The sequence below is a fragment of the Pedobacter psychrodurus genome (assembly GCF_004331735.1).
GTDB lineage: Bacteria > Bacteroidota > Bacteroidia > Sphingobacteriales > Sphingobacteriaceae > Pedobacter > Pedobacter psychrodurus.
Genome location: NZ_SJSO01000003.1, coordinates 288,358 through 346,028 on the forward strand (window position 1 = coordinate 288,358; position 57,671 = coordinate 346,028).

Annotated in this window: 43 protein-coding genes (1 of these 43 running past the window's edge); 20 read left to right on the forward strand and 23 right to left on the reverse strand. The window is 40.1% G+C overall.

Going from position 1 to position 57,671, the window contains the following annotated elements:
- The first annotated feature begins 458 nt into the window (after positions 1–458).
- The 5 genes from EZ456_RS04655 to EZ456_RS04670 all read left to right on the forward strand — a co-directional run bounded on the left by EZ456_RS04655 (position 459) and on the right by EZ456_RS04670 (position 4,502).
- Positions 459–869 carry an OsmC family peroxiredoxin gene (locus EZ456_RS04655; protein ID WP_131527780.1) on the forward strand — a complete coding sequence of 137 codons (411 nt, stop codon included), beginning with the start codon at positions 459–461 and terminating at the stop codon, positions 867–869.
- A 116-nt stretch (positions 870–985) separates the two neighbouring features.
- Positions 986–1,678 (forward strand): hydrolase, encoded by a 693-nt coding sequence (locus EZ456_RS04660; protein ID WP_131527782.1) that lies wholly within the window; start codon positions 986–988, stop codon positions 1,676–1,678.
- A gap of 62 nt (positions 1,679–1,740) precedes the next feature.
- Complete coding sequence (locus tag EZ456_RS04665; protein ID WP_205945023.1) at positions 1,741–2,964, forward strand: amidohydrolase family protein; 1,224 nt, start codon at positions 1,741–1,743, stop codon at positions 2,962–2,964.
- Positions 2,965–2,972: 8 nt separating this feature from the next.
- Positions 2,973–3,422, forward strand: coding sequence for an amidohydrolase family protein (locus tag EZ456_RS25630; RefSeq protein ID WP_262711964.1), 450 nt, complete (start codon positions 2,973–2,975; stop codon positions 3,420–3,422).
- Between the two features lie 720 nt (positions 3,423–4,142).
- Positions 4,143–4,502, forward strand: a complete 360-nt coding sequence (locus EZ456_RS04670; RefSeq protein WP_131527784.1) for a nuclear transport factor 2 family protein — start codon at positions 4,143–4,145, stop codon at positions 4,500–4,502.
- 473 nt (positions 4,503–4,975) lie between these two features.
- Here the strand turns inward: EZ456_RS04670 and EZ456_RS04675 are convergent, their stop codons facing one another.
- From EZ456_RS04675 to EZ456_RS04735, 12 genes are all read right to left on the reverse strand, one after another.
- A complete protein-coding gene (locus tag EZ456_RS04675; protein WP_131527786.1) occupies positions 4,976–5,833 on the reverse strand; it encodes an alpha/beta fold hydrolase in 858 nt (285 codons plus the stop codon).
- 33 nt (positions 5,834–5,866) lie between these two features.
- Positions 5,867–6,640, reverse strand: coding sequence for an alpha/beta hydrolase (locus EZ456_RS04680; RefSeq protein ID WP_131527788.1), 774 nt, complete (start codon positions 6,638–6,640; stop codon positions 5,867–5,869).
- Positions 6,641–6,835: 195 nt separating this feature from the next.
- The gene (locus EZ456_RS04685; RefSeq protein ID WP_131528008.1) at positions 6,836–8,437 is read right to left on the reverse strand and encodes a Na+/H+ antiporter; all 1,602 of its coding nucleotides are present in this window, start codon (positions 8,435–8,437) and stop codon (positions 6,836–6,838) included.
- A gap of 29 nt (positions 8,438–8,466) precedes the next feature.
- Positions 8,467–9,684 (reverse strand): alginate export family protein, encoded by a 1,218-nt coding sequence (locus EZ456_RS04690; RefSeq protein WP_225876468.1) that lies wholly within the window; start codon positions 9,682–9,684, stop codon positions 8,467–8,469.
- Positions 9,685–9,919: 235 nt separating this feature from the next.
- Positions 9,920–10,336 carry an OsmC family protein gene (locus EZ456_RS04695; protein ID WP_131527792.1) on the reverse strand — a complete coding sequence of 139 codons (417 nt, stop codon included), beginning with the start codon at positions 10,334–10,336 and terminating at the stop codon, positions 9,920–9,922.
- 99 nt (positions 10,337–10,435) lie between these two features.
- Entirely contained in the window at positions 10,436–10,957 is a 522-nt protein-coding gene (locus tag EZ456_RS25270; protein ID WP_205945026.1) for a (4Fe-4S)-binding protein, read from the reverse strand.
- An 807-nt stretch (positions 10,958–11,764) separates the two neighbouring features.
- On the reverse strand, positions 11,765–14,314 hold the full coding sequence (locus tag EZ456_RS04710) for a zinc-dependent metalloprotease (protein WP_131527794.1): 2,550 nt from the start codon (positions 14,312–14,314) through the stop codon (positions 11,765–11,767).
- Between the two features lie 69 nt (positions 14,315–14,383).
- A complete protein-coding gene (locus EZ456_RS04715; protein WP_131527796.1) occupies positions 14,384–15,499 on the reverse strand; it encodes a TlpA disulfide reductase family protein in 1,116 nt (371 codons plus the stop codon).
- Between the two features lie 8 nt (positions 15,500–15,507).
- Positions 15,508–16,920, reverse strand: a complete 1,413-nt coding sequence (locus tag EZ456_RS04720; RefSeq protein ID WP_131527798.1) for a RagB/SusD family nutrient uptake outer membrane protein — start codon at positions 16,918–16,920, stop codon at positions 15,508–15,510.
- 10 nt (positions 16,921–16,930) lie between these two features.
- Entirely contained in the window at positions 16,931–20,230 is a 3,300-nt protein-coding gene (locus EZ456_RS04725; RefSeq protein WP_165501246.1) for a SusC/RagA family TonB-linked outer membrane protein, read from the reverse strand.
- A gap of 153 nt (positions 20,231–20,383) precedes the next feature.
- Entirely contained in the window at positions 20,384–21,487 is a 1,104-nt protein-coding gene (locus tag EZ456_RS04730) for a FecR family protein (RefSeq protein ID WP_131527802.1), read from the reverse strand.
- A 63-nt stretch (positions 21,488–21,550) separates the two neighbouring features.
- Positions 21,551–22,120, reverse strand: coding sequence for an RNA polymerase sigma factor (locus EZ456_RS04735; RefSeq protein WP_131527804.1), 570 nt, complete (start codon positions 22,118–22,120; stop codon positions 21,551–21,553).
- Positions 22,121–22,856: 736 nt separating this feature from the next.
- Here EZ456_RS04735 and EZ456_RS04740 point away from each other — a divergent pair.
- From EZ456_RS04740 to EZ456_RS04770, 6 genes are all read left to right on the forward strand, one after another.
- The gene (locus EZ456_RS04740) at positions 22,857–23,138 is read left to right on the forward strand and encodes a hypothetical protein (protein ID WP_131527807.1); all 282 of its coding nucleotides are present in this window, start codon (positions 22,857–22,859) and stop codon (positions 23,136–23,138) included.
- Positions 23,138–24,310 carry a Pycsar system effector family protein gene (locus EZ456_RS04745; protein WP_131527809.1) on the forward strand — a complete coding sequence of 391 codons (1,173 nt, stop codon included), beginning with the start codon at positions 23,138–23,140 and terminating at the stop codon, positions 24,308–24,310. The genes EZ456_RS04740 and EZ456_RS04745 overlap by 1 nt, the downstream gene beginning before the upstream one ends.
- Positions 24,311–24,367: 57 nt before the next feature.
- Positions 24,368–26,917, forward strand: a complete 2,550-nt coding sequence (locus EZ456_RS04750; protein ID WP_131527811.1) for a BamA/TamA family outer membrane protein — start codon at positions 24,368–24,370, stop codon at positions 26,915–26,917.
- Between the two features lie 235 nt (positions 26,918–27,152).
- Entirely contained in the window at positions 27,153–27,665 is a 513-nt protein-coding gene (locus tag EZ456_RS04755) for a hypothetical protein (RefSeq protein ID WP_131527813.1), read from the forward strand.
- Positions 27,666–28,952: 1,287 nt separating this feature from the next.
- Positions 28,953–29,582 (forward strand): hypothetical protein, encoded by a 630-nt coding sequence (locus EZ456_RS04765; protein WP_131527815.1) that lies wholly within the window; start codon positions 28,953–28,955, stop codon positions 29,580–29,582.
- Between the two features lie 46 nt (positions 29,583–29,628).
- Positions 29,629–29,919, forward strand: coding sequence for a GNAT family N-acetyltransferase (locus tag EZ456_RS04770; protein WP_165501247.1), 291 nt, complete (start codon positions 29,629–29,631; stop codon positions 29,917–29,919).
- 138 nt (positions 29,920–30,057) lie between these two features.
- Here the strand turns inward: EZ456_RS04770 and EZ456_RS04775 are convergent, their stop codons facing one another.
- The 3 genes from EZ456_RS04775 to EZ456_RS04785 form a co-directional block, all read right to left on the reverse strand.
- Positions 30,058–31,080 carry an Atu2307/SP_0267 family LLM class monooxygenase gene (locus EZ456_RS04775; RefSeq protein ID WP_131527819.1) on the reverse strand — a complete coding sequence of 341 codons (1,023 nt, stop codon included), beginning with the start codon at positions 31,078–31,080 and terminating at the stop codon, positions 30,058–30,060.
- 49 nt (positions 31,081–31,129) lie between these two features.
- A complete protein-coding gene (locus EZ456_RS04780; RefSeq protein WP_131527821.1) occupies positions 31,130–32,044 on the reverse strand; it encodes a pirin family protein in 915 nt (304 codons plus the stop codon).
- 374 nt (positions 32,045–32,418) lie between these two features.
- Positions 32,419–33,288, reverse strand: a complete 870-nt coding sequence (locus EZ456_RS04785; protein WP_131527823.1) for a pirin family protein — start codon at positions 33,286–33,288, stop codon at positions 32,419–32,421.
- Between the two features lie 636 nt (positions 33,289–33,924).
- Here EZ456_RS04785 and EZ456_RS04790 point away from each other — a divergent pair.
- The 9 genes from EZ456_RS04790 to EZ456_RS04830 all read left to right on the forward strand — a co-directional run bounded on the left by EZ456_RS04790 (position 33,925) and on the right by EZ456_RS04830 (position 45,357).
- A complete protein-coding gene (locus tag EZ456_RS04790) occupies positions 33,925–34,437 on the forward strand; it encodes a Crp/Fnr family transcriptional regulator (protein WP_225876469.1) in 513 nt (170 codons plus the stop codon).
- 272 nt (positions 34,438–34,709) lie between these two features.
- Complete coding sequence (locus tag EZ456_RS04795) at positions 34,710–35,657, forward strand: pepsin/retropepsin-like aspartic protease family protein (RefSeq protein ID WP_131527825.1); 948 nt, start codon at positions 34,710–34,712, stop codon at positions 35,655–35,657.
- A gap of 332 nt (positions 35,658–35,989) precedes the next feature.
- Entirely contained in the window at positions 35,990–37,792 is a 1,803-nt protein-coding gene (locus EZ456_RS04800; RefSeq protein WP_131527827.1) for an amidohydrolase, read from the forward strand.
- Positions 37,793–37,843: 51 nt separating this feature from the next.
- The gene (locus EZ456_RS04805) at positions 37,844–38,707 is read left to right on the forward strand and encodes an SDR family oxidoreductase (RefSeq protein ID WP_131527829.1); all 864 of its coding nucleotides are present in this window, start codon (positions 37,844–37,846) and stop codon (positions 38,705–38,707) included.
- A 365-nt stretch (positions 38,708–39,072) separates the two neighbouring features.
- Positions 39,073–40,839 carry a sensor histidine kinase gene (locus EZ456_RS04810; protein WP_131527831.1) on the forward strand — a complete coding sequence of 589 codons (1,767 nt, stop codon included), beginning with the start codon at positions 39,073–39,075 and terminating at the stop codon, positions 40,837–40,839.
- A gap of 606 nt (positions 40,840–41,445) precedes the next feature.
- Positions 41,446–41,871, forward strand: a complete 426-nt coding sequence (locus EZ456_RS04815; protein ID WP_131527833.1) for a nuclear transport factor 2 family protein — start codon at positions 41,446–41,448, stop codon at positions 41,869–41,871.
- Positions 41,872–42,228: 357 nt separating this feature from the next.
- Positions 42,229–43,176 (forward strand): pepsin/retropepsin-like aspartic protease family protein, encoded by a 948-nt coding sequence (locus EZ456_RS04820; RefSeq protein WP_131527835.1) that lies wholly within the window; start codon positions 42,229–42,231, stop codon positions 43,174–43,176.
- Positions 43,177–43,745: 569 nt separating this feature from the next.
- A complete protein-coding gene (locus tag EZ456_RS04825) occupies positions 43,746–44,618 on the forward strand; it encodes a helix-turn-helix domain-containing protein (RefSeq protein WP_131527837.1) in 873 nt (290 codons plus the stop codon).
- A gap of 277 nt (positions 44,619–44,895) precedes the next feature.
- Positions 44,896–45,357 carry a nuclear transport factor 2 family protein gene (locus EZ456_RS04830; RefSeq protein WP_131527839.1) on the forward strand — a complete coding sequence of 154 codons (462 nt, stop codon included), beginning with the start codon at positions 44,896–44,898 and terminating at the stop codon, positions 45,355–45,357.
- Positions 45,358–46,076: 719 nt separating this feature from the next.
- Here EZ456_RS04830 and EZ456_RS04835 read toward each other — a convergent pair.
- The 8 genes from EZ456_RS04835 to EZ456_RS04870 all read right to left on the reverse strand — a co-directional run.
- Positions 46,077–47,492 (reverse strand): M16 family metallopeptidase, encoded by a 1,416-nt coding sequence (locus tag EZ456_RS04835; protein ID WP_131527841.1) that lies wholly within the window; start codon positions 47,490–47,492, stop codon positions 46,077–46,079.
- 2 nt (positions 47,493–47,494) lie between these two features.
- The gene (locus EZ456_RS04840) at positions 47,495–48,814 is read right to left on the reverse strand and encodes a M16 family metallopeptidase (RefSeq protein ID WP_131527844.1); all 1,320 of its coding nucleotides are present in this window, start codon (positions 48,812–48,814) and stop codon (positions 47,495–47,497) included.
- 25 nt (positions 48,815–48,839) lie between these two features.
- Positions 48,840–49,952: a TlpA disulfide reductase family protein gene (locus EZ456_RS04845; RefSeq protein ID WP_165501248.1), complete on the reverse strand. Its 1,113-nt coding sequence runs from the start codon at positions 49,950–49,952 to the stop codon at positions 48,840–48,842.
- A 54-nt stretch (positions 49,953–50,006) separates the two neighbouring features.
- Complete coding sequence (locus tag EZ456_RS04850; RefSeq protein ID WP_131527846.1) at positions 50,007–51,119, reverse strand: TlpA disulfide reductase family protein; 1,113 nt, start codon at positions 51,117–51,119, stop codon at positions 50,007–50,009.
- 11 nt (positions 51,120–51,130) lie between these two features.
- The gene (locus EZ456_RS04855) at positions 51,131–52,558 is read right to left on the reverse strand and encodes a RagB/SusD family nutrient uptake outer membrane protein (RefSeq protein ID WP_131527847.1); all 1,428 of its coding nucleotides are present in this window, start codon (positions 52,556–52,558) and stop codon (positions 51,131–51,133) included.
- A gap of 10 nt (positions 52,559–52,568) precedes the next feature.
- Positions 52,569–55,979, reverse strand: a complete 3,411-nt coding sequence (locus tag EZ456_RS04860) for a SusC/RagA family TonB-linked outer membrane protein (protein ID WP_131527848.1) — start codon at positions 55,977–55,979, stop codon at positions 52,569–52,571.
- A 201-nt stretch (positions 55,980–56,180) separates the two neighbouring features.
- Positions 56,181–57,335, reverse strand: a complete 1,155-nt coding sequence (locus EZ456_RS04865) for a FecR family protein (RefSeq protein ID WP_131527849.1) — start codon at positions 57,333–57,335, stop codon at positions 56,181–56,183.
- Between the two features lie 314 nt (positions 57,336–57,649).
- Positions 57,650–57,671 carry the 3' end of an RNA polymerase sigma-70 factor gene (locus EZ456_RS04870; RefSeq protein ID WP_131527851.1) on the reverse strand. It continues 584 nt past the right edge of the window, so the window shows 22 of its 606 coding nt (coding positions 585–606); the start codon falls outside the window, past its right edge — the gene reads right to left on this strand; its stop codon occupies positions 57,650–57,652.

Genomic DNA, 57,671 nt, shown 5'->3' on the forward strand with positions numbered 1-57,671 from the left:
CTCCTGTTATAAGTGCTCGTGTGCTTTGTCAAGAAATTTTTATTGTACAAAAAAGAACAGAAAACTATGCTTTTTCCTGCGTCATTCTCTTTTCTGAAGGAATTATCGAGTCCCTAACAAATAATTATAACTTATTCCCAATTTGGATAATAGACAATTAGCTATATTTTTTTTGATTATTAGTCTACTGTTCTAAAATATCGAAAACGCAAATTTGCTCACAGTTCCGGAACTGTTCAATTATCCACAGTGCTGTTTTGCCAGTATCGGAAATGAGCAAGATCTTAATCGATTGAGAACTGTAGAATTTGAGGAAGGGGAAACGCAAAAAAAAGTTACCAGTCTGATAACAGCAGCTACAACACGTTTCTGCGTTAAGGTCGCTACAACAGACTGATATTAAGTCTGTATAGTGCCGAAAAGTATAGATGAATTTATAAACATTAAAGAACAATAACATGAAAAGACAAGCAACAGCAGTTTGGACGGGAACAATTAAGGATGGTAGGGGGCATCTAACTTCTCAAAGCGGGGCTTTAGAACATACACCCTACACATTTGTTTCGCGTTTTGAAAGCGGCACCGATACAAATCCAGAGGAACTCATGGCTGCAGCGCATGCAGGCTGTTTTACTATGAAACTAAGTGCTGAACTTACTAGCGCAGGTTACAAACCTAAGGAGTTAGTGACCACTTCCAGCATTTCACTTGAAAACGGTATCATCACTAAATCTGATTTGGTTCTTACTGCCAAGATTCCCGCAATTTCTGAAGAAGAATTTCAAAGAATAGCCACAATTTCAGAACAAGGCTGTCCGGTCAGCAAGGCTTACAATCTCGAAATTTCGCTTTTAGCAACACTTCTATAAATTTTACTCAAGATTAAATCGGAAGATGGGGCAGGCATTTAGCTGCCAATTTTATCCCCAGCTGCTATTAATATTTGATATGAAAAAAATAACTATTTACAATTAAAATCTTGACAATGTACAAAAAACTAATCATGCCTTTTCTATTTTCTTTAAGCTGTGTTGCAGCTCTGGCACAAAAACCAAGCCCTGATCTATTAAATCCGACAAATCATTCATTATTATTGATTGATCACGAAGGCCAAATGGCATTTGCAACCCACAGCATTTCTACAACTGAATTGCGAAACAATGTAGGGCTGATCAGCGGGGCATCGAAAATTTTCAAGATCCCAACCGTGGTAACTACGGTTGCCGAAAGATCTTTCAGTGGTCCAGTTTTCCCAGAGATACAGGAATTCTATCCAGAATCTACTTCAGGATATGTCGATAGGACAACAATGAATACCTGGGAAGATGTAAATGCCCATAAAGCAATTACATCGAAAGGGAAAAAGAAAATTGTCATGGCTGGATTATGGACAAGTGTTTGCATCGTTGGACCTGTATTGTCCGCTATTAATGAAGGGTATCAGGTTTATGTAATCACTGATGCCTCAGGAGATGTATCAAAAGAAGCACATGACCAAGCAGTAACTAGAATGGTTCAGGCAGGCGCAAAGCCGATAACATCTTTACAATATCTTCTTGAGCTTCAGCGCGATTGGGCACGTCAGGAAACTTATAAACCAGTAAATGATTTGGTGGTTAAATATGGAGGTGCATACGGAATAGGCGTTCAGTACGCCCGAGAAATGTTGAAGAAGTAATTTCCCATTATTCCATTTAAAGGCAGGAGAATTTCTTCTGCCTTTTTAATTATTTTAAAGATATGAAAAAATTCATATACGTAACCTTGGGATTTTGTCTTTCAATGTCCATATCTCTTTACGCCCAAAAGGCTGATATCATTATTGAAAATGGTAAAATTTCCTCCCTGGATGGCAAGAATACAACATTTCAGGCGGTTGCGATCCAGGGAAACAGGATTATTGGGACTGGAACGGATTTGCAGATTTCAAAATTCAAAAGTAAACAAACTAAAATTATCGATGCTAAAGGTAATCGCGTCGTGCCCGGATTATTTGATAGCCATCTGCATGTTATCCGTGCAGGAAGGTTCTACAATACCGAATTAAGATGGGATGGTGTTAAATCGTTAAAACGTGCGCTTGAAATGCTTAAAGAGCAGGCTGAGCATACTCCGGAAGGACAATGGATCCGCGTGGTCGGTGGATGGAATGAATATCAGTTCGAGGAGAAAAGGCTTACCAGCATTGAGGAGATAAATCAAGCGACCGGTGATGTTCCTACATTTATTCTTTACCTATATGGTAAGGCCTGGCTTAACCGAGCAGGTTTGAAAAAATTGAGTATTACTTCCGATACTCCTAATCCTGCCGAAGGATTAATACAAAAAGATGAAATAGGAAATCCAACAGGACTTTTAGTGGCAGAACCCAATGCATTTATTCTCTATTCAACATTGGCAAAATTGCCAGTATTGACACATGAAGGAGAACTTAATTCCACGCTTCAATATATGAACGAATTAAACCGTCTCGGCGTAACTGCCGCTATGGATGCTGGTGGCGGTTTCCAAAATTTTCCCGATGATTACGCAGTTACAGATAAATTAAACAAAGCAGGGCAAATCAGTATTCGTCTGCCTTATTTTTTATTCGCACAGAAAAAAGGAGCAGAATTTGCTGACTACACTAAATGGCTTGGCATGGTAAATTTAGATGACAGATCGCATAATGGCCACAATCAGGTGGATTATCATGTTCAGGGGGGCGGAGAAAATATTGTAGGTGATGCAGCCGATTTCGAGAACTTTCTATTTCCCCGCCCGACATTATCACGCGATATGGAAAAAAGCCTGAAATCCGTCATCAGTCTTTTGGTTAAACACAGGTGGCCTTTTCGACTGCATGCAACATATGATGAAAGTATAGATCGTTTTTTGACAGTTATTGAAGAAATCAATCGTGAGACGCCAATGAATGGACTGGTTTGGTTTTTCGATCATGCGGAAACTGTGAGTGATATATAAAATCCGCTTTGGGTTCGCCTCCTGTAAAAAAAGCATTAGAAATGGAAATTCCCTCGGCACTGGGTACGGACGGCACCAGAGTGGCCTCGTATAATCCATGGATTGCATTATATTGGCTAACTTCTGGTAAAACAATTGGAGGAAACAAGGTTATAGCAGAAGAAAACATACTGGACCGGGCAACAGCGCTCCGACTTGCAACACATAAAGGCTATGAGCTTATCAAAGAGCGAGATAAAGGCAGAATCGTAAAGGGGTACTTCGCAGATATGGTTATTCTCAGTGATGATTATTTTGTAATCCCTGAAGAAAATATAAAGAACATTAAAAGTAAACTTACTATTGTTGATGGTAAAGTAGTGTATGCCAGTCAGGAGTATAGCTCAGTTGGCCCAAAATCCTTACCAGTAATCCCTAACTGGAGCCCGGTAAAATATTTTGGGGGGTATCAACATTAATTTCTTTTTCGCCAACTCAAAAGAAACAATTAAACCGTTCAGCCCCCTTGATGGGGAGAATATTGTAGAAAAAGCTCCTGAGAATAGTTATCATTCACAGGAGCTTTTTCGTATTTATTCACGGTAGCTACCTGGTTTGCGATACAGGACGAATGCAGCAAAACGAAATATATGATCAGTGCCTTTTTTCCTACCCAATATTGGTAACGAGGTATATTTTTCTTGATTCGTCGTAATGGACCGTACATATTTCAGCTTGATTTTGTATCTTTTTTGACACCCACAAAATGAATTAAGAACATAAAAATTAATCTATATTCCGATGAAAAATAAAACGGTACCACTTCACTGATATCGGGTTAATCACAGCCATTGATCAAAAAAATCTAACAATTCTTCTACAATAGTCCGATCCAGAACTGTCCAAGTACTAATAGATATATGTCTATTTTTTTTTGCGACTTGTATCATCTTTAAAATTTTCGTTCATACTGATCTTTGGTCTGTTCAATAACGAAATCATTATGCAGCGGAAAACTAGATATATTATTGTCAACCTATTCAGCGACATCTTTGTAAATAAACAGCACTCTCGTACTTCTCAAGTTAGAACCATTAATGTTTTTTAAGTCTTTAAGAACGCTGCGCGTAAGTATTGCTTCAATAAACTGGAAACTATTAGCAATGATCAGCTAGATTCAAAAGTTAATCCCATATCAGATGACAAATAAAGAAATTGGAATAAAGATTACGAATGAAATTTTTTTTAACCGAAACAGCAATGCCATCGAAGCATACTGTAACGAGCATTACCTGAAACAAAATCCTTCAACGATCAATGGACATCAGTGCCTAACAGATTTGTTGAAACATAGTCCTGAAAATGATTTCCGCTTGTTCAAGGGGATCTTTATTGAGTCAAATGATCTCGTTATATCCCATAGTCATCTCAAGCGTCCGGGTAAACCGCGCCTTATGGTGCTAATTATCTTCAGGTTTGAAAACAATAAGATTGCCGAACACTGGGTGTGGCTAAAAAATAGGTTTGTTCCCTTAAGGCTGCGTACAATGGCTGTGTAAAATATAACTGTCTGTATTGCTGGCAACGGCCGGACGTTATAACGAAACTGAAATGGTAGCTTGACCGCATAAAGAATTTATCCATGCACTACATGATATGTTTTTGTTCACTTAAACATAACGATCTCAATTGTGTAAGCCGTTACGTAAATAGATTGTATAACGGAACAGGATTCAAATTCAACTGGTAGAGTAGGTTTTATCTCATCTAATTTATTCTAAATTTCTTTATTTATTTTCTTCGAATTATTAAAAGGTCTATGAAAATTAGAAAACAGACCGATCTACCAATTATGAAAATTTGGGTATATTTTGTTGCTTCATTGAAACAGTCGACTCATATGTATTTGATTTAAAACGCCCGAAGGGCGCTAACCTGAATATTTGTGTAGACAACTTATTTCAGCTAAGCTTCATTCAGAATCCTGATCCAGCCCAAGAAGCTTTTTTCCTTGGGGCATAGTATGGGTTGCTTAGCTTAAAACAAATTTTTCAAGCTCGCAATTGAATTTTTGCATTTCTTCAACAAAAAGAGCATGGCCGCTATACTCAAATGCAATTAGCTGCGAGTGCTTTATGCCTTTATTTAACTCCTCAGCGAGTTGGAACGGGCAGATTTTATCTAGGCGTCCATGGAAAATTGCTGTTGGTAATTCAATTTTTGACAAAATTGGCCGCAAATCTGTATCTTTCAAGGCGATTAGACACTTTGTGGCTGCATAGGGTGAAGCTTGCCAGTTAAGTGAATCAAGCCAGGCTGCCAAACCTGGTGAGAGTGATGTTTCGCTAGCGGTAAATATTTTTCCAAAATTATTGTATAATTTCGATCGGTCGGTGTGTATCAGGTCAATGAGCTGCTGTGCATCTTGTTGACTGATACCGAATGGAAAATCAGGCCTTTGCGTCCACGAGGGCGCAGCAGCGCCAAATAATACCAGTTTACTAATGTGGGCAGACTCGTACCGCTCAGTAAAGTAGATTGCAATCGCGCCTCCCATAGAAAAACCGCCAAGTATAGCGTTTTCAACTTCGAGTTTTTCCAGTACTACTTTGATGTCTTGTGAAAAGGTTTCGTAATCGTATAGGCCGTATGGCTTGCCTGATTGGCCGAATCCTCTAAGGGTAATGCCAATTACCCTGATGCCCCTCTCAACAAAATGTTGATACTGGTACTCGTACATTGCATCGCTGAGTGGCCATCCATGTATTAGTACCAACGGCTTACCATCGCCGATGTCAGTTACATGTAGATTGACATTTATCGCGACTTTGATAAATTCTTTTCTTGGAGAAAGTTTTTCCGCCGCCAATGACTTTTTTGGATCTTTCATATTATTTTGATATTTTTCGAACAGCACAGTTTCTTACTTATCATTTGCAGCCTGGATAATTACGTCAGCAACCGCTTCAGGTTGTGATATAAATAAGGCATGACTGGCTTTGATTTCTGTAATTTTGGTATTAGAGCGCTTATACATATTCCTTTGTATTTCAGGGCGAATGCTTTTATCTTCTGTTGCAACAATACCGTAAGCTGGTTTGTCCCGCCAAGCTGCATTCTTAAGCGGAGTTGTAAAACTTTCTGCATAAATAGGACCCTGGGGGGCGAACATGAAATCCGACTCTTCTTTAGGAAGGTCTGCACAGAAGCCCACATGAAACTTAGATTGGTCATAATAAACAAAACCTTTCTCATCAGGCGGAAGGATTCCATATTCAGGCAAATTGGGCATAGATGTTGCCCATTTCAGGGTATTTTCACCCTTATCTGGCTGATAGGCGGCTACATAGACGAGCTTGACCACGTTTTTATGGATACCCGCTTGAGATATCACAACCCCTCCCCAGGAATGTCCAACCAATATCACAGGTCCGTTTTGCTTATCTAATATACGATTGGTTGCCTGCACATCGCTTTCCAAAGAACTTAAAGGATTCTGTACTATGGTAACATTATAACCTTTCTTGGATAATATTCTGAATACGTTTTTCCAACCCGAACCATCTGCAAATGCACCGTGGACGATGACAACATTTTTTACCTGGGCAAAAGTATTCAGATTTACCGATAGTATAACCAATAGGGGGAAAATAAGGCTGGCGCGCTGGGCGCTGAATAGTTTTGTTTGTTTTTTCATTTTAAGGATTATTTATTAGGTCTAATAATTTTAAATGTGAATGCTAAGGGCATTTGAAGCTTTTCAGTGTCAAATCATTTGGATTAGCCATCCAATTAGGAAACATAAATTGATAAGGCTGGCTAATTGCTTTCGATATTGGTACTAAAACTTAATCTGTAGAAGATTTCAGCATTAATTATGGAAACCGCTGAACTATATTCCAGATAATTTGATGTCATTCAAGTCCAATAAATTTTCAGCCTTACGAATGGCATCGTCCGTAAAGGTTTTTTCATTTTTCATTTTAAAAAGCTCTTCCCGCTGCATTTCATGTACTTTGCGCATGACCTGGCGGTATTCTTCAAGTTCGATAGCTTTATCGTGGGAAACTTTATTCGAGGTTAGATATCTTTGATGCCCTTCAATTTCTTTGTATAGACTTTCGGTATACGCACTAAGAAGGCTGTTGTTTTTACTCGCTTCGGAATGGTGCTCACTTAAACACTGCAAGGTCATAATATCCAGCCGCATCCTTATTCCTGCATTTTGCTCGTGCTGTGGAAGAATTGGGTCGATTTCGGTGACTTTTGTAAGTTTGATAAGTACCGGGAGGCTCAGGCCCTGAAATACAAGGGTTATAAATATGACAACAAAGGTTATAAAAATAATCAGATCCCGCTGGGGAAAAGATTTTCCACCATCAATCAACAAAGGAATGGAAAGTGCTGTCGCCAGTGATACAACTCCCCGCATACCAGCCCAGCCAATGATGAACAGGTTAGCTAAGGCAGGTGCAGGTGACTGCCTTTTCTTTTTGCTGATCCAGCGAGGAAAAAAGGCGATTAAATAAACCCATAGAATTCTTATACAAACTGCTATCAGGCTTATGATAACACCATACTTAATTGCGTTTATGATTGATATGTTGCCCAAACCGCTCACTATGACAGGAAGTTCAAGACCAATAAGAATAAATACAATTGCATTCATCGCAAAAATAACCGTGTGCCACACCGAAATCATATTCATTCTGGTTTCACCGGTTTTGAAAACTTCATGGGCACGGAATGACATAAATAACCCACCGCTAACAACTGCCATTACTCCAGAATAATGAAAATGTTCTGCAGTTAAAAATAGTATGTAAGGCGTCATCAGTGTAAGTGTGGCATCTATAGCGGCAGAGGTTGGCATAAAACGATGTATGATGTACATTAAATATCCACCAGCGATTCCGACTGCAATTCCCATCCCTGCAACGAGAAAAAACTGACCTACAGCCTGATGCATTGTAAATGAACCAGTAAGGATTGCAGCTAGTGCAAATCTAAAAATGATGAGTGAAGAGGCATCATTTACGAGGCTCTCGCCTTCTAGGATCGTTATTGTTCGCTGCGGTACTTTAAGTCCTTTCAAAACAGTTGTGGCAGCAACCGCATCTGGGGGCGAGATTATACCACCAAGGACAAAGCCAAGTGCGAGCGTAAAACCAGGTATTATGAGAATTGACGCAAAGGCTACGATCACCGAGGTAAGTAATACTAGCCCAAATGCCATAAGACCGATCTGTATCTTCCATTTTTTAAATTCGCGCCAGGATGTGTACCATGCTGCCTCATATAATAACGGTGGCAGGAATATCAGAAAAATAAGCTCAGGATCTAATTTAAGGATAGGCATTCCAGGGATAAAACCAATAAGCAGTCCTGCCAAAACTAAAAATATCGGATAGGCAATACGCATCTTCTGGGCGAGCATAACCAGAAGTATGACTAAGAAGAGCATGCCCAGGATTAATAAAAGATTTTCATGCATCATTTATCTGTTTAAAGTATTGTTAATGGCTAAAATTTAATGCTGACCATAGATGCGGTAAAAAAACCGTTTTTGTGCTCAGGAATGGCTACGTTGATAAAATTGCCGGTATCGAAATATTGAATACCAATGTTGAAGTTTATAAATCTGTTTACCTTCCAGGCAACACTGCCAAGATATGTGGTTCCAATGTAACGGTCCGGAACATTTAAAGATGGTAAGTTCAGCGATCCATCCGGCCTGTAAATCCCATCATTTACAGAGTGACGCCAGTTAAATACCACTTCGACTGAAACCTGGACTTGTGCCAATGCGTTAAAGGCCAGGCTAGGGTGGAGCGATATCAGGTTTGCCGGACCAGCCTGTGGGTTCATCCCAAAGTAGCCCCCATTAGGAAATAACGGGTTGAATGTACCCAGTCTGCCGTCGCCTTTTGACCTGTCTCCGGATATCAGGTCTCCGCGTAACTTTACCACAGGCCGTCCCCGAAGGTTTACAAACTTATAGCCAACTTCTGAGGAGCCGCCCCCAGCCATAATTTTTTTCAAACCGAATCTTCCGCTTTGGAAACCACCTTCGAAATTATAGAATAAACCAACCCCGTTTTTCCAGATCCTGGTGCCAAAGGTGTGACGCAGTTCCGCCGCATTTCCTTCATCGAACCGTCCGTTTTTCCTGTCAATGCCAAGGTAGTAAAAATCCGTATTGAACAGCTTCGGGGCAGAGAGCGTTCCATATAAGCCCCAGATTTTTCCTCCTGAACCGATGCGGTTATCAAAAACGCCCTGATTAGTCCCTCCTGATTTCAGGAAAAATCCGTCAATATTGAATTTATCTGTTTTGAAAGCTGCCTTAGCTCCATCAAAGTATAAGCGGAGATTTGGCCCTTCACGAACATCAAGCAGTCGTCCGCTCCCATACTGAAGTTCCTGCCTTCCAATACGGAGCAGAAGTTTTGATTTCTTTCCATAGTAAGGGTAGAAATCAATAAAAAGATTTTGTATGTTCAGCTTGTCCTCATCAATAGGCCTCGGACCATTCTTGCGCCCACTTTCCTGACCGCTCCGCAACTGGGAGAAAATCCGCAGACGCCTGTTTATCTGCAAATCTCCATGTATACTGTACCTTTGTAAAAGGAAAATATCGCGGCCCAGGTTTCTGGATCCCCAGTCTTCATTTTCCGCCCTATCCAGCTCAAGCCTCACCTCTCCACCGAAAGATAAATAGGCGTTGCCGATCGGCGACAAGGGAATAAATTTTAATTTGTTATAAAAAGTTCTTGAACTGTCCTTAAGATGAGTGTATTCCTCCTCAAAACGAAGAAGTTTAAAACTTTGCGCCGCGGACCACTTTACACAAATCAGCAAAGTGACAAGGATTAAAACAGCCGGTTTCATATGTCAGCAAGACCAAATACCATTGGTGTTTTTGCAGGTTCAACAAAACCTGGGATATTAATACATTCAAATAACTTGTAAACTATCATTGGACAATGTCTGTATTGATTTTAATGTTGCTCTTTAATATCTTGGAAATTGGACAGCTTTCAGCAATCCGGAGCAATCTTGAATGAAGGTCTTGATCGGTAATTTCGGGCAGTACTATCTTTCGTTCTATGTATACAACGATCCCTTCTTTTTCAATTTTGTTAAAAATGTTAGCTTCAACGATTATTTCTCTTACAACGATTTCTTTGATATCAAGATACATTCTCAGGGTTGCAAGCGTACATGCAACAAGAGAGGAAAGCAGAAGCGAGTAAGGGTCGGGTCCTAAGTCCTTTCCACCGATCTTTTCCGGCTCATCGGTGATCAGTGTGCCATTTCTCCATTCAATGTAAGTTTTATATCGCTGGGCCCTGATAATGCCCTTAATAGACTTTTCTAAAAGATATTTCATGAAGCTGATTTTTATTGAAAATTAGATCAGCAACATTATGCTGGGCAAGCAGAATATTGTCTGCTCCTGTGCTGTTGATCCTTCTATTTGGCTGAACAACTATTCTCTGTACCATACCGCAGCATACATTTTCGGATGGCGCCTGAATTGTAGATTTACGTACGGACAGACCGGCACTATCTTCAGGCTATTTTGTTCCGCGTAGTTTACCAGTTTATCCAACAATAATTTGGCAAATCCACGGCCTGCAAATTCTGATCTGACTTCAGTGTGGAAAACAGTAAGCTTCTCACCAGAGATGGCGATGTCCATTTTGCCTGCTTTGACATCATCGGAAAATAATTGAATCTCCCCATAAGGACTTCTATCAATCACTACTTTTGTCTGTTCCATTTCTATACTGTTAGTTTTATCTGTTTTTTCTATACTCAAGGCCCCCGAAGGGCATTTAGCGATCTGGCTAAAAAGCTGCTCGGTGGTCGCATTTTCTATTTTTATCCAAGGCCTTTTCGTAGGATCATAAACTTTTGGAAGCGTCTTCACGCAAATTCCAGCATGTATACATACTTTAGGTTGCCAAAGAATACTGATCTCTTCATTAAAATATTCTATCTTTTCCATATTCTAGTTTGAAATTTGATAAAGTAAAATTCCTGTTTGCATTTCAAAAATTGCCTACAGTGGAACCCGGTACTTATCTTACTGCCAAAGTTCCGCAAGATGGTCAGAACGAAAGATGATAAAAGGCTAAAAAGAAAATAGACAATTGTCTATTTTTTAAATAAGTACTCTTCTCTAACTCGAGGTGAAGCTGATATTTATCCGAAATACAGTATCCTTTATAATTTCGGATTGGAAGTGGCAAGCCGAAGTGATAAGTGATTTTTACAAGCCTGGGTGGTAGCAAATTTTTCAGGAATTTAATCTGGGGCTGTACAGAAAAAAACTATGGCCATAAAAATTTTGAGCAACAAATAAGGCATAGCGGATGGGCTAATGAACGAAAAGATTATCCAGTAAACCAAAAGGTAACCCTGTTGGCAGCGCGTTTATTGTTTATAATAAATGTATACAAATAACTACTAAAATATAAAGAATCCTAAAGTGTATTGAAAACATTTTTAATTCCTCCCATGCTGGAGGATGTTTGTATAAATCCTAAATCGGGCTTATTGATCAATTGGTACAGATGACCAGAAAATTCGTTATAGCTAACGGGACAGTATTGGCACAGAGCTTAAAAGTGTTGAAGGCATTTGCCGTAGATGAACATTTTGAACGATGCTGATGCCGAAAATCTAAATAGCCTATAACTAATTTCTTCATTTCGAAGCTTTCCAGAAAGATTGTTCACTTTGGAGACCTGATTTTTTATTCAGGATGGTTTGAAAGTGAACAATCTTTTAACTTCTGGAAGATATAGATAAACTAAAGCTTATTCAACGTATTTTCAATACGGCCGGAAAGATCTAAAAGGTGGGCCTTTCCCAATCCGCTTGCACTGGCTGATGCAGTTTTGAAATTAGTATCAAGGTTCCTTAGCTCTTCTTTTATAACCGAGATCACATCACTCTGGGCAATGGGTAATCCTTCCCTGGAAGCCCCTGAAAGTATGGCAGCCAGGGGGGAAGCCTGCGCAGGTGAAGGTTTTAGCACAGAAATTAATCTTTCTATATACATTTTTTGCAAATTTCTCCTGTAAACATCAATTGGCTGGTTGTTTTTTAATTCCGTAAAGATCGATCCGTTTAAATCGGAAAAAAGGTCTGTTATCTTGTAGGCGGCAATTCCATCCATTTCCTCTGCGGAAATTAGTTTAGTCAGGGTGTTCGTACTTAACAATCTGCCGATTATGATATTTTGTAGCCGACCAGCCACTTCCAAGCCGTTCTGGCCGATACGATCCAATATTGGTTTGTTAATAAGCCATGAGGGCGTCTGGAAAAGTTGCGTATTTAAAAAAGCCATTGCCTCTCTTTGCGTCGGCGCAGGCGTGCGCTCATAGACTGGTCCTTCCTGTTCTACTGATTTTGGAGTTTCATATATGCCGCCGATATTTTTAGCAACATGGCCCATGTACCTGTTAAACTGTCCAGTCAACTGGCTATACATATTGTTTAAATTGCTATATCCTTCTGCAGGCTCTTTTGTCCATTCTTGCAGACCTTTCAATATCAATTTTAAATTTTTGATACCGTAGGTGCCTGCTTTCATCGCATTGTCCGATAAATCTTCATTCTGCGAATGTGGATCATCTGGATTGGATTCTGTACCAAACCATAACCTGCGGTTTTTAGCCGCCTCTATGGTCATTTTATTTAAGATAGGCACTTCCTGTTGGGGCTTTTGGGTTTGGGGAAAATATTTATAACCCCACTCAATTGCCCATTTGTCGTAATCTCCGATTCGGGGATAAAGACCTGTTGCGGAAATGTTATCCTCTGGCTGTGCAACGTAATTAAAACGGGCATAGTCCATAATAGAAGGCGTATGGCCATTAGCCTCTACCCATTCTTTATTTCTGAGCATTTCTGTTGGTACTGTAGAACTTGATCCATAGTTATGAAGCAGGCCCAGGGTGTGGCCCACTTCATGGGATGATACAAAACGGATGAGATTGCCCATTAATTCATCGTCGAAGTTTACCTTTCGGGCCCTTGGGTCAACCGCTCCCGTCTGGATCGTATACCAGTCATGCAATAATTTCTGTACGTTATGGAACCAGTTGATGTGGCTTTCGATTATTTCCCCGCTGCGCGGATCGGCGATACTGGGGCCGCTTGCATTTGCAATTTCTGATGGTTTGTAAACAATAGCCGAATGACGCGCATCATCGATGCTCCAGCTAGAGTCCTGTTCAAACGTAGGTGCTTCTTTGGCTACCACTGCGTTTTTAAAGCCTGCCTTCTCAAATGCCCTGGCCCAATCGTTTACTCCGGCAATCAGGTAGGGTACCCACTTCTTTGGCGTGGCAGGATCGATGTAAAATACAATAGGTTTTACCGGCTCTACGAGCTCTCCACGTTGGTATTTTGCAAGATCCTTTACCTTAGGCTCAAGTCTCCATCTTTTGATCAGTTCAAGCTCTTTTACACCTTGGGGATTTAAATCAAAATCCGTATATCCTACTGTAAAATAACCTACCCTGGGGTCAGCATAACGTGCCTTCATAGCTGTTTTTGGCAAAATCACCAGTGAGGTATTCAGTTCTATAGTCGAGAAACCTGAAGCTACGCTGCCCGCCATTCCACTCAGTGGGGATTGTGATAGTTGGAACGCAGACAGGCTATACGTTTTTACCGTACTGATTTCGACATTCATAGGATAACTGCGGACATTTTGAATGTAACTCCTATCCGCCTGTTGCGCGCCCAGCCTTAACCTGGTTTTAGCAGTTGGCGAGCCGAAATAAAAAATATCATTATCACCGTTTATATAGTCGGTGATATCGATTACACTTGCTTTTTTATCGTTTGTATAAGCAGCTATATTAAAAGAGGCGGCAATGGCTTGGATATTTGAATTTTTTAAGGACTGATACATGGAAGTTGTGCTGTCTGGCCCATAAGTTTTAAAACTAACCTTCCGTAGGAAAATCCTGTTATTGGGGCCTTTTTCAAAACGGATAACCGAACTCCCGATCTGGTCACCGGCATAGCCCTGTACTGCTCTCACCTCGGCACCAGATTTGGAGATGCGGCTGACCACTAAAATATCCCTTCCGAGAATTGTATCGGCTATTTCGAAGAAAACTTTATCTTCAAGCCTGTGGGTGGTAAGCATGCCCTTTCTGGTTGTTGCCTTGTTTGTTATAACCTGGTCATAGGGTTTTGGCTGAGCCCTTATGCCAGAACCTAAAACCGATCCCGGAGATCTTTTGACAGTGTCGCTCGGCTGTGAACCCATTGACCTGATCTGGGCATGGGCAGCTGTAATAACTAAAAGCGCAAATAGTATGCTTAATATTGTTTTCTTCATGATAAACTGAATGGTCTAAGAAAGTAAATTTATGGACAGGCAGTGTTTTTTATTAGTCCGTACGACAGATTATTTTATTAATTTTTTTAGTGTTTCGAGCAGTTGTGGCCCCCGTAGATTAGTAGCGATAATAGTTCCATCGCTACTGATCAGCGCATTAACGGGAATGGCGCCAATGCCATACAATACTGCTGCGGGTTCTTTCCATCCCAAAAGTGATGAGACATGGTCCCATGGCATCCCATCTTTTGCGATTGCAGCCTTCCAGTTCTCACCCTTGGTATCAAGAGAAACACTCAGTACATTGAAACCCTTGTCATGGTAGCTTTTGAAGGCATTTACCACATTGGGATTTTCCTTTCTGCAGGGGCCGCACCAGCTGGCCCAAAAATCGAGTAGCGTATATCTATTTTTGGACAGAACATCATAAAGCGCCAGTTTTTTCCCCTCTGGGTTTAATGATTCAAATGGTTTGGCCTTGGAACCGATTTTCATGTTTTTTGAAACAATGATCTTTTCTTCAAAGTCTTTGCCATCTGCTGAGTTTTTAAGCGACTGTCCGAGTTTTTGGAAATGTGGCATGATCTTTTCATAGTCGATATTCGGCCCGGCAAGCTGCTTGAGATAGTCGAGCGATACATAAGAATTTGGGTTGGTATCAATAAAAGTAAAAATTGATCCGACAATTTTCTTTTTCATACCCTCAAGCTCCGCAACAAGCGCCAATGCAGCAGGAGTTTTTTTATCAGCAGGAGGGATGGCCCGGTATCTAGCCATGGCGATGCCTCTTTCTGCCTGCAGGGGTTTAAGTACAGACCTGAGTTTCTGATAATCACTTGCAAGCTGGGTCCCCGAAATCTCAGCAGATTTTAGTGAATCTACAGTGGAGATTAAAAGATCGCCTTTTGAAAGGTAAATGTCGGTACTGTTGGCCGGTTGTATTTTCCCAAGCCGTAAATAACCTACATTTGGTGTTGAGGTACTACCTTTTAAACTGAATGTCCCGTTTTTGACTATACTGCTATCTGTTACAAGTACCTTCCCGTTATTGTATATCAACATCACGGACTCTCCGTTGTGCGAGGGATTTAATTTTCCACTGATGGTAAATGGCTGTTCCTGAGCAAAAGACAACACTGGAAACAATGTGGATAACGCAAAAATCTTTATATAATTTAATTTCATGGATGGATTTAGTTATAACCTGGGTTTTGTATAAGAAAGGGGTTGTTTTCGATCTCGGTTGTTGGTATTGGAAAGAGTTTGGCTTCGGGCCTCCAGTTTGGTTTGCCCGATAGCACCACATCGGCCCGTCGGCTACGTTTTAGATCTAGCCAGCGGTGGCCAAGCTCTGCAAAAAGCTCTATGTATCTTTCTCTGGCAATCATTTCAATCAGCTCCGGTTGTGTAGCGCCCGCAGCGGTGGGAGCCAATAGTCCCGCTCTTTTTCTGATCACATCCAGATCGGATATCGCATCTGAAAGATTATTCTGCTGCGCCCTTGACTCGGCCCTGATTAAATATACTTCACCAAGACGCAGAAACACCAGTGATTCTGTCTTTGCTGTTCCCGTACCACTGCTGATCTTGTACTTGAAGGGGGAATAGTAGCTTTTGGTTACCCCGCCCGTAGTAGAGGTATAGGTTTTGATCCAGCTGTTTTTCCTTCCATCCCCAATACCAAAACTGTTAAAAAGTGCATCGGTAAGCTGGTAGTTTGGTAGTGTAGACTGGATAAAGTTAAAGCCGTCCCAAGTGTATAGATTAAGTGCTGGCTGTTGAAGCTGAAGCAATACTTCTTTGCTGGAAAGTAAAAAAACATTGTTCAGTATTGGTTCAAGTGCGTATAATGGAACCCCAGTAGTGTTTTTGCCGGCAATAACTTCGCTTGCCAACGCTTCGGCTTTTGCCCATTCGCTTCTGTACAAATAGACCCTGGCCAATAACGCTGCGGCAGCATAAGTGTTCGCCCTTAAGCGGGTTGTTCCCAGATAGTTTGTGCTTAGGTTTTCTTTTGCAAAAGTGAGATCGCTGATGATCAGCTCATATACTCTCTCAATACTGCTGCGCGGAAGAACCGCATTGGTGCGGTAATCTGTACCGGTAACAAGGGGCACATCGCCAAATATGTTGACCAGGTAAAAATAATTTGCCGCCCTGATAAACCTTGCCTCGGCCATATATTGTTTTTTGCCATAATCACTCATGCCCAAAGAGCCTGGAATATTTTCAATAGCTGCATTTGCAGTATATATGGTGTTATACAATGGTCCCCAGTAATAACTGGCTACATTTAGGTTAGCTGAACTGACCGAGTTAGTGTAAAATTCCTGGTAAACGTTTGTAGGAGTTGTAATCTGCAGCTCATCCGCACTTACTCCCAGGCCAATAGACATCGATCCGCCGAAGGCGTAACCAGTAGTTTTAACCATGTTCAAGTAGAGCCCCCTGATCACAGAGTTTGTTTTCGCATCGGTTTCAAATGCTGATGCGGTAGTGATCGAATCGATGGGCAGATCGATCTCCACAAACTTTTTACAGCCAAAGATGCTTATGCAAAGATATAACGTTAATAATATGTTATTGAATTTTGATTGATTCTTCATGTTTATAATGTTAAAGTGATACTTGAAGGCCTCCGGTAAAAGTACGCAGCGGCGCCATCCGGGTGTAACTCTGTGTTTCTGGATCACCGCCCTGGTAACCTGTGATTACAAATACATTCTGCGCCTGGAAATATAATTTGCAGGAACTGATACGGATGGCGCTTAACCAGTTTGCCGGCAGATCATATGCGAGGTAGATGTTTTTTAGCCTTAAATAAGAAGCATCTGTGTAAGAACTCCCAGAAGAAATATAGGCATAAGTACCTGAAAGGCCGTTAAGGGATCCAGGAAGGGTAGTATATTTTTGCACATCTGTATGTTGTCCGGGAGCCTGCCAACGGTCGAGCGCCAGGGTAGGAAAGTTTAACATTACCCCCGGCAGATTGAAGTTTTGTGAAGCTCTCCAGTCTTTACCGAGCTGACTGGTAAACTGAAGAAAAAAACTTGCGGTAAAGCGCTTGTAACTAAAAGTATTGTTTAGCCCACCATAAAATTTTGGGTCAGTATTTCCTCTTACAATGTAATCCAATGCGTTCGCTATCTTGTCCCCGTTTGCATCCTTAAGCGTGTAGAGTCCGGTTGTGGGGTCTACACCCAAGAGCTCATTAGCAAAAATCCTGTTCAATGACTCTCCGATCGCATATTTTGTCGCGTATGATGAAGAAGCCAGATCCGGATATTCCTTTAATATATTCTTTGGCAAGGTGATATTGAAGTCACTTGCCCATCTGAAATCTGTGGTATTGATATTTTTTGTTGTCAATGTAAGTTCCAGGCCACGGTTCTGTACTTTTACCCCCTCCAGATTGTTTACCACCGCGGTAAAACCAGTTATCCTGGGCAAAGGGTAACTTACCAGAGGATCAGACGAGATATTCTGATAGACGGAGGCAGTAAACAGGATCCTGTCTTTTAAAAAGCCCAGTTCCAGTCCAAGCTCTGCTTTGATATTTCTTTCCCAATGGAGTTTAGGGTTATATAGTTTCCCAGGTGCAAGAGTAGTTGAATCGCCATAATTAGATCCAGTGATATAGCTGTCTAGGTAAGAATATTCGCCAATCTGGTCGTTTCCTGTAACGCCATAACTTCCGCGCAGCTTACCATAACTAAATGCCTGGTTGTCCTTGAAAAAATCTTCGCTACTGAAAATCCAGGCACCACCGACTGCTCCGAAACTGGAGAAGCGTGATTCCGGGCCGAAGCGGCTGGAACCATCTCTGCGTCCGGTCAGGTTAATGATATATTTTTGATCCCAGTTGTAGTTGATCCTTCCAAAAAATGCCTGATAATTGTATGTTGAAGAAGTATTGTTAATGGAGACGGTAGGGGCTGAGCCGAGCGATTCTAGCAGGTCATCACCAGTGTAACCCGTTCCCCGTCCTTGGAGTGAAGTGGTGTTACGACTATTATAAGTTGCCCCAAGGAGTACGTTTAAAGCACCCCTGCCGATTTTCTTTGTGTACTCTGCCTGTGGCTCTGCGATCCAGTTTTTAAATACAGAATTACCCAAAAGTGATAAGCCGCCAAGATTTGGTTTGTTTGGGTTCTGTGAAGAAATGGGCATCAACCTTTTATCATTTGTAATAGTTGAATTGTATCCAAAACTGCTACGTACGGTCAGATCTTTAGTGATTTTATAATTCAGAACAGTATTCGCATTTAAGCTGTTCATGTTTGAGAGATAGATCAGTTTTAGCTGCGCCAGCGGATTGTCCTTTCCGTCGTAGCCCCCTTCGTTCCAGGCCAAGTTTCCTTTCTCGTCATAAAGTTTAAAGTTGGGTGGGAGTGTTACCGCTGCGGCCAGATCACCTGCCACCAGATCGCTTTTTGCTATTGAATAGAGGCCGGAAAAATCGATAGTGAAATTTTGGTTCTCAGAGGCACTGTGCAGATTGAAGCTCACAGATGCCCTGGCGCTACTTTTCTCACCGGGCCATACCGTACCGTCTTTATGGTAGCCGCCTCCCAATCGATACTGTGTGTTTTTGTCCCCTCCTGAAAAGGTAACCTGGGCATCGTTTGTTTTTGCGGAATTGCCTACCAGAAGCTTTGCAAAGTCGGTATATCTGCTGTTGTCCCACAGCAGCACATCATAAGCGTTTGCATTGGTTTTTGTAATGTTGTCATTGGCAAAAGCCTCATTTCTCATTTCCAAATACTGCTGGGTATTCATCATCTTTGGAAGCATGGACACATTGCTCACTCCTGAATATACCGTTGCGTTGATTTTCAGTTTACCGGGCCTGCCTTTTTTAGTGGTAATCAGGATAACCCCGTTTGCACCTCTGCTGCCATAGATAGCAGTCGCATCGGCATCTTTAAGGACATCAATACTTTCAATATCCGCGGCATTTAAACCCGCGAATGCACTCAGCCCGTCTGTTGTTGCAACTCCGAACGGACCTAAGTTAACATTTACTTTATCGTTGCCGGCAGCAACGGGTACCCCGTCTATGATAAATAATGGCTGATCTGAACTCAGTGAGGAATCAAAGTTTGCACGCCCGCGGATCTGTACATTCAGTCTTGCACCGGGTACCCCTGTGTTCTGGCTCACAACCATTCCGGGAATACGGCCTTCCAAGGCCTGAAATACATTATTGACGGGCTGCTTGTTGATCTCTTCGCCCGAAACTTTTGAAATGTTGCTGGTGGCCAGGCGCTGTGAACCTTTTCCATACGCCTGAACGGCAACTTCGTCCAGTTTGGAGATATCCTGGGCCAGAAGGACAGTGAACTTATCGGCGTTTTTCCTTACAGGCATCTCCTGGGTCTTATAGCCCACCGATACGAATTCCAGAATGGTGCCTTCGGGAACACTGATCCTGAATTCTCCCTCGCTATTGCTTACAGCGATGACTTTACCGCCCTTCATTCGGATGTTCACGTTTGGGATGGAAGAGCCGTCTTCACTCATTACCGTGCCCTTAATGCTCACATCAAGAGAGAGAAAGCCGGAGATGTTCTCGAAAATGCTTTTTTCCTTCTTCTTTATGATTATCGTTTTGTCTTTTATAAGGTAGGTGACACCCTGATCCTTTAAGCATAATTCCAGGGCGCTGTTGATATCAGCGTGTTGCAGCTGGATGCTGATTTTTTTTGCGAGCTTCAGATCGTAATCATTGTAGATAAAATCATATCCGCTCTGTTTGGTGATCATCTTAAAGATCTCACTTACCGGGGTGTTCCTGACATTGATACTGATCTTTTGGGCAAAACTCGAGGCCGAGCTCTGCATGATAAAGAACAGTAGTAAAATAGCGGTTAGCTTCATAAAAAGCACTGGTCTTTTAAGTGTATAAAAATCCATACATTTGAATTGGTTTGGTTTGAAAGTTGATTCTGTGGTAAATGGTAGAAGCTTAAAAAATTCAGACCGATGCATTTTTTCTGCATCTACAGTGTTCCGGTTGCCGCCGGAATACTGTTTTTCGGTCATTATTTTTTTGGAAGAGGCAAAAATCTATGGCATTACGGTGATCCTCCTTCCTTCTGCTTTAAAATGTACGGTATTGGTTGATTCTAACAGGTCGAGCACTTTTGCGATCTCATCAAAACGTGAAACGCTCCCTGAAAACTCCTGATGGGTAATTTCTCCCTGGTATAATATTTCTACGTTATACCACCTTGATATCACGCGCATAATATCCTTGATGTTTTCGTTCTCAAAACGGAACTTACCCTCTTTCCAAGCCACTGCATTAGTTGCATCAACAGGAACTACGCTTACCTCGCTGCCATGTATTCTGGATTGTTCACCAGGTTTTAGGATGACTTTATCATTGAGCTTTACACTTCCCTCAAGCAGGGTTGTTCTGGAAAGAGCCTCATCGGGATAACAACTTATATCAAAATGGGTACCCAATACTTCCACCGTTTGTGTTTTGCTGAATATTATAAAGGGTTTTTTTTGGTCCTTTTTCACTTCAAAATAAGCTTCCCCACTCAATTCGACCCTTCTCTGATTACCTGTAAAACTACTGGGAAAACGCAGGTAAGAATCGGCATTGAGCCAGACCGATGTTCCGTCTGCAAGAATGATTTTAAACTGGCCACCTTTAGGTGTACTGATGGTATTGATTCCGTTTTTTCCTTCCGGTTCAGCTGAACGGACATTATAGATTATGGTTCCGTCTTCAGCTTTTTTGATTATGGTATTTCCTTCTGTGAATAAGCTGCCTACCTTGGCACTGTTTAATTGGATTATTTCGCCATTGGCAAGGGTGAGCGCAGCTAGGTTAGTTCCCGGATGTATATTTTTGGTATTTTTGATGAGGTTGTGTGAAGATTGATCTGCGATCCAATAGTAACCTCCGAAAGCAATCGCGATCAATATTGAGGCCGCTGCAATAAAACGTGGGAAAAGGGGGATGCGGTTTACCTGTACAAGATTTGGAATCGATGCTCTGAGTTTTATGAGCTCAGCTGAAACCTCTGCTTCCGAAAGACCTTTATGCGCTCCGACAGGCCAGCCAAGGTACCAGCTTTCTAAAATAGCTGATTCCGACTCAGAAAGGGTTCCGTTTTCAAATTTATCAAGTAGTTTTTTGGCCTTTTCGTGCTGCATATTATTGGATTTTATCCTAACATACAACAGAGACTAACGAAAATGATATTGGGGGTAGAAAAATTATAAAAAAATTAGAGGAAATATAGAGCCTAATTTATTTTTAAGAATTTTTAAGGCGTTTTGGACTTGTTTCTTCACTGTTTGCTCTGATATGGCTAATATATCTGCAATTTCGCGGTGGCTTAACTCCTCGTATCTGCTCAGCTCGAACACTTCTCTCATTTTTCTCGGCAGTAAAGCAATTTCTCTATCGATGATGCCCATCAACTGCGTGTAACGGATATTGTAATCAGTATCATCATTACAGTTTGTAATGTAGTTTTCTAGTGAAGAAAGGTATTCGGACTCAAGTTTTTCTTTGGCAATTAGATTGAAAATCCGGTTTCTCACTGCTGTAAAAAGATATGCCCGAAGGCTTCTAGTAACTTCAAGTTTTTCCCTGTTGTTCCACAAAACTATAAAGATGTCCTGAACGATATCCCTTGATTCCTCTTTTTTTTGCAGCCGTGAATAGGCGTGGATAAAAAGCAAGCGTTCGTAACGGTCATAAATCTGGGTATAGGCAACCCGGTCCCCCTCTCTTAGAAGATCAATAAGATTAAGATCATTAAGTTTGCGGTATGTTGACATAGATTAGAAACAAAGATAACTTAAAATCTACCAATCTTCCATCAGTGAGCCTGGCAACGGTGGATGAAAAGCTCACCTGAACTGCAAAATATAGATCGTAAATACATTTTTTGATCTGGTTTTTTTATTTAACTGATAAATGGGCAATTGTCAAAATGTATTACAGATCATCTAACTCCTAATCAAAGAAAAAGATCCCAATCTTTCCCTGATTAAATTCAGTTCAGGAATTAACTTCAAATTTAAGCCATTCAAAAAACACAAAAAATAGATATTTATCTATTTTTTTTTCAGACATACGTCATCTTTAATGACCAGTGTGATAGAGAAATTTGTTTGTACAACTTGAATAAATTATCATGTTAAGGAAATCGGACTTACGCAGCTAAGTAGATGCAATTAAAAGCAGTATATCGAAGGATGACTTTCAGGCTATGTGACTCAATGCTCGGACAATTTTTTTACAAACCGTAGCCAGGCGGGATGGATCAGATTGAACATAACAAACTTGCTGAGAAAACATAATCAGAACCGTTCAAATTACCCCAAAGCTCATTGCTGAGGATTACACACCCGATTTTTCAGTAGCACCAAATGATTCATTTACAATATTAAGGTGCGATCAGATAGGGGGAAATACGAAAGGTATCTGACAATTCCGAGAAGTTTCGATGCAAAGGCTTAATGTGGGTACGTTAGCGATTAGTGATGATTAGTATAGATAAATTTTAATTATATGAATAAAAAAAAAGAGCAGGTCAAGTCCCTGGAAAAAAGCTTCGGATTGATAACAAAAACTTTTAAAAAGCAGGCAGGTGGGAAAAGAAGGAAAGATGCCTACGGCTTCATTACAAGACGACTGACAGAGATTAATCAGTATTTAAAAGGGAATGGGGCAACAATAATATCCATGGATAGTGTGCAAGATGAACACTCAGAGCCAATAGTTGCAAATATACAGCCCTCCCAGACATTATTCGAGAAAAGCAGCTCAGAAAACCAAGATAAGCAGGATTGATGGAAAATGTTTTAAACACATATGAAAGCGCAATCGGATATCTTCGCAGCTATTATGAAACCTATTCCAAAGGAGATCTTAATTTCGGACTATCCCTTTGTAAGCGTATTTCACGTGAATGTATTAAGATTGCAGGTGAAGAAAAATTAATAGGTATTGATTTTGGGAATGCATTATTGGCTTGTTGTTTCCGGTATGCAGGCGTGACCAATATTATGCTGACTAAGGACATTGGAATTAAGTTATTAAACGATTTTACCCAACAGGTAAACTACCCGGAAGAACAGGTGGAATATATTCGTGAGCTCATCAACCGACATAGCAGACGAGAGATCCCCAACGGCAAAATCGAAAGAATCGTTTGGGATGCCCTTGGCTACAGACTTGCACTTGAAGATTTCTTTAAGCATCTGCATTATCTTCACGACGAGATGAACAGAATTCATGAAAACTCATATGATGAACTGTCCATTCTTCTTAAGATCCGGGATAAATTTTCAGGGGAATACTATTATACCGATTATGCAAAGAAAAACTACTCGGCAAGGCTCATCAAAAACAAGAATAAAGTAAATAAACGCATACAGCACCTCACTGAAAACCTGCCTGACACAAAAAATTCAGGGACAATGATGACCGATCGTGAAACTGAAGATTTATTCAAAATTGCTTTTAGGAACTATGTAAAGTTAGTCGATGTTGCTGATTCTAAAGCGGCATTGCTTATACAGGTGAATTCAATTCTCATTTCAGTTGTCATTGCATTTGTAATCAGTCGTATTGAGAAATACCCAATGCTTATAGTTCCTTCTTTCCTTATTCTCGCTGTTGCATTTATAACTATTCTGCTCAGTATTTTGGCGAGCAGACCACAACGCAATTCTTATATCCATGACCGATCATCGAAGAGCTACCAAACCTTTTTTTTTGGGAGTTTCGATTTAGTTGGATCCGAGTTTCGAGATGCAGATTTTGACAGCTATTCTCTCGAACTTGCCAATCTTTTAAAAAGTGGAAGAGAGAATGTCTTTAACGAGATTTTTAAAGAAGTATTTAACGTACGGAAAGTTCTAAGCAGGAAATTTACTTTTCTCTCATATGCCTATATCGTATTTATCGGGGGACTGGCCGCGTCAATTATCGCATTTTTTATTGCAACAAATTATTATTAACCGATAACAACAGCCCATTATTGTTAGCTGGCAACGGCAATAATTAAATATTAATTAATGAAACAAAAAATATTGATCCCGTTTGTGCTCGTCGTCATTTCGGCTTTAAATCTTTCCGCACAAGAGCGTGAAGTATATCGGGATAGCGTATGGATAAGTATACTTCCGAAATACGACAGTGTTAGTAAAATCCACCGTTTGATTTTTGGGGAGAATTACAGAAAAGAATATTCTCTGAAGGCAAAACTTCCTATTTTAAGGCTTTCTGAAATCTGGGGTGGGCTGAAAATCCTCCAAGTTGGTGGAGGAAACCAGTCTAAATCTCTGCGTTTGATCGATCCCAAGGGAAATGAATGGACCATGAGAAGCATAGAAAAATATCCCGAAGTTTTGTTACCAAAAGGGTTGCAGGAAACTTTTCTCAGAGATATTATCAAAGACAATATGTCTGCACAGCACCCCTTCTCAGCACTTATAGTGCCGACCCTCGCCAGGGAGATAAATGTGGCGCATAGCGAGCCAACTATAGGAGTGGTTTTAGCCGACAAAAATTTAGGTAAATATGCAGCGGATTTTGAAAACACAATCGCATTACTTGAAAAGCGGGATCCTTGGGGCAAGTCAGACAATACCGCAAAGATGCATAGAAAACTGACAGAGGATAATGATAATAGTGTTGACGCGGAAGCACTTCTTAAACTAAAATGCCTCGATGTGCTCATCGGCGACTGGGACCGGCATGATGATCAATGGCGGTGGTTACCTGTAAATAAGGATAAGGGGTACAAATACATACCTATACCTCGTGACCGAGACCAGGTTTTTTTTAGCTCGGAGGGTAAAATTCAACGTATTTTACAATCTTCCTGGTCATTGCCAATGATGCAGGGCTTCGAAAGAGGTATACGCAATATCAACTGGTTCCTTTGGGAAGGCCGCGAAATTAATAGCAGGTGGTTTAATGAGATGGATTTTCCAAAGTGGGACGAGGTTGTAAGGAACTTCTGCAGCAAGATGAGCGATAGTGTTTTGAGTCAGGCACTCAAAAAATTGCCTGAGCCGGGTTATTCATTAAGACAAAAAAAATTGCTGGCAGAACTTCAATCGAGGCGTTCCAGACTACCGGAGTTAATGGCTGAATACTATCGGTTTTTCAATAAAATTATTGATGTAGAGTTAACTGATAAAAATGAGTTCGTCAATATTAGGGATACTACAAACGGAAAGACAGCTCTTTTCATTCGGAAAATCGGCGGATCTGGGGCAACTGAACTTATTTTTTCCAGACTGTTAGACCCGGAAATAACAAAGGAACTCAGGATTTATTTGCATAAGGGTAATGATAAAGTTGTAATCAATAGCGGAAATCTGAGGATAAAAATTCGGATTATCGGTGGCTACGGTGAAAAATCATATGCTGTAAATCAGTCAAGTCGAAATATTAGACTTTATGATATTGAAGGGCGGAAAATTTTAGGTTCTGATGCAGAAAAAGTCATTTTAAAGCTGAATTCTGATTCGTCTAATTTAAGCTACCACCCTAAGGAAATTTATGCCAGGCATTATGTATCACCTAATTTTGGTTTCAATAATGATGATGGGATTGGCTTAGGGCTTACCGCAAAATTTACAGCTCCTGGTTTCAGAAAAAAACCATATCACAATATTCAAACCGTTTCACTTTTATATTCTGCAGCAACAGGCGCCTTCCGAGTGGCTTACCGGGGAGAATGGTTTAATGTACTAGGATCTGCAGCTATTACTGTTGGTTTGAAAATGCATGGTCCAAGCAATGCACAGAATTTTTTTGGGTCTGGAAATCAAACACCTTATGACCGGAATATGCCCATAACTTACTACAGAGCCCGGTTTGATTTTTATGAATTCAATCCCGGTCTGAAGTGGTCTGATAAATCTTATGAGGTATCTATGGGTTTAGTAATGCAGCATTACCGGTATCAGGAGAAGGAAAATCAAGGAAGACTGATCAGTTATCCAGAATTACGACACTCCTCGGACAGCCTAGAGCTGGAAACGGGCAAAACATATGGAGGGTTGAATTTTTCTTATCAATACCATACAAAGGACGGTTTGGTTTTGCCAAGCAAGGGGATACATTTGGATGTAAAAATGAATGCATATAAGGGGTTGAATTCGCAATCCAAATCGCTGATGCAGATTACATCAAGTTTTTCAATATATAAGACCATTGATAATAAGGGCATTTTAGTCATTTCCAACAGAATTGGTGGCGGAACAACATTTGGGAAACCAGCGTTTTTTCAGTCTCAATTTCTCGGCGGGCAGAATAATTTATCTGGCTACCGTTTTTACCGCTTTGCCGGCGAACATAGCATTTACAATAACATTGAGATCAGGTTAAGGCTTGGGAGTTTAACAAAACATATTTTCGCAGGAGAAGTTGGCTTATCAGGTCTATATGATGTCGGTAGGGTTTGGCTTCGCAATGAGAAATCAGACACACTGCATCATGGATTTGGAGGCGGGATTTATATTTCCCCGGCGGCAATGGCAGTGATCAGATTGAATGCAAATTTTTCCAGAGAGGGTTTTTTTCCAGTTTTTTCGATGGCATGGAGATACTAGAGATCAATTGGTGGGTTCCACTAATATACAGAACTGGCATTCCAGCAGAAAGGATGCCTTCTGTTAAGCAAAAAAGCGCAGTTATTGCGTACAAGAATTGTCTCTTTCTAAATAAAAAAATATTGATTGGCAATAATCAGAAATCACCAGGAGATTTATTAAATCCCGAAGTGCTATGCACATAACTCAACACCTTTATAAATACATTTTTATAAATTAAATCCAAACTAAATCTATGATTGTAAATTATGGTTGCCCTATATGGCTAAACACACTGGTAAAAAAGATGTCAGATCATTCGCATCGCTATCTCCAAATTGAATGTTGCTCGCCCAGTGAGGTTAAACTGGAGTATACTTTATCCCGGGAATTAATGTGGGAACTGAGTGGATTTTCGAATATAATCGCCATCTATCTCAAAAGAGGTCGTTTCAAGAGCGAACGCTTGAAATACTACAAACGCGATCCGAGGTTTATTAATTCCATGAGTTTGGATATTTCATCACAATTAATTTGCAAGATGAAGCTCATCTGCAATGACGGCATATTCGATCCAGGGACTGAACAAATGATGGGCCTTACAATGGGAATAATATCAAGGGTACAAAAACATGGACTTTTTAAACTTTGTGCAATTAATGAAAAGTTTTACAAGGGTATTTCAAAAAAATCGGACGCCTTCAATGACTATGAATTGGTTCACCTTATTGCTTTGAAAAATAAATTTCTTTCCCAGAGTGTTGTATAAGTGCAGCTTGGTGTCTCTATACTTTCAGAATTAAAAAAAAATGTTTACCTGCGAACCGCTATATTATAATCAGTTAGGTTTAAATGCTTTCAGTCTTCTCGCAAATGTCGGGTGGGGAGAAATTAGACTCGGCCATTCAATAGGAGGGCTAAGTTTATTTTAATCTTTCAGATATGCGGACCAATTATACCAAAATCCACCATTTTATAGACCTGTAACCGCTATGGTTTATTATGTGGACCAAATATCCCCAGTGCCCTATAGAGATACAGTGAGACAAGATCTTGAGTATTTCTGGGGAAGTAATTTTTACAGTTTCTAGTCCCACAATAAATCTGGACTGATTTTACAGGTGCAGCTTAAGCTTGGACGACCCACCCCAGGCGGAGTATGGCACCTTACCAAACATGGGGTACGACTGGTCATTAAAAACGCTGACATGCGCCGAAACATACAGTTAGGCGTTAGCGTCGGTGATAAAGCCGATTGGAAAGACTCATGGTGTACGGGTTAAAGTTAGACTGGGGAATCGTTGCTGCTAGATTTTATCAAACACTCAAAACTATAAAATGAACATACGCCACATTCCGATGTTGCAAAATATTCCGTTTCAGTTCTTTATGTGGTAGGTGGTTCAAGTAATTCGCTTTAAAAATTTCCGTTCCATCGCAGTTCTGGTCAAAAGACGTTTTTTCTTAAGTTTCTTTCAAAATTTTAGGAGCTATTTGATACAATCGCCCAAGTTTCGGCTCCATCCCCAAGCGCAGTCAAGTTATTCCAATATATTAAGGCCAAAAATGGGTAACGCTTTGGTGACTGACTCTATAAGCTTTGTGAGTTGGTTCAATTTGTTTCTGCTCTGTCTGGTAAAAACAAATGGTAAGTGGCATTTTCTCCCCAGGCGTGGATCAGGTTCTGTGGCTTTTCGATATCAACCAATGTTGCTACCTGCCCATCTGACTTAAGACCTTTCCGCTGCGGGAAAGTGTGTGGCCTAATGTGTCAATATCATTTTCTGGTAAAATGTCCCAATAATGAAAAAAAAAAGCATTGAGAATGTCATTATTACAGTTTCGTTACATTTTAAGAATATTTTTAATGAAAATATGTCGCCATAACCATAGATACATATCTATGGTTTTTTAAAACATATATCATTTTCATTTGAATAATGATGTTGGAAATTTGATAAATATTGCTGATGACGAAACTTATCTACTCAGTTTTGTTATATAACCCAGGACTTTAGACAAACTGTTTTGGCTTAGTGTAATATTTTAACCTGATATGATGCAAACATTACTAAAAGATATATCGAATTACGTTCCCTGTGTATTGAGTATTGCTGAAACTGAAATGATAATTTCTTCTTTCGAGATTAAAATAATTAAAAAAAAACAGTTTCTTAATCCAGGGACCCGGTTTGACCCGTACTTGAGATTTATAGTTTATGGAGCAATGTTTCAATATAGCATTATTGCAAAGTGCTTCAGCCACGTTGCTAAACCGGCATTAAACGCTTGGTTGGTTACGGATATGGAACGTGTCATATTTATTAAATCCTTTATCACCTATATCCAAACTCATGCCGATAAAAAACAATATTTGGGGACCGGGCCGCAGATGAACGAAATGATTGCGCATTCAACGGCTTTCGCCCAGGCCGTAAATTTTGTAGAAGAAAGAAACGTAATTTCATCACAGGTCGGTAATGATGCGTACAATGGGCTGAACGCATGGCAAAGAGGTGAAGCATTTTCAGGTGATTACCCGATCTTTATAACCATGTGTCCAATACATTTCATTTCTTCTTTTTTTGACGTTCGGAAAAAGGTGCATAGCCGCCTCCAAAAAAATGGAGGAGCGTTTTGCTCACTATTATGTTATCCATTTCACCGTGAGTATACTTCTCTCTGAGTTTATAATAGATCAATTCCTGCCTGTATTAATTAACCATATTAACATGAAAGAAAATATTCTTAATGATAAAAATAATCTCCAGTTTCAAATTGTTGAAGGAGATGACATAGCATATCTGCAATACAAATATCACAACAACAGCATCGCATTAATAAACATAGTTGTGCCAAAAGTTTTTCGAAGAAGGGGCATTGCATCTCTGCTTGCTGCGTACGCTTTTGATTTTGCTAAGCTAAATTCAAAGCCTGTGCTGGTATACTGTCCTTTTGCTGCTCATTACGTTCAGAATCATCCTGAACTCAGTAAACAACTTGATAAAGAATTCCATAAATAATAGGAATTCCTTCTGATAGGATCTTGAAAGACTAAAAACGGTAAAGGAAGTATTTTTTTGTTTCAAGATCTTGAGTAAACTTTTCTTTGAAACTAGCAACGCCCACGACTGTGTCAGGGGCGTTGAATTGGTTCTTTTTTATGAAGCTCCATTCAATCGGGGAATTACTTGATTACCGATTATTTTTATGGACTGTAACAGCTGTTCATGACTAAGGCCTGCATTATCCATTTGAAAGGTAAATCGGTCAACACCACCTAATGCCTTGCTATGTCTCAATAATTTTTCAGCCACTTCCTCCGGGCCACCAACTACTAATACACCTTCCGGTGCTATCAGTTTTTCAAACCCTTTTCTAGTTACCGGTGGCCAGCCTCGTTCTCTACCTGCCTTTGTCCAGAGTTCAGCATAACCTGGATAATAGTGAGCGATTGCTTCATCATATGTTTCAGCTACATAACCTGGGGAATGTAGGCCAACTTTTAACTTTTCAGATGAAAAACCAGCCCGTTGACCTGACTCTCTGTATAAATCGACTAGAGGTCTAAAGTGGGCTGTTTCTCCACCAATAACTGCAATCATTAATGGCAAGCCTAAGGTTCCTGCCCTTGCGAACGATTCCGGAGTACCTCCAACACCAAGCCAAATCGGCAATTTTTCCTGAATTGCTCTCGGATAGACGGGTTGATGCTGCAGCCCTGGTCTATATTTACCGTTCCAGGTAACAAATTCCTGCTCACTTATTTTTAGTAAGAGTTCCAGTTTTTCCTTAAATAAAGCATCGTAATCGTTCAAGCTAAATCCAAATAGTGGGTAAGATTCTATTGCAGAACCTCTTCCGACCACAATTTCTGCTCTTCCTTTTGATATTAGATCCAAGGTTGCAAACATCTGGTAGACCCTAACCGGATCGGAGGTGCTCAGTACAGTAACCGCACTGGTTAACCGTATTTTTTTTGTCAGTGCAGCTGCCGCAGAAAGGATAACTGCAGGCGCGGAATCTAGAAATTCTTTCTTGTGGTGTTCACCTATACCGTAAATATCAAGCCCGGCTTCATCAGCTTGAACAATTCTTTCGAGTAGTTGTTCCATAGCATCCACGCTATTAAGTGATTTGCTGCCATACATAGCGGAAGCAAAACTATCAATTCCTATTTCCATCGATTTTAAATTAATATTATTTGGATTTATTTAATAATACGCTCAAAGTTTAAGAAAGCATATTGGGTGGAGGTCCTCCGGCAGGCCTGCTCTTAATTTCGGGAAGAGGGACATATTCTTCATTATCCGTAGGTGGTAAATCCATACGACCCTGCTTCCAGTCTTCTTTAGCCTGTTCAATTCTTTCTTTTCTACTTGATACAAAGTTCCACCATATATACCTCTCGCCCAAGTGTTCGCCGCCGAGTATCATCAATGTGGTTTGTTCTTTGCTTATAATCAATGGGTCGACACCTTTTGTAAACACCAGCAATTGGCCTGCTTGGTAACCGTTTCCGTTTACTTCAATCCTGCCTTTAACAATGTAAATCCCTCTTTCACTATAGCCATTAGGCAAGCCGAAGTGAGTGCCTTGTTCTAATACTACATGCAGGTAGAACAAGGGCGAATGTGTTTTTACATTACTTTTCAAACCATATGCCTCTCCGGCAATTAGGCGCATCCAAATCCCTGTATCATTAAAAACAGGTAACTCATGGGGCTGGTAGTTGATAAAAGTTGGATCATTTTCTTCATCTTCTTCAGGAAGTGCAACCCATGTCTGTATTAATTCCAACTTAGTTCCTGCCAGCATCAAAGGATCTTCAAACCGCTCACTATGGGTAATACCACTTCCAGCGGTCATCCAGTTTACCTCGCCGGGTTTTATAACTTGTTCCACTCCAAGACTGTCCCTGTGTGTCACATTTCCGCTGAACAAATAACTAACTGTTGATAAACCGATGTGTGGGTGGGGTAGGACATCATAATTATTTATGGCTTTCACTGGAGCAATTAATGGCCCTCCATGATCCATGAAGATAAATGGTCCCACCATCCTGCGAAGTTGGTAGGGGAGGATGCGTTTTACTGCGAAACCTGCAGAAATTTCAGCATATCTTGCTTCTATTACAATGTCGAGCATAACAATTTGAAAAGTATTTTATATTAACAAGTTTTAATAACTGTATTTTACGAGGTACATCTATACAAATCAATGAGCCTCTGCAATATTTTGAGATGAATTGAGATTATCCGATCAGAAAATAGTTTCAAAGATATTGCACACCTTTATTTTTAATCAATTCTTAACAACATTTGTAATGAGTCGATTTTCTTAGGGATATTGAGACACTATCTCGCACCCTATCCAGGTAATTATATGATGATTTTCATTTATCTGAAATAGATTTCTCCTTACCTTTATTGCCCATCTAGCGTACTTTTAGTAATGATGCACAGTCTGATATGCCTAACTTAGATCAGGTAATAATATCCAATACGGTTTTATAGACACCTTTATCCCAAATTCTTGTCGATTTTACCATACGCCCCAGCGTAATAGTCGCGGTAAGCCTCTACTATATCTGATTTGCTGTTCATGACAAACGGTCCTTCAGCAACGATTGGTTCAGTATATGGTTCTCCACCGAATAAAATAACATCTGTAATTTCCTGCAACTTATTTTCGATCAGAATGTCACCAGCATCTCTATCAAATTCGATAAATTCAGCGGTCTGGAACTCAATACCATTGATAATTGCATTTTTGATTGGCAAAAAGGCAGCAACTTCAATCTTTTCAGCGACTGGAAGGATAAAGCTTTTACCTGGTTCAACTTTAATGTGATATAAAAATTGTTCTGAATAGGTGGGGATAACTGAGGTTAAATCTTCATAACTGCCAAGAATTACTTTGATAGACACGCTTCCGTTCAGCAATTTTTTCTGAGGAACTTCATTACTTTGAATTGCCAGGTATTCTGGATTTTCAGCTTTGTTTTTAGATGGAAGATTAATCCAAAACTGAAAACCATGCTTGCTATCGGCTCCTGTTTTTGAATCTACATTGAAAGTTTCATCATGAATAATTCCTTTTCCAGCTTTCATCCATTGGATTCCACCAGAATAAACTTTTGCATGATTTCCTGCGCTATCAAAATGCTCACCTTCTCCTTCAATAAGATAACTTAAGGTGGCAATACCCCGATGTGGATGTCCGCCTGTTCCTGTATTTAGCAACAGAGAAGTTTTTTGTGGAAATACATGATCCAGAAACACAAAGTGACCAACAGCATCTGTATATCGATTCGGTAATATTCGATGAATTTTTAACTCACCTATATCTGCACTCTGTCCTTTTGTTGAAAAACTTATTTTTTTTATCATCTTTTAAATAATTAATTTAAAGAATATTGTTAATGATTGTACTTTGCTAAGCTTTGGAATTTGAAAAACACACCCTCCCCAAAAAAAGGTTCAATATGGTATTAATGCTTATTTGACAAAGTTCCTTCTTCGAAATGTTGAATGTTTACATTTGTAGTACATCTCTGTTAATTTTCTCACAAATTAGCGTTTGATGAGCAAGGTGGTGCGCCTGGAAAACCGTTAACCGAACGTAACTGCCAACTCATAATTTTTTAAAGTTTAAAGCACTGTAAATTAAATTTTGGCGTAATAGGGCTTCAATCCTATTTCCTATTTCGGTTTTCATACTTTCTTCAAACCGCGACTATTATTCCACAATTCAAAAATAGTATTGATAACCGTTCAAAAAGTTGATAAATATCATTAAAAGTTATTGATATAAATCGCATCATTATGAGTGAATCAAAGAAAGATGCCAGCCATATATCTATCCGAAAAATATGATAAGGCATTGGGCAGTGCATGACTAACGAAAACTAAAAGTATATTTTATTAACTTTACGGTTTTTCATCAAAATGCTTAATATGCACCGACCCCTTTTAGATTATATATGTCAATACTCGAAGTCATTTCTTACAATTGAGGAAGAAGAGATGATTACAAAAGCTTTTAGACCAAAAAAAATGAGAAAAAGACAATACCTTTTACAAGAAGGGAATGTGTCGAAATACACGGGCTTTATTATCAAAGGGGCCATGCGACAATATTATATTGATGAAAAAGGGCTTGAACATGTTGTTTACCTTTTTATTGAGAACTATTGGGCAACTGACCGAGAAAGTTTTTATAATCTTACCCCATCTATATATAATATCGAGGCATCTGAAAATACAGAGCTTCTGATTATAACCAGGGCAGAATTAGTAGAACTGATGAAAAAAATTCCTGCCCTAGTTGAAATGATCCGTGTGATGGATGATCGAAATGCTATCGCAATGCAGAAAAGAATTTCTGCAAATATAAGCAATACAGCAGAAGAGCGGTATGAAGAGTTTATCAAGAATTATCCCCATTTTGCACAACGATTTCCTCAGCATCAAATTGCTTCATTTTTAGGCATAGCTAAAGAAACGCTAAGCCGTATCAAAAGAAAACCGTCTAGATAATCACTATCTCAATATAGATTGTTTAATTGTCGACCGTTGATTTTTGTCGACGGTTTTTGTTGCTTTATATCATCGCTTAACAATCTTAACTCATCATATATTTATAATATCAATCCGCGCAGAATAAAAGCTTATTCCTTTGGTTATAAAAAAAAATCTTATTGTCGAAAGTTCAACGGAACTCAGATATAGAAAGTAAATTTTAGTAGCGTCCAGGGATAAAAATTCACGCTTATTAAGATGTAAAGAAACATAGATAAATAAATATTTGTATGAGTAAAACTATTTTAACCGCAGTTAGTCTATTGATGTGGACCATTTCGTGGGGTCAGAACAACGAAACATCCGAACCGCAGAATGACTTCAAATTGGTGGGCGATGTCATTTCATTTCCGCTTACAATCGTTAATGCTTTTCCATTTATTTCCGGGGAAATCAACGGAGTTAAAGGGAAGTTTATGTTTGATACAGGCAATCAAGATGCTTTAGAGATCAACAATAATATTATTCCTCTATTATCCCAACAAGAGAAAGGTAACGGCCAAGTTGGGAGTGGTCAAAAATTTAAAACGTATATCAATGATAACATTGAAGATGTAAAGTTAATCAACGGCTTACATTTTAGAAACCTTAAACAAATCCCAAGTGGTAATTACGATTTTTTACAAAATGATATTACCCCTGATTGTATAGGTTATATAGGACATGATTTTTTCAATGGATATCTTTTCAAGCTAGATTACACTAAAAGGAAGCTTACTTTCTATAAAAATAGCCCCAAAAGAGAATCTTCAAAAGATTTTCTAGTAGGGGAAAAAGTAGTAGCCATATTAAATTTTGAAATCAGAAACTTGCCCAATCATCCTACTATAAGAGTGAAAGTAAAAGATGTTGAAATACAGGCGTTCTTTGATACTGGTTCTTATGGAAGTTTAGAATTAACCGATAAAGATTCTAAAAAGCTAAAGAAGCAAAAATATCTTATAAATTACGGACAAGATGGCTACAGTGAAGAATTACTTGTTTTGAATAACGTGAGAATAAATGCTCAATTAACTGCAAATTTTATTGGCATTTACGAACATGGAGATAGTAAATACCTTAGAAAAGCTTTAGGAATAACCGAGGATAATTATTTAAGCATAGCATACCGATTTCTAGCAAATTATAAGACGGTATGGGACTATCGTCATAAAAAGATATATGTTTTAGAGTATTAACTGATATCAGTTATCCCAACAACTGAAATAGTCCTATCGTTCATTTGAAATCTTCTATGTAATCTAAATGCCAAATTGCTTAAGTTTTGCACCGAGGAAATCTAAAATTTGATTAAAAATGCTTTCAAACTCGAACAGGAAATATGCGTTGAGAAAAGATGATTTTTGTCAACGGTTTTTAATGTTTTAAATCATCGTTTATCCTATTTGCCATATCGTAAGTTTACAATATTAATTTATTAAATATAATAGCGTAACTGCTAAATTGTAAAAACTATTTCCTCGGGGATGGTTCGAAATACTGATAGCAAAGTTGCCAAAAAAAGAATTTTATGAAAAAAACATTTGTGTTACTTGCCACAACCATGATCTCATTGGGACTTTACGCACAGTCGAATGTCCCCATCATCGGTGCTGATTTGATCGTGCATCATGCAAAGATCACTACGCAGACCGCTGCTCAACCAGTTGCTTCGGCAATAGCGGTAAAGGGTGGTAGAATTTACGCAGTCGGAAACGATGCTGAAATATTGGCGCTTAAGGATGTCCATACAAAAATAATCGACGCAGATGGGAAACGATTAATCCCCGGATTGGAGGATGCCCACATCCATCCTTTAAATGAAAGAAATTTTAATTATAAGGTTAGATGGGACGGTGTACCGACACTTAAACGTGCGCTCGAAATGCTTACCGAACAAGCCAAGAGAACACCGGAGGGACAGTGGGTAAAAGTTACCGGTGGATGGTCGCCATATCAGTTTGCTGAAAACCGCCAACCAACTATAGATGAACTGAACAAGGCAGTATCAGACAGGCCTCTTTATATTCAGTATGCCTATAACAGGGGATATCTCAATAAATTAGCAATGAAGGTTTTAGGGGTTGGGACATCCAAATTTCCCGATTTGCCCGAAACGGAATTGGAAAAAGATAAAAAAGGCAATTACACGGGAGTGATCACTGGATATACATTTACTTTTCTAACGCTTGATGCCATGCTGCCCATGCCAACACCAGAAGAGGAAGTTAGCTCATTGGTGCATGTCATACACGATTTGAACAGGTTCGGACTGACTTCTGTTCTTGATGCTACCAGTATTATTGGATATCCTGAAGGGCACAAGCCATTACAAACCCTCGTGCGAGAAAATCGTTTGAATATCCGTTTTCCTTTTGTCGATCTTGGCTGGGATCAGAGTAGTAATGAACCATTTGTGGAAACGCTGCTTAAGCGTATTACCAAACTCGCACCTGTCAGTCCAGGGCAGAACCTGCACCCGACCATGGAGCATGGTTACGAATATGAAGGAATGGGAGAAGCTTTAAGGGCAGAAATCCATGATCATGAAAATTTTGATAAACCGACATATATCATTCCTAAAGATAGGATGATGGAATATGCAGAAAAAGACGTCAGAAAATTGATAGAGAAAAGGATTCCTTTTCGGATGCATGTTACCTACAATGAGAATCTAAACCCCTTTCTAGATGCTTTTGAGAGAGTTGTTAGAACAACTCCTCTTGATGGAATGCGGTGGAGCGTGGAACATGCAGAAACCATTACACCAGAAAATATTGAAAGAGTCAAGAAACTGGGAGGCGGTATTGCTTTAGATAACAAAATGGCACTTCATGGAGATGCGTTCGTAAAAACCCACGGCATAGAGAAAGCACTGTATACTCCGAGATTAAGGGATCTGGTAAACAGTGGAATTCCTTTATCACTGACAACAGATGCATTTCGTGTTTCCCCAGCAAATCCGTGGCTTGCTATAAGTTGGGCTGTGACGGGGAAATCTGTGTCGGGCGCGACTGTTTTAGCTAAAGATAACCGCTTAACTCGATATGAAGCACTAAAACTGTATACAACAGGGGCTGCGTGGTTTGAAAATGAAGAACATGAAAAAGGGCGAATTGCTCCTGGTAATCTCGCTGATTTTGTTCTACTGAGCAAAGATTATTTCACAGTTTCTGATGATGAGATAAAAAGCATTTCATCAGTTTTAACCGTCGTTAATGGAAAGGTGGTATTCGGTTTAGATCAGTATTCAAATTTAGCTCCAAAATTACCCGAGCCTATTCCAAGTTGGTCCCCAATAAAATATTTTGGCGGATATCATTGGGACAAGTAGCTAAAAACTATTACACTCCAACGTGCATATAAATATTAAATCTATAAAATAATGAAAAACAAAGTAGTATTAATTACGGGAACAAACAGTGGATTTGGATGGCTCACCGCAAATAGTGTGGCTAATTTGGGGCACAAAGTTTATGCAACAATGAGAGACATTAACGGCAAAAATGCAGACAAATCCAAAGCCTTATCAAAAGTAGAAAACTTAACAGTTTTGGATGTTAGCCTTACTGATGAAAATAGTGTACAAAAAGCTATAGAGACGGTCCTTGCAAAAGAAGGAAGAATTGATGTATTGGTAAATAATGCAGGGATTGCCATGACCGGCGTGGCCGAAAGCTATACTACGGCAGACGTACAAGAAATGTTTGATGTGAATGTTATAGCACCATGGAGATTGATTAAATTGGTGTTACCGATCATGCGTAAACAAGCTGAAGGATTGATTGTTAATGTGACAAGTGGTTTTGGAACCTTTTCGTTCCCTTTCTCCGCTGTTTATGGAGCGTCCAAATTTGGATTGGAAGGACTTAGTGAAGGTTTACACTTTGAACTAAGGCCAATGGGTATTGATGTAGCCATTTTGCAGCCGGGTGCTTTTCCGACCGAAATGTCTTTAAAAGCGAGAAGCGCGTCTGATGCATCTATAAATGCTGAATACGGCGCCATAGCCGATTATCCTGGGAAAATGGTCAACGCAATTGTGCAGTTATTCGAAACAATAAAACCCAATCCGCAAGAGGTTGCAGATGGAGTCGTTAACCTCATTAATCTGCCAAAAGGCCAAAGACCTTTGAGAACAGTTGTTGACCCGACTACTGGAGAATTTGTCAAGGCCGCAAATGACGCTGTTAAAGTTGAATATGAAAAATGCTTAGCTGCATACGGAATGGCAGGTCTCTTAGATTGATGTATATTTTGATGAATTAAATTATGGCAACAATTTTTCTTAAAATTTAAATTAGCTAAAAAAATGGCTTGATTTAGGCATTATTGCATGCTTGAGTAATTTTCACTGGATCTCACAATTGAAGTTGAAGCCTTTAGCCTTCCAGATATTGCTTTGTCTACCAGGCAGCGCCGGTTACAATTCGGTTTCAAGTCCGAATAAAAGAGGGTTGCTCCAAAATGAGCAACCCTCTTCTTTTCTATATAAGTTATAGTGAAGCGATCGATAAATTTTTTTAAAATTTTACTCCCCACTTATATCAGATTATCTTTCCCCCTTTGACTCTGGGGTTGAGCAAAGAGATCGACTACTAAAATAATAACGACATGCAAAGCACCAACAGTATAAAAATTGATGATTATCAAAATAGTACAGAAAATCTCTGTCAAGGAAAGTATTCGGCCGTAACAGCAGTTTTAAATGTTCAATCTGGTAATCTACAATTTTATGAGTCAAATGGAAAACTTCTCGAATTCCCTATTCACAAGGAAAACTTCACTTGGATGGAAATTGCTGGAGAGGATATTTCGATTACATTCCTGGAGGAGTTGCACCGCCTGAGAGATATTCTGAAAATTTTTTCAAAGCAAAACACCCTGATCAGCAATGGGAAGGTGCCGAACAGGTTGGATGTAGTCCCACACTTCAATAATTTGGAAATTCGTTTTCTGCTACAGATCAGGGATTCTGCCGAAAATGTAGAACGATGTGTGGGATCAGAAATCCAGCATAATCCAGCGCATATATTTATTGAACAATCTGAACCTGAACTTTCTCCGCTCAGAGAAGCCATACATAATGTCACAGATGACCAGGATCCTGTCCAAGGAAAATTACAGAGTTCTTATAAGGGATTCAGCAGAGAATGCCGTGGACTGCAGAACTTGATTGGGGAAGTAGAGATGAGCAGGGAAGAACTTGAGCGCAAGAACGAGGGACTCGTAGATGCGAACAACAAACTACAAAATAGCCTGGAAGAACTTAACATGAGCCGCAAGCTCTCTGATGCTACAATTGCGGTACTTCATGAGCCTCTTCTTGTGCTTGACAAGGAACTCATTATATTGAGCGCTAACCAAGCTTTTTACAAAACATTCAAGATCGCGGAAACGCAGGTCATTGGAAAAAAATTGTATGAACTTCAAAATGGCGGCTGGAACATTCCGGGTCTTGCGCACAAATTTACCCGTATACAAGATCTTGATGAATCTGTTATAGAAACTGAGATTGCATTTGATTTTCCCTCACTGGGGGAAAGAATTATTAAATTCAATATGCAACCTGTAAATAAAACGAACGGCGAACAGTTGATATTGCTCGCTTTGGATGACATAACAGTCAGCAAAAACAATATTCAGGAACAAAAGTTAATTCTAGAACAACTTCAAGTACAAATTTCGGAAAAAATAAAACTCGAGTGCCAAAAGAACGACTTAATCTGCATGATATCGCATGAATTGAAGACGCCGGTAACGATCATCAAGGGGTGTACACAGGCGCTGATGCATAAATTCAATAAAAACGGTAATCTGGAGGCCGTCTCGTTTCTGTGTAAAATGAACAATCAGGTCAACAAGCTGTCCCATTTAATTGGAGATCTTCTAGATGCGTCCGAGGTTACCGCGGGCCAGCTAAAATATAATATGGATACATTCGAGCTCAATGAATTGATCGAGGAGATTAGCGACGAATTCAAACAGACCTCTGATTCGCACACTATTTTACTGAATCTAGGCGAAAAAGTGCGGATTTTCGGCGATAGAATACGGATCGGTCAAGTGATAACTAATCTGCTTTCGAATGCGATTAAATATTCGCCAAAAGCATCACGGGTAACCCTTAGAACACTGGTGAACGGAAAAAAAGCCAGCATTTCCGTTGAGGATACCGGTATTGGTATCTCAATACAGAGTCAAAAAAATATTTTTGATAAATTTTACAGAGCAAATGGTGTTGTCAACGGAAAATACTCCGGTCTAGGCCTTGGTCTTTATATTGTCTCCCAGATTGTGAAAGAGCACAGGGGCGGAATTTCAGTTTCCAGTAGAGAACAAGAGGGGTCTGTATTTACTATCGATCTTCCTTTTTCTTAAGATTTAGAGTGAAATTTTGGCAGGGAGGGAAACTGATTACGCCCGCCAATATCTATAAAATAGGTGATTTAAAACAATTTTCTCCTGATGAGGCTAGTGCGGTTGGTCCGAATTGAGATAAATCACTTTTGATGATGACTTTGAAAAGTAATCTTCCGGTATAAAAAAAATCTGTATAAATATGATATGAAGAGATGGAAGAACCTGCTCAGAAAATACTCCGTACACGATGGTTCTAATTGAAAATAGCTCCTGAAATAAGATGGGTGAAGGTTTTTCGCCATAAAGGGCTTATACCATTGAGTAGTGGATTATAGCATATTGCGACGTTATTCTTTTTTGAAGCCGCTATATTGGTTTTATAGATTTTATCCCAGATAGTGTTTTAATTAAGTGTTTCCGACAGCAGATTTTTTTTTCTGCCAAAAATCTATCTGGTTGATGGGAATAGACAGTCTTGATCTAACGGTATATTCACTTTATCTACAAATACAGTTGATATTTATCAATGATTTTTATTGCCCTATGTCATCGTTTGCATCTTAATATATGATCGAGATTTGAAAGTAAATCTTTTAACAAAAATCTAATTAAATTCAAACAAAAATGGAAGACTCAAAAAAAATGCCAGCTGCTGAACTGTACCGTAAAAGTTTAGACAGGTTTCTTGCCAAGGATATGAAGGGCTGGGCCGAATTATGTGCTGATGATATCGTAGCTGAATTTCCATTTGCCCCGGCAGGCTCATTAACCCGATTTGACGGAAAAGGAGCCTTGTATGCTTTTTTGAAGGATTATCCGGGTTTCATTGATGTAAAATCCTTACCGACACTAAAAATTTACGGCACGGATGACCAAAATGTTGTCATTGCTGAATGGAGTGTGTCTGGCGTGGTAATCAGCAACGGAAATCCTTATGAAATGAGCTACGTTTCCTTTGTAACCTTTAGGGACGGATTGATTGTCAACCTACGTGAATACTTTAACCCTGAAGTCTTTAAAGAAGCAATGGGTGGAGTGGATTTCGTTTAATCCACGGTTTCCATTTAGAAAACTCATAAGGAAACTTAGTAGTTAAATCCTAATCGAATGCCCCTAAAACTATGAATTGTTTCTGGGGCGTTTTTTTGTGGTTATCGTAGATTTTTAGTCGCCATATGTTTCATGGTGTATCCGAATAAACATTATCCAGCACCTAATTTACCTCAATCTCTAGCGATAAACATCAACGTATTTTGTAGATTTTTGTCTTCGATTATATCTTGGTTTAGGATTATGTTTACAACATAAAATACTAAAAATACAGATCAGTAGATTGCTGATCATTCGAAACCAAGATGGATATCTCAAGGACTGGGAACATCAGTTAATTAGATTCTTAACAAACGCATGAAAAAAACATTCACATTACTTACTTTTTTACTGGTTTACACCATTTCAAATGCTCAAAACAAAACAGAACCCATAATTGAAAACAAATTTCAATTAACAGGTGACACGATATCTTTTCCTCTAACAATTATCAATGCTTTCCCATTTATTTCAGTAGAAGTCAACGGTACCAAAGGAAAGTTAATGTTTGATACTGGTGCTCAAGGTGCTTTGGATATTAACAATAATATTTTTTCCCAATCAGGAAGGTCAACAGGTAACGGTAATGTTGGAAGTGGTCAAAAATTTAAGCGATACATAATAGATAGTGTCAAGGATATTCGACTAGCAAATGGGTTGCATTTTAAAGACCTTAAACAGGTCAGCAGTGCTAATTTCGAATTTTTGCAAGATCAGGTAACTCCCGATTTTCTCGGCTTTATAGGCTTTGATTTCTTCAAGGGATATCTTTTCAAACTTGACTATGTTAAAAGGAAGATTACCTTCTATAAGAATAGTTCCAAAAGGGAATTATCAAAAGATTTCCTGTTCGGAGAAAAGATATTGGCCACGTTGAATTTTGAGACCAGAAAACTACCCAATCATCCAATGATCAAGGTAAAAATCGGCGACGTGGACGTGCTGGCATCTTTCGATACCGGAGGTTCATATGGGGCATTAGAATTTACCGATAAAACTATCGAAAAGCTCAAGAAGCGAAAATATTTTATAGATTATGGAAAAGATGGATATGGTGAGCCATTATTGGTTTTGAATAATGTTAGAATGAATGGTCAGCTGACGACAAACTTTATAGGAATCCACCAACACGGAGAAAGCATCAATTTTAGAAAAGCAATAGGAATAACGGAGGAGAATTATTTGACAATCGCCAATCGTTTTCTAGCACAGTACAGAACGGTATGGGATTATGAACATAAAAAGATATATGTTATGGCCTACTAAATAAGATTCCCACATTTATGCCATGATATCATTAAACCAATCTTGCATCGTTATTTGGATGTTCAGATATTTTTTTTGCTAATTGTTAGAGGGGGCTCCGATTTTGGGGTCCTTTTCTAGATCTGGATAAAAAAATACAATCTCATTTTGACAATTTTTGGGGTACAATCCCACTTGGAACAGGCTGTGCGATATAGCTGTTTAAAAATGGACATGTGATTAATTTTTAATTAACAGCAATGGAACCTATTAACAATTTTATATGTCAGCACAAAAGATCTATCGAAGCGAATGGTTTATTTTTCTATTCCGTTCATTACAGTATCTTCTGATCATCAGTTGATCAATTTTGTTCAATCTCCTGATGAGCTTACCAGAATATCACGATGAATGTCGCTTTTAATTTGCATAATAGAGTTTGTGAAGTGATCACAACTGGTAAAAACATTAAAACATCTATTGGCTCTCAAAAAAGTAAGCATTTAAGAATCATTTCACAATAATGCCGGGAATCAATTCATTCCAGAGTTGCTATTCTTCGAATAAAAAGAAAACACACTGCGCGTCAAATGAGCGAGATCAAGACTTTTAATTTTACGCCGATCAGTAATGAGCGGCAACAAGTTCATACAATTTCGTTTTCCGAACGAATAAGAAGAGGAAAAGAGGGGGTGCTGAAACCACATCGTACAAATTTCTATATCCTGCTATTTGTAACTGAGGGCAGCTCTCACCATTTAATTGATTTTAAGATCCACAAAATTGATAAAGGAGATTTTTTCATCATAAGACCTGGCCAGGTACATGCTTTTTTTCAATCGAAAGATTTAGATGGTACCATCATCGCTTTCACAGAAGAATTTTTGTTGAACAAATCACACTACTCTTTTTTTTCTGAGAATTCAAGACTTTTAAAGGAGCTTTCGTTTGGTTCTCCTTTTCATCTGCACTGCGATCAGGAGAAAATAAATGTGTTGACCCAGATGATTCAACAGGAATTAGCAAATGTTTATAATGAACTGCAGGAAAACATTTTACAAAACCAAATTTCCTCTCTGATATTATATTTATTACGTATAAAGCGGGGGAGCCAAAATCTATCTCCCAAAAAAAGTAAAGAATCTCTTTATGCTTCGCAATTTAAAAGTTTGATCGAGAGGTTTCACGGAAAACAATACACAGTCACTCAATACGCAAATGAATTAGGCATCAGTGTCAGAAGTCTTCAAAAAATATCTGAATTACATTTAGGTAAGCAACCAAAGACTGTTATTCAAGAATGTTTATTGCTCGAAAGTAAGCGCATGCTTGTCAACCCCATGCTTTTAGTTAAAGAGATTGCCTATGATTTAGGTTTTAGAGAGCCTACAAATTTCACCAAGTTTTTCAAGAAGTTCGCCAAGATGTCTCCAGAACAGTTTCGCAAATCCCTGTCAGATTAGGCCTTTTATTTATCTGAATGATTTTTGTATCGTTTTTACCACCATTCGACCCATTTATACCTTTTTTAAAGATTCAATCGACATAGCTTTGCATAAAATTCTTAGCTAATTATAAAAAAGGTGCTGTCCGAACTAAAGTACTTTGAAGAACAGACTGTCTAGATAATGGGCTTATGGTCTTAAAGAACTGTCATCGCGAGCCTTCAGAATTGCGGTCTTTTTTAAATAATATGTTACTACAAATCCCTATACTTTTAAATTTTAAACATTAAAAAAAATGAAAACATCACAAGAAATCATCGAACTTTTTTTAGCAAATACCACAAATCCCGATGTTATTAAGTCTGTCGTTGACATTAATGCAACTTACATTTCACTGAATTTCGATAATCCTGAACTGCAGAAGATTATGCCATGGGCAGGAACCCATCGAGATGGGGCGAAAGGTTTCATTGATACTTTTGCTGGCGTTAACGAATTTTGGACGATTCAAGATTTTGAAGTACAAGATATTTTTTCTGAAGGAGACAAGGTGGCGGTCTTTGGAAGTTTTACTTACACTTCGAAAACGCTCAATAAACAGGTCAATTCGCCGTTTTCAATACTGGCCAAAGTAAGGGACGAAAGGATTTACCACTTTATGTTCATGGAAGATACTTTTGCAACAGCTGGTAGTTTCAGACTTACCCCGGCTGGTACATTTCATAGTGATCCAAAGGGAACTGAATTTGGATTGTAATTTAACTATGTTTAACCCGCATTCAATCGAGTAGCTGTTTAGGATGGTACAAATCACATTATTTGCAAGGCTCGTTAAGCATAGCAAGTTCTTATTTGTTTAAAAGATGGCCGAAAGGCCATCTTTTCTAGCTGCCATCATTATACATTGCTGTTCAATCGATACAGCTAATTTGATTGCGTAATTCCGCTAATAGTGCCGCGTTTAAATCAGGCAGCTGCATAAAGAATAATAGGAGAACTTTTTTAAGTGAAAATTAACAGCGTAATAATCGCAAGAATGCAATTTAGACTTTCATTTACGCTGAATTAATGTATAATCTACCTGGCCATACATGTGTAACTTCCAACTTTACAGATAGCTAGCACTTTGTAACCTAAAAAAACACTGGACCTGATTTGGGTCGCTTATATCTGTCCCGTGCGCGCTGGCCGACTGGAATTAATAAGGTAACGCGTAATGGGAATCTCAGGATGATGTTAAACTTGTAATTTTGCTGACAGAGGTTTCACAAAAAATACCGCTTTGCGTTAAAGGAGGGCGGGCCATCCGGCTCCGCCCTTGTCACCTATGAATAAAACCAATGGCCTACTAGTTACCATTGAGTGTCTTTTTCGAATTTCGAATATCGCGTTCAGAGCCCCGAAATTCTGCTTAAGGATATTGTTCAGGTTAGGATCAATTCCGTGTACATAGGAAAGTAATTTTCTCTCTTTTCCTTAGATTTCAGGTACTGGATTGGCATAAATATCGAAATATTTAACAGCCAATCCAGAGGCTTTAAGATTTTGGGAAAAGGCCTTCGAATTGCCTACGATGACAATACGTGCGCGCTCGCTCATAAAATACTGCTGACTTACCCGCATGACATCTTTCTGTGTAACCGCATTCAGCTTTTCAAGGAATTTCTTGTAAAAGTCTTTAGGTAGTTTGTTGACCAGTATGCTACTGGCAAATCCGGCGCCTATTGCGGGGTTTTCCATATTTAATGCGAAGTTACCGTTATAGAGATTCTTGGCGTTTTGTAGCGCATCTTCACTTACGATCTCGTTGCCGATCAATTTGATTTCCTTCAATAATTCGAAAACAGCACTATCTACCTTGTCATTTCTGACTGACGCGGAAGCACTGAAAGTTGTCTGGTTTCTACCGGACCCAACCGCCGAATATGCACCATAGGTAAAACCATGTTTTTCCCTTAGATTTTTAAAAAGTCTTCCGTTTGCCCCAACTCCAAGAATCTGATTGGCTAATAGCACAGCATGATAATCCGGACTTGACAATGGAAGTTCGATCAGATTGAGTACCGTAATCTCTGATTGTACAGCACTGGGCAGGTCGATAATGTTCACTTCGGTCTTAGCTAGGTTTTCCACCTTTGAAGGGTTATATGGATGGATGACTGGTCCTTTCCAATTTCCGAAAGTATTTTTAACCAGGGATCTGGCTTTATCGGGCGTGATGTCACCTACGATGGTAAGATAACCCTTGGACGGGGTGAGGATCTCACGGTATAATGTTTTTACATCCTCAAGCGTTATCGCTTCGACGCTTCGGGCGGTCGCGAATTCGCCCAAAGCATGGTCTGGTCCAAAAGAAAGCGCTCTCACTACCCGGCTGGAAATGGAGGTGACATTTTTTTCCTCCGACTTGATGCTAGACAGATGCTGGGATTTGAGTTTGTCAAAGGAATCTTTAGAAAAGGCAGGCTCCCTCAACGCCTCAATCATTAGGGTAAATGCTTCCTGGAAATAGGGTGTGAGTGATGAGACATAACTACCTCCCGCTGATACGCTGAGTTCAGCGCCCATCTGGTCAATTTTTTCATCCAACTCCGCTTTGGCATACTTAATTGTTCCCTCCTTGAGCATTCCGCTGAGGATTCCTATCACACCAGCTTTCTTACCTTCGAATATCGGTCCCCCATCTGTACTGAAAGTTGCGGTTATTTTAGGATGCTGATGGTTTTCGACAACTAATACCGTCAGTCCGGTTTCAAGCTTAAAAATTACGGGATTTTTAATCTGAATGATCGGTGCTGGTCCTGGCAATGGTTTTTTGCTGCGATCCAGTTTTTGGGCCATCGAAAACTGGACAATTATGGCCATATAGACCGTTAAAATGATTTTCTTCATGATTATTTTTTTGCGAGATAGTAAAGAACTATCCTCTGATTTGAATTAAGGTATTTTCTTGCCACATCACGAAGCTCATCCGGGCTGATCGCACGCACTACCGATGGAATTTCATTCAGCTGATTGGTGTTTTTATTATGCAGCATATATCCATTGGAAAGATTTTCTGCTATGCCTATCATTTTGGTATTTACACTTACAAATGAATTCTCAAAACTGCTACGTACCTTTTTTAGCTCTGAATCTGACAACAATTCATTTTTTAGCAACTCAATTTCACTGTCCATATCTGCTAATAGCACATTTAATGACGTATTATTGTTTGGTGATGCATAGGTGAAAAAGGCGCCACTGTCCTCGAGTGCATAATTAAACGCGGCTACTTGCAGTGCAGTCTTTTTTTCATCGACCATTTTTTTGTTCAGCCTTGAACTTCCCCCGCCTGAAAGAATGGAGCTTATCATGCTTAGGGCAGCACTTTCTCTGCTGTTCATCCCAGGAACCCGATACGCTGTAAAAATCATTGGCATTTGAATATTGCCATCATAAACAGTATCTATTTTCTGCTGTGTAAGGGCATTCATGTTCACGTTTATTTTAGGTTTTTCCGGCCCACGGGGAATCTCATCGAAATATTTAGCCACGAGCTTCGTCGTCCTTTCTATATCAAGATCACCTGTTATGGTCAGTACAGCATTGTTGGGCGGGTAGAAACGTTTAAAAAAATCGGTGAAGTCCTCTAGCTTGGCCGCATCCAGGTGGGCCATGGAGCCTATGGGCTGCCACTGGTAGGGGTGCCCTTGAAAAAGGTGACCAAAAATTCTTTCCGTTGCTTTACCATAGGGTTTGTTATCGATCCGCTGACGCTTTTCCTCCTTCACCACCTCATTCTGGATTTTTACACCCGTCGCCTCTATCTTGGGATGTAACATCCTTTCACTTTCCAGCCACAGTCCCAACTCGAGTTGGTTGGAAGGAAACACTTCGTAGTAAAAAGTTCTGTCCTGGGTAGTATTGGCATTGTTCTGTCCTCCACTACTGCTTACGATCTGCATGAATTCTCCCCGTGTCATATGTTCACTGCCCTCGAACAGCAGGTGCTCGAAAAAATGCGCCATTCCCGTTTTTTTTGTATCCTCATCTTTAGATCCTACATGGTACATTACGGATACCGCTACCACTGGTGCAGTTTTGTTCTGGTGCAGGATAACATGCAGACCATTTGAAAGGTCAAATTCTGTAAATTTTATCTCTTGAGCGAGACTGTTTAGACTAAATATTAGAAACAGTAATCCCAGGCTCAATGTATTTCTTGTGCTCATATCTTTTTAAGTTCAATCTGAATATTTATTTTGAGTTGCCTATCGAGTGCTCAAGGGCCAGCTCCAAGGTCTCACCACGCAAGTCCGTGGCAATGATTTTACCATCGGGACCCACAAGGAAATTTGCAGGTATGGAGGTAACCCCGTACAATTTGCCCGCGTCATTGTCTCCACCCTTTAGATCGCTCACCTGCAGCCATGGCAGGCCGTCTTCCTTGACTGCAGATAACCATGCAGACCTGCTGGCGTCAAGAGATACCCCCACGATAGTGAAATTCTTGTCCTTAAACTTATTATACGCCTTTAACACATTTGGATTTTCTGCACGGCATGGTTTGCACCAACTGGCCCAAAAATCAATAAATACAAATTTGCCCCTGTAGGAAGATAAGTTAAAGACCTTGCCGCTGCTATCGGGTTGGGCAAAGTTCACTGCCTGCGTGCCGGCTTGGCGACGCAGCCTCGCATTTATTGCCTCCCTTGCTTTCAGGGCGGCTGGATAGGCTCCAGCTGGTGTCTTCTCTATTTTAGCCATCAGCTCCTGGACATTTTTTATCGGATAGGTACTGACAAGACTATTTATGAAGGCTACTGCAGTAGAACTATTGGGATAGGTGTTGATAATCTTTAAGTAAATTTTGGTTATAGAGTCCCGGAGCAATCCCATTGATCCCTTGGCAAGGGACGAAACTTTGGCGGTATCTTTTTCAATCTGAGCCTGTTTCATTAAATTTTGTAACTGGCTCGTATAGGAATAAAATTTCAGCTTTTCTGCCTGATATGCCTCATAAATTCGTTGTTCTTCGGTCATGGTTGCTTTGGAACGTGAAAATTTATCAATATCCCCGGTGATCACGATTGTTTTATTTTCTAAAATAAACCCATATGGTTCCTTGTTTCCTGTAATTGATAGCAAAACAGGTTGTGGCTCCAGAACCGAACCCTTGAAACTAAAATTACCGTCTCCATCTGCTATTGTACTGTCGCGAAGCGGAGCGTATAAATCCCTTCCATTAAGATAAATCTTTAGATTGGCGGCAGCTTTCGCCTGTCCGCTGATCAGATAATTCTGGGCATGTGTATTCCTTGCGATTAGCCCAAACAGGGCGATCAAGGCACAAATGATATATTTTCTCATTTTATTTGATTTGAGGGAGGCCGAATAAGCTTCCCGGTTGCATTCATGATTAGATTATTTTGATTTCTTGCCCAGCACTTCATCAAGCACGTTTTGCAGATGCTCTCCCTTTAGGTTTATGGCGATGACTCTTCCATCCGGGTCGATTAAAAAATTGCTTGGGATCGCCGATACGGCATATCGCTTGGATGCGGCATTTGCTTTTTTAAGGTCACTTACCTGTAACCATGGAAGCTTGTCTTCTTCTACCGCTTTGAGCCATTTATCCCTATCTACATCGATGGATACCGAAAGCACCGTAAAATTACTTTCTTTGTGTTTTTGGTACGCTTTCAACACATTCGGGTTCTCAGCCCTGCACGGTGCACACCAGCTCGCCCAGAAATCTAGCAGTACATATTTTCCCCGAAATTCCGAAAATGGAACTTCTTTTCCGGTTACATCGGGCTGGCTGAAATCAGGTGCCTTAGCGCCTATGGACACACTTAATCGCAAATCGATTACTTCGCGATATTTTACAGCATGCGGATATTTTCCGACTGGGAAAGCCTCAACCAGGCGCATAAGACTATCCTGGAGTTTTACTGGTAAATTGCCTGCAAGGATACTACGCATAGCATGTACCGATACCCCGCTCGACGGGAATTGCTTAATGAAATCGACCTCCCTGCTCAGTAATGAATCTCGCCAAATCTCCGTTGTAGCAAGAATATAAGCGTACGCGCCTACTGAATCCTTTTTTTTGAGGTTATAATGGATTGGGCGTTGCATATCGACCATTAACTTATTCATCTCATTACCTAAAATTCTGTACTTGTTGAATAATGCCTGCTCCTTGCCACCTTTTATTTCGGTATTTTTCGCGTCATTAAAATCTCCTTTGAACGCATAATCGGTATTTTCCAGAAAAAGCTCGTAACTTTTTCCCCGAGATTCCTTGAATGTCAGATAGACGACCTGCGGCTCGGAGATTTTTCCTTTAAGCGTAAAATTACCCAGTGCATCGATCTTTCCACTGTCAATCACTTTCCGATCCGCGTATTCTAGGTAGATTTTAGTGTTTTTTAGATTCTTCAGGTTTCCATAAATGGAAAAAGACTGATTTTTTTGCTGTCCCTTTACGTTTAGGGCAAAAAGGGAGATTAATATTATGATGAAGTATTTCATATTAGTTTCTTTTAATTGTACCCAGGATTTTGTATGAGGCTTGGATTAGCGATGATATCGGATGTCGGGATTGGGAAAAGCTGTTTGTAAGAAGCCCATTGGCTTCCCTTGGTTGGCGCAATACTCGTCATGACCTCATCAAGCTTACCGGTCCGTTTCAGATCAAACCACCGGTGTCCCTGTTCGCAGAACAGTTCTGTTTGACGCTCCTTTAGGATCGCCTCAAAGATCGCGTTCTGACTGGAGGCGGTCGTGTTGCTGAGACCCGCTCTAGATCTGATCGTATTTACATCGGCCAGCGCACCGCTTAGGTTATTTTGCTGCAGCCTTGCTTCTGCCCTGATGAGGTACTGTTCGCCCAGGCGAAGCAAACTCAGGTATTCTGGTTTCGAAATTGCTGATGCAGCGGTATTCGCCTTGTATTTATAAGGAAATTGATAAGGAACGCCTCCGATGGTGACATTTCCGACCCAATTCACGCGCCTTTGATCATTGACCTCGAATGCCTGGATGAGCTGATTGCTCATGGCGATCGGAAAAGAGGATGTGCCCACGGATGTACTTAATACAAACAATCTGGCTTCAGGCAGCGAATAATTTATAGCCGAAACTGCTTCCATTTGGAAAATCGATTCTCTGGAGTTCTTTTGAAATACCTGAGCTGGACTAACCAGCGAAAACATACCCGCATTATTGATTACAGCGGAAGATTCGATATCTGCTTCTGCCCACCTTCGGTTATAAAGATAAACGCGCGACAATAGCGCAGACGCAGCCCAGAATGTTGGTCTCACCCTTTCGGAGCTGCCAACCGGGTAGGCTGTCATCGCATCGCCTTTTAAAAAGTCCCTGCTCAGTTTCGACTTTGCATCAGTCAGATCAGTGATCATCTGTGCATATACTGCACTTACATCTGCTCTTGGGGCAGTAGCGTTTACGCGGTAATCAGGGCTAGTTAGCAGGGGCACACCACCATAAGTATTGACCAGATAAAAGTAGCAGAAAGCCCTCATGAACTTTGCCTCACCTATAAGTTGCTGCTTTAAGCCCGAATTTATGGTGTTACTTTCCTCTAGCCCTTCAATAGCAGCGTTACAGTGATAGATAAGTGTATATGTACTGCTCCAGTACAGTTCATTAACAGGAAGGATCTCATTTCTGTAAAGGTTGGAATAAATTGAGGTAGGGCTGATGAAAAAACTCTTCATCTCATCACCGGCCGTTGATAGGTAAGTGGTAGAGTTAGGCGAAAATACAGTTGCCGATTCCATGATTCTGATGTACAGTCCATTAAGTACCGAAGTGGCAGATGTATTGGTTGAATAGGCGGTTGAATAGTTTAGCCGATCGTCTGGAGGATCCAGCTGTACGAATTTTTTACATGCAACAAATCCGAAAATAAGTAGCATAGTGGTCGATATTGACAAATAACGTTTCATGATGTTTGATCTAAAGTGTGAATTGTAAACCTAAAACGATTACTCTCAAAGGAGGAAGGGTAGATAACTCTTGTGTTTCAGGATCCCTTCCCTGGTAAGGCGTTATGGTGAATAGATTTTGGCCGGAAACATTTATGCTCGAGTTTTTTAACTTTAACCGTTCTTTCAACCTCGCTGGTAACTGATAGGATAGAGAGATGTTTTTTAAACGGATATAGGAAGCATCCACATAGACTGCGTCGCTGGATATCCAACTGGAGTATGCTTGGCGGCCTGCCGTAGATTGTGAAAAGCGTTGATATTTGGCCTGGTCACCGGGCTTTTGCCACCTGTCCAGAAACTGTACCGGTACGTTGCTCACTGCACTGCTGGATGAGCCAACATCAGAAGAGAACAAGCCTGGCAGATTCTGTACAATGCTCAATCTTCCGGTTTGTTTGACAAACTGCAGCAGCACATCGAGCTGGAAATTCTTATATTGGAAAGTGTTGTTGAAACCACCGAAAAATTTTGGAAGTGTGTTCATCCACCTGGACTCATAGGTAGGGTTGGTAAGACTCACAAAATCTCCAGCGGTAGAGCCTGATCCGCCATCCTTTTTCAATACAGTGTACAATCCCGTCATCGGATCTATTCCAGTCGATATCCAGGCTAACTGCCTTCCGGTTACCGGCTGGCCGATTTCCAGTGAACTGGCGTAACTAGAAGTAGCTAGATTTTCAAATTTTATAAGTTTATTTCTATTAATGGAGATGTTGAAAGATGAGCTCCATCGAAAATTCCTTAAAATCAGGTTCTGGGTATTGAGTATCGCCTCCCATCCTGAGTTCTCCACAGTTGCCGGAAAATTATAATTGTTTATAGCCGAAAACCCGGTTATTGCTGGTAGTCTGTAGCTCAACAGCTGATTAGAACTGGTATTTCTGTAATATGACCCGGAAAACCCGATCCTATCTTTTAAGAAATTCAGATCCAGACCAAACTCTAGCTTTGCATTCTTTTCCCATGAAACATCCGGATTAGCAAGTCCTGAAGGCACGAACCCTGTCAATCCTTGGTAGGTATTTGTCCTTCTGGTGTACAGGTCATAAAAGGCATAGTTGGCGATACCATCGTTACCGGTAACCCCATAGCTTGCGCGCAGTTTTCCCAATGTCAAAAAAGTCAGGTTGTTGCGCACAAAATTCTCAGAAGAGAATATCCAGGCAGCTCCTACAGAATAAAAATTCCCGAACTGGTTGCCCGGGCCAAACTTGGATGATCCATCACGTCTACCGGTCAGATTCAGGACATATTTTTCAGCAAGGTTTGCATTGAAACGCGCATAGACTGCATTGTAATTGTATTGAAAGGAGCCACCATCGGCAATGGTTATTGTACCTGCGTTAGCAATGTTTCCGATGAGCTGATCACTGACATAATTTGACCCAGCAACATAGTTTCCTTGATTGTCCGATTCCTGAAACGAGGTTCCCAGTAACGCCGATAGCGATAGTTTGTTTATTCTGTAATCATAACTCAGTTGAGGTTCAACGATCCAGGTTTTCTGACGGTTTTTGGTGGCAACGTGATTTGTTGGCGGAGCCAGCGAAAGATATAGCGGAGAATAACTGGCCGAGGGTAGGAGGGTTTTGATATCCGCAATAAGGTCTGTATAACCGAGGTTTGCTGAGGCTGTAAGTCCTTTGGCTATTTTATAGCTCGGACGTAGACTGATAATGGTGTTATTGGTCTTATTATTATAGGTACGAAGCATATAGGCGTAAGGGTTGCTATCATTGTCCGACGCAGTTCCTCCAAAATTCAGTGTCCCATCATCATTAAAAGATTTAGGTGCATTTGGCACTCTTAGGGTATAGCGGGTAAGATCGCTCTGCGCATTTAAGTTATAATCGTTCAGTAAATTCGCGGAAAAATCCAGCTTAAGCTTCCTGTTGGAAGAATAAGCGGTTACATTGAAATTCAGTGCAGCCTTTTTATTATCAAAACCACCCGGATAAAGTGCTCCTTGACGGTTAAATGTACCCCTGATACCGTACTGGATAGATTCACTACCACCTGAGACAGACATGTTCAGATTGGTGTAGGATGCTGATCCACCAATTAATTCTTTTTGCCAATCGGTATATCTTTCTGTATCCCATGTACCATTCACGTCAAAGTTGGCATCGTTGGGCGTGGTGAGAATACTGGGAACTGCAAGCCCGTCGTTTTTAAATGCTTCCCGGCGCATCTGAAGATATTGCTGGGTATTCATCAGCTCCAATGGCTGGGGTGCCTGCATCAGGCCCTGGCTCAAATTCGCACTGAAGCTCAGCTTGCCAGGTGTTCCTTTTTTTGTAGTGATCAATATTACGCCATTTCCCCCTCTCGACCCGTAGATGGCTGTAGCATCTGCATCTTTTAAGACGTCGATACTGGCAATGTCGTTTGGGTTTATATAGTTCAGCGGATTTCCCTGAGGGCTGGCTGCATTTACTCCCGAACCTCCATTGTTGCCAAGTACATCCAGTAACAGGACGGATTGGTAGGGAATCCCGTCTATTACGTACAAGGGGTTGTTGCTTACTGCTTGGTTTAAAGATGACCTTCCTCTAATGATTACATTTACAGGGGAGTTTGCAACACCGCTGACCTGGGTAATCTGTAATCCTGGTACTCGTCCCTGTAGTGCCAATAGGGGATTGGTTACAGGCTGTTTTTCGATATCCTTGGCAGTTATGCGTATGCTGTTTCCCGTAGCGAGCCGCTGCGACTCCGTGTAGTAACCTTTGTTGACTACCAACTCATCCAGTTCCTTTGCAATTGTGTTCAGTCTGACTGTCAGGTTGGGCGTAGCCATAATCTTGATGGTTTTATATCCAACATAACTTATCTCCAGGTAAGCATCCACATCAACATCTGAAAGAACAAAATTACCCTGCCCGTCTGAGACAACGCTCCTGTTGGTACCTATAATCCTCACTGACGCCCCTGGCAATGCAATACCGTTCTCATCAAGCACCCGTCCTCGGATATCTATGGATTGAAGTGCATCTGTGAGTCGGGTGAGCAATGTTTTCTTTCGCTCTTTTATAAATATGGTTCTGTCATCAATAGTGAAGGTCAGTCCCTGTGGATCAAGGAATTTAGCCAACGCTTCCTCCAGAGGCATTTCTGTAATAGAAAGAGATACAGGCTTTTTAGCTTCTAGCAGGACTTTATCATATAGAAAGTCGTACCCTGTCTGATTATGAATATCTCTAAAGATTTTCTCCAAATAAGTGTTTTTCTGATTTAGAGTGACCTTTTGTGCGAGGCTGGCCGCACTCACATGCAAAAAGGTAGCCATTAAAATAACGGTAGTTAGTCGCATAATGAGGCATATTTTATTGATATGCCGATTGGGCATACCAATTTTCATAGTATATTTTTTATACATTTGTTTAGTCTGGTTTAGCAGTAACCTTTATGGTTCGAAGCTTTGGGCTACTGCAGTTGGAAGTTGATTTCGATCACCGATGCCAGGCACCGACCAGTCCCGATCTTGATCGGGCGCTGGTTTTTTTTGTCCTAGCTATTCTGTCGTAGGTATTTTTTCATTTGTGTGGTTGGATTAAGTTAAAACATGTTTGGTTAGCTATTATTTTCGTACATAAAGTTTTTTTCCGGAAAGTCTGAAATGGACATTCCCTGTGTTTTCAAGTAATCTTATGACTGCTGAAAGTTTTCTGGTCCTTGATAAAAATCCGCCGAGCCGAAGCTCATGGGGCGCATCCTCCTCATAGATGATCTCTAGGTCGTACCATCTGGCGATCTTGCGCATATTGGTTCGGAAATCATCATCTTTGAACAAAAATTCGTTATTTTTCCAAGCTACTATCTCTTCAGTATCGATCGGCCTTATAGTCAGTTCACCATTTTTTAGCACACCCTGTTCACCAGGACTGAGCAATATGCTCTTATGGTCCGTTATGAGTTTGATACTTCCCTCCAGAAGTGTCGTTTTTGCTACAGGTTCCTCAGGATAGGAATTGATGTTGAAGTGAGTGCCTAACACCTCAATTTGCTCAGCACCGGTATTAACAATAAACGGATGCATCTTATCTTTTGCAATTTCAAAATAGCCTTCCCCGGAGAACTCCACGGTACGTTTTTTAAGACCTGCAAAGGACGCCGGAAATTTTATGGAGGAGGCCGCATTTAAATAAACAAGCGATCCATCTGGTAACCGAATGGTTGTTTGCTCTCCCTTTGAGGTCTCCAGCATATTATATCCTAGCGCACTTTTGTTTGCTCCTGAATATTGATAAAAAATCTGACCGTCTGACATTTTAGTAATTATAACCCCTGATTGATCAGCAATTTTTCCAGTTTGGACCTCACCAATACTGATCTTTCGTCCGTCGGCCAAGGTTAGCGTAGCAGATGCGCGTCCAGGGGCAATATCATTCTCAGCGGTAATCTCCCCGTTATGTCTCTCCCGACCGGCAAAATATATCAATGCTGAACCAAAACCTATTATCACCGCTGCCGCGATGCCGATCCTTGGCCAAAGCCGATGAAGACTTCTTCTGGGCTGGACCGAGTGGAAATCCAGTCTGCTTACGATGCCTTCAAGTAGTTTTTTCTTAAGCTGCTCAGCGCTATCCAGTTCACTGTTTGACAGATCCAGTTCTTTCTGGTTCTGGAGATCATACCATGCCTCAAAATCAACCCTCTCCTCAGCATTCAATGTTCCTTGCCGATAACGGTGTGCCAGCCGCTCTATATATTCCGATGTAAACTTGTCTTGCATAATTTACTGTTTAGCCTAATAGTCAGATAATTTTAAACTATGCCTAGTCAGGAAAGAAATATTTTTTTTAATAAGGGTTTTTAAAGAAATAGCTGGGATTCGTTGACATGGCAAGCAATGAGCATTTTTTGCAGATAACGTGCCCAGTGATTGGAATAAGCGCCAAAAATAACATGTATCAATAAACCAAGTGGCTGATACCAATAATTTGAAAAGTGCACATCACCACTTGATTAAATAGTAATTCCATTGGTGATAAAGCAATAGTTCCACAAGGATATTCCAGAAAAGGATAAGCAAAGTAAGGCAGTAAGTTAATTTACAACCATCAAATTT

Excerpts from the sequence above, each read along its gene's own strand:
- EZ456_RS04655 (WP_131527780.1), top strand. The coding sequence starts at position 459 with ATGAAAAGACAAGCAACAGCAGTTTGGACGGGAACAATTAAGGATGGT.
- EZ456_RS04810 (WP_131527831.1), top strand. The coding sequence starts at position 39,073 with ATGCAAAGCACCAACAGTATAAAAATTGATGATTATCAAAATAGTACA.
- EZ456_RS04720 (WP_131527798.1), bottom strand. The coding sequence starts at position 16,920 with ATGAAGAATCAATCAAAATTCAATAACATATTATTAACGTTATATCTT.
- EZ456_RS04850 (WP_131527846.1), bottom strand. The coding sequence starts at position 51,119 with ATGAAATACTTCATCATAATATTAATCTCCCTTTTTGCCCTAAACGTA.
- EZ456_RS04755 (WP_131527813.1), top strand. The coding sequence starts at position 27,153 with ATGATTGTAAATTATGGTTGCCCTATATGGCTAAACACACTGGTAAAA.
- EZ456_RS04825 (WP_131527837.1), top strand. The coding sequence starts at position 43,746 with ATGAGCGAGATCAAGACTTTTAATTTTACGCCGATCAGTAATGAGCGG.
- EZ456_RS04805 (WP_131527829.1), top strand. The coding sequence starts at position 37,844 with ATGAAAAACAAAGTAGTATTAATTACGGGAACAAACAGTGGATTTGGA.
- EZ456_RS04815 (WP_131527833.1), top strand. The coding sequence starts at position 41,446 with ATGGAAGACTCAAAAAAAATGCCAGCTGCTGAACTGTACCGTAAAAGT.
- EZ456_RS04670 (WP_131527784.1), top strand. The coding sequence starts at position 4,143 with ATGACAAATAAAGAAATTGGAATAAAGATTACGAATGAAATTTTTTTT.
- EZ456_RS04735 (WP_131527804.1), bottom strand. The coding sequence starts at position 22,120 with ATGTCAACATACCGCAAACTTAATGATCTTAATCTTATTGATCTTCTA.
- EZ456_RS04765 (WP_131527815.1), top strand. The coding sequence starts at position 28,953 with ATGATGCAAACATTACTAAAAGATATATCGAATTACGTTCCCTGTGTA.
- EZ456_RS04780 (WP_131527821.1), bottom strand. The coding sequence starts at position 32,044 with ATGCTCGACATTGTAATAGAAGCAAGATATGCTGAAATTTCTGCAGGT.
- EZ456_RS04820 (WP_131527835.1), top strand. The coding sequence starts at position 42,229 with ATGAAAAAAACATTCACATTACTTACTTTTTTACTGGTTTACACCATT.
- EZ456_RS04750 (WP_131527811.1), top strand. The coding sequence starts at position 24,368 with ATGAAACAAAAAATATTGATCCCGTTTGTGCTCGTCGTCATTTCGGCT.
- EZ456_RS04795 (WP_131527825.1), top strand. The coding sequence starts at position 34,710 with ATGAGTAAAACTATTTTAACCGCAGTTAGTCTATTGATGTGGACCATT.
- EZ456_RS04770 (WP_165501247.1), top strand. The coding sequence starts at position 29,629 with ATGAAAGAAAATATTCTTAATGATAAAAATAATCTCCAGTTTCAAATT.
- EZ456_RS04675 (WP_131527786.1), bottom strand. The coding sequence starts at position 5,833 with ATGAAAGATCCAAAAAAGTCATTGGCGGCGGAAAAACTTTCTCCAAGA.
- EZ456_RS04685 (WP_131528008.1), bottom strand. The coding sequence starts at position 8,437 with ATGCATGAAAATCTTTTATTAATCCTGGGCATGCTCTTCTTAGTCATA.
- EZ456_RS04840 (WP_131527844.1), bottom strand. The coding sequence starts at position 48,814 with ATGAGCACAAGAAATACATTGAGCCTGGGATTACTGTTTCTAATATTT.
- EZ456_RS04725 (WP_165501246.1), bottom strand. The coding sequence starts at position 20,230 with ATGGATTTTTATACACTTAAAAGACCAGTGCTTTTTATGAAGCTAACC.
- EZ456_RS04680 (WP_131527788.1), bottom strand. The coding sequence starts at position 6,640 with ATGAAAAAACAAACAAAACTATTCAGCGCCCAGCGCGCCAGCCTTATT.
- EZ456_RS04855 (WP_131527847.1), bottom strand. The coding sequence starts at position 52,558 with ATGAAACGTTATTTGTCAATATCGACCACTATGCTACTTATTTTCGGA.
- EZ456_RS04730 (WP_131527802.1), bottom strand. The coding sequence starts at position 21,487 with ATGCAGCACGAAAAGGCCAAAAAACTACTTGATAAATTTGAAAACGGA.
- EZ456_RS04665 (WP_205945023.1), top strand. The coding sequence starts at position 1,741 with ATGAAAAAATTCATATACGTAACCTTGGGATTTTGTCTTTCAATGTCC.
- EZ456_RS04660 (WP_131527782.1), top strand. The coding sequence starts at position 986 with ATGTACAAAAAACTAATCATGCCTTTTCTATTTTCTTTAAGCTGTGTT.
- EZ456_RS04845 (WP_165501248.1), bottom strand. The coding sequence starts at position 49,952 with ATGAGAAAATATATCATTTGTGCCTTGATCGCCCTGTTTGGGCTAATC.
- EZ456_RS04835 (WP_131527841.1), bottom strand. The coding sequence starts at position 47,492 with ATGAAGAAAATCATTTTAACGGTCTATATGGCCATAATTGTCCAGTTT.
- EZ456_RS04775 (WP_131527819.1), bottom strand. The coding sequence starts at position 31,080 with ATGGAAATAGGAATTGATAGTTTTGCTTCCGCTATGTATGGCAGCAAA.
- EZ456_RS04830 (WP_131527839.1), top strand. The coding sequence starts at position 44,896 with ATGAAAACATCACAAGAAATCATCGAACTTTTTTTAGCAAATACCACA.
- EZ456_RS04740 (WP_131527807.1), top strand. The coding sequence starts at position 22,857 with ATGAATAAAAAAAAAGAGCAGGTCAAGTCCCTGGAAAAAAGCTTCGGA.
- EZ456_RS04710 (WP_131527794.1), bottom strand. The coding sequence starts at position 14,314 with ATGAAGAAAACAATATTAAGCATACTATTTGCGCTTTTAGTTATTACA.
- EZ456_RS04715 (WP_131527796.1), bottom strand. The coding sequence starts at position 15,499 with ATGAAATTAAATTATATAAAGATTTTTGCGTTATCCACATTGTTTCCA.
- EZ456_RS04790 (WP_225876469.1), top strand. The coding sequence starts at position 33,925 with ATGATTACAAAAGCTTTTAGACCAAAAAAAATGAGAAAAAGACAATAC.
- EZ456_RS04860 (WP_131527848.1), bottom strand. The coding sequence starts at position 55,979 with ATGTATAAAAAATATACTATGAAAATTGGTATGCCCAATCGGCATATC.
- EZ456_RS04785 (WP_131527823.1), bottom strand. The coding sequence starts at position 33,288 with ATGATAAAAAAAATAAGTTTTTCAACAAAAGGACAGAGTGCAGATATA.
- EZ456_RS25270 (WP_205945026.1), bottom strand. The coding sequence starts at position 10,957 with ATGGAAAAGATAGAATATTTTAATGAAGAGATCAGTATTCTTTGGCAA.
- EZ456_RS04800 (WP_131527827.1), top strand. The coding sequence starts at position 35,990 with ATGAAAAAAACATTTGTGTTACTTGCCACAACCATGATCTCATTGGGA.
- EZ456_RS04745 (WP_131527809.1), top strand. The coding sequence starts at position 23,138 with ATGGAAAATGTTTTAAACACATATGAAAGCGCAATCGGATATCTTCGC.
- EZ456_RS04695 (WP_131527792.1), bottom strand. The coding sequence starts at position 10,336 with ATGAAATATCTTTTAGAAAAGTCTATTAAGGGCATTATCAGGGCCCAG.
- EZ456_RS04865 (WP_131527849.1), bottom strand. The coding sequence starts at position 57,335 with ATGCAAGACAAGTTTACATCGGAATATATAGAGCGGCTGGCACACCGT.